Annotated in this window: 47 protein-coding genes (2 of these 47 cut by a window edge); 22 read left to right on the forward strand and 25 right to left on the reverse strand. The window is 72.2% G+C overall.

The features are described 5' to 3' along the window. Together ABZ865_RS08685 and ABZ865_RS08690 are read left to right on the forward strand one after the other, a co-directional pair. Positions 1–292, forward strand: partial view of a RidA family protein gene (locus tag ABZ865_RS08685; RefSeq protein ID WP_361226002.1) — the 3' portion only. It extends 107 nt beyond the left edge of the window; only the last 292 of its 399 coding nucleotides appear in the window; its start codon lies off the left edge, out of view; it ends in the stop codon at positions 290–292. A 118-nt stretch (positions 293–410) separates the two neighbouring features. Further along, positions 411–935 (forward strand): GNAT family N-acetyltransferase, encoded by a 525-nt coding sequence (locus ABZ865_RS08690; RefSeq protein WP_361226005.1) that lies wholly within the window; start codon positions 411–413, stop codon positions 933–935. 7 nt (positions 936–942) lie between these two features. Here ABZ865_RS08690 and ABZ865_RS08695 read toward each other — a convergent pair whose 3' ends face one another. After that, positions 943–1,524 (reverse strand): adenylosuccinate lyase, encoded by a 582-nt coding sequence (locus tag ABZ865_RS08695; RefSeq protein ID WP_361226008.1) that lies wholly within the window; start codon positions 1,522–1,524, stop codon positions 943–945. Between the two features lie 382 nt (positions 1,525–1,906). Between ABZ865_RS08695 and ABZ865_RS08700 the strand changes: the two genes are divergently transcribed. The 9 genes from ABZ865_RS08700 (at position 1,907) to pssA (ending at position 12,887) form a co-directional block, all read left to right on the forward strand. Then, entirely contained in the window at positions 1,907–3,712 is a 1,806-nt protein-coding gene (locus ABZ865_RS08700; protein WP_361226011.1) for a 3-hydroxybutyryl-CoA dehydrogenase, read from the forward strand. Positions 3,713–3,854: 142 nt separating this feature from the next. After that, positions 3,855–4,694, forward strand: a complete 840-nt coding sequence (locus tag ABZ865_RS08705; RefSeq protein WP_361227255.1) for a TetR family transcriptional regulator — start codon at positions 3,855–3,857, stop codon at positions 4,692–4,694. Positions 4,695–5,133: 439 nt separating this feature from the next. Next, the gene (ccrA, locus tag ABZ865_RS08710) at positions 5,134–6,471 is read left to right on the forward strand and encodes a crotonyl-CoA carboxylase/reductase (protein WP_361227258.1); all 1,338 of its coding nucleotides are present in this window, start codon (positions 5,134–5,136) and stop codon (positions 6,469–6,471) included. Between the two features lie 17 nt (positions 6,472–6,488). Next, entirely contained in the window at positions 6,489–8,537 is a 2,049-nt protein-coding gene (locus tag ABZ865_RS08715; RefSeq protein WP_361226014.1) for a protein meaA, read from the forward strand. Further along, positions 8,534–9,493, forward strand: coding sequence for a CoA ester lyase (locus tag ABZ865_RS08720; protein WP_361226017.1), 960 nt, complete (start codon positions 8,534–8,536; stop codon positions 9,491–9,493). The genes ABZ865_RS08715 and ABZ865_RS08720 overlap by 4 nt, the downstream gene beginning before the upstream one ends. A gap of 5 nt (positions 9,494–9,498) precedes the next feature. Further along, positions 9,499–10,011 carry a MaoC family dehydratase gene (locus ABZ865_RS08725; protein WP_100829131.1) on the forward strand — a complete coding sequence of 171 codons (513 nt, stop codon included), beginning with the start codon at positions 9,499–9,501 and terminating at the stop codon, positions 10,009–10,011. A 2-nt stretch (positions 10,012–10,013) separates the two neighbouring features. Continuing rightward, complete coding sequence (locus tag ABZ865_RS08730; protein ID WP_361226021.1) at positions 10,014–11,219, forward strand: acyl-CoA dehydrogenase family protein; 1,206 nt, start codon at positions 10,014–10,016, stop codon at positions 11,217–11,219. Positions 11,220–11,389: 170 nt separating this feature from the next. Then, positions 11,390–12,046, forward strand: coding sequence for a phosphatidylserine decarboxylase (locus ABZ865_RS08735; RefSeq protein WP_361226024.1), 657 nt, complete (start codon positions 11,390–11,392; stop codon positions 12,044–12,046). A gap of 22 nt (positions 12,047–12,068) precedes the next feature. Beyond that, a complete protein-coding gene (gene pssA / locus ABZ865_RS08740) occupies positions 12,069–12,887 on the forward strand; it encodes a CDP-diacylglycerol--serine O-phosphatidyltransferase (protein WP_361227261.1) in 819 nt (272 codons plus the stop codon). Between the two features lie 102 nt (positions 12,888–12,989). Here pssA and ABZ865_RS08745 read toward each other — a convergent pair whose 3' ends face one another. After that, complete coding sequence (locus ABZ865_RS08745) at positions 12,990–14,141, reverse strand: glycerate kinase (protein ID WP_361226027.1); 1,152 nt, start codon at positions 14,139–14,141, stop codon at positions 12,990–12,992. A gap of 177 nt (positions 14,142–14,318) precedes the next feature. Here ABZ865_RS08745 and ABZ865_RS08750 point away from each other — a divergent pair, with 177 nt between their 5' ends. After that, positions 14,319–15,419 carry an ADP-ribosylglycohydrolase family protein gene (locus tag ABZ865_RS08750; protein WP_361226030.1) on the forward strand — a complete coding sequence of 367 codons (1,101 nt, stop codon included), beginning with the start codon at positions 14,319–14,321 and terminating at the stop codon, positions 15,417–15,419. Positions 15,420–15,447: 28 nt separating this feature from the next. Continuing rightward, on the forward strand, positions 15,448–15,942 hold the full coding sequence (locus tag ABZ865_RS08755; protein ID WP_361226033.1) for an NUDIX hydrolase: 495 nt from the start codon (positions 15,448–15,450) through the stop codon (positions 15,940–15,942). A gap of 53 nt (positions 15,943–15,995) precedes the next feature. On the opposite strand, the gene ABZ865_RS08760 is transcribed toward ABZ865_RS08755, so the two are convergent. Next, positions 15,996–18,416: a SpoIIE family protein phosphatase gene (locus ABZ865_RS08760; protein WP_361226036.1), complete on the reverse strand. Its 2,421-nt coding sequence runs from the start codon at positions 18,414–18,416 to the stop codon at positions 15,996–15,998. Positions 18,417–18,579: 163 nt separating this feature from the next. On the opposite strand from ABZ865_RS08760, the gene ABZ865_RS08765 reads away from it, so the two are divergent. Beyond that, the gene (locus ABZ865_RS08765; protein WP_361226039.1) at positions 18,580–19,311 is read left to right on the forward strand and encodes a Sir2 family NAD-dependent protein deacetylase; all 732 of its coding nucleotides are present in this window, start codon (positions 18,580–18,582) and stop codon (positions 19,309–19,311) included. Next, complete coding sequence (locus ABZ865_RS08770) at positions 19,308–19,619, forward strand: hypothetical protein (RefSeq protein WP_361226041.1); 312 nt, start codon at positions 19,308–19,310, stop codon at positions 19,617–19,619. The genes ABZ865_RS08765 and ABZ865_RS08770 overlap by 4 nt, the downstream gene beginning before the upstream one ends. A 58-nt stretch (positions 19,620–19,677) precedes the next feature. Here the strand turns inward: ABZ865_RS08770 and ABZ865_RS08775 are convergent, their stop codons facing one another. The 6 genes from ABZ865_RS08775 to ABZ865_RS08800 form a co-directional block, all read right to left on the reverse strand. After that, entirely contained in the window at positions 19,678–21,108 is a 1,431-nt protein-coding gene (locus ABZ865_RS08775) for a selenium-binding protein SBP56-related protein (RefSeq protein ID WP_361226044.1), read from the reverse strand. A gap of 238 nt (positions 21,109–21,346) precedes the next feature. Beyond that, complete coding sequence (locus ABZ865_RS08780; protein ID WP_361226047.1) at positions 21,347–21,829, reverse strand: methylated-DNA--[protein]-cysteine S-methyltransferase; 483 nt, start codon at positions 21,827–21,829, stop codon at positions 21,347–21,349. 35 nt (positions 21,830–21,864) lie between these two features. Further along, positions 21,865–23,355, reverse strand: a complete 1,491-nt coding sequence (locus tag ABZ865_RS08785; RefSeq protein ID WP_361226050.1) for an AlkA N-terminal domain-containing protein — start codon at positions 23,353–23,355, stop codon at positions 21,865–21,867. A gap of 90 nt (positions 23,356–23,445) precedes the next feature. Continuing rightward, the gene (locus ABZ865_RS08790) at positions 23,446–25,062 is read right to left on the reverse strand and encodes a hypothetical protein (RefSeq protein WP_361226053.1); all 1,617 of its coding nucleotides are present in this window, start codon (positions 25,060–25,062) and stop codon (positions 23,446–23,448) included. Continuing rightward, the gene (locus ABZ865_RS08795) at positions 25,056–26,621 is read right to left on the reverse strand and encodes a serine/threonine-protein kinase (protein WP_361226056.1); all 1,566 of its coding nucleotides are present in this window, start codon (positions 26,619–26,621) and stop codon (positions 25,056–25,058) included. Before ABZ865_RS08795 ends, ABZ865_RS08790 begins: the two co-directional genes overlap by 7 nt. Next, positions 26,618–28,378, reverse strand: coding sequence for an FHA domain-containing protein (locus ABZ865_RS08800; protein WP_361226059.1), 1,761 nt, complete (start codon positions 28,376–28,378; stop codon positions 26,618–26,620). Before ABZ865_RS08800 ends, ABZ865_RS08795 begins: the two co-directional genes overlap by 4 nt. Positions 28,379–28,521: 143 nt before the next feature. Here ABZ865_RS08800 and ABZ865_RS08805 point away from each other — a divergent pair, with 143 nt between their 5' ends. Next, the gene (locus tag ABZ865_RS08805) at positions 28,522–30,192 is read left to right on the forward strand and encodes a hypothetical protein (RefSeq protein ID WP_361226061.1); all 1,671 of its coding nucleotides are present in this window, start codon (positions 28,522–28,524) and stop codon (positions 30,190–30,192) included. A gap of 131 nt (positions 30,193–30,323) precedes the next feature. On the opposite strand, the gene ABZ865_RS08810 is transcribed toward ABZ865_RS08805, so the two are convergent. Beyond that, positions 30,324–31,199: a methylenetetrahydrofolate reductase gene (locus ABZ865_RS08810; protein ID WP_361226064.1), complete on the reverse strand. Its 876-nt coding sequence runs from the start codon at positions 31,197–31,199 to the stop codon at positions 30,324–30,326. A 77-nt stretch (positions 31,200–31,276) separates the two neighbouring features. Beyond that, positions 31,277–31,756 carry a diadenosine tetraphosphate hydrolase gene (locus tag ABZ865_RS08815; protein WP_361226067.1) on the reverse strand — a complete coding sequence of 160 codons (480 nt, stop codon included), beginning with the start codon at positions 31,754–31,756 and terminating at the stop codon, positions 31,277–31,279. 134 nt (positions 31,757–31,890) lie between these two features. Between ABZ865_RS08815 and ABZ865_RS08820 the strand changes: the two genes are divergently transcribed. After that, on the forward strand, positions 31,891–32,622 hold the full coding sequence (locus ABZ865_RS08820; RefSeq protein ID WP_361226070.1) for a hypothetical protein: 732 nt from the start codon (positions 31,891–31,893) through the stop codon (positions 32,620–32,622). Between the two features lie 195 nt (positions 32,623–32,817). Here ABZ865_RS08820 and ABZ865_RS08825 read toward each other — a convergent pair whose 3' ends face one another. From ABZ865_RS08825 to ABZ865_RS08845, 5 genes are all read right to left on the reverse strand, one after another. After that, positions 32,818–33,327, reverse strand: a complete 510-nt coding sequence (locus ABZ865_RS08825) for an O-acetyl-ADP-ribose deacetylase (RefSeq protein ID WP_361226073.1) — start codon at positions 33,325–33,327, stop codon at positions 32,818–32,820. Further along, a complete protein-coding gene (locus ABZ865_RS08830; protein ID WP_361226076.1) occupies positions 33,324–34,742 on the reverse strand; it encodes an NAD(P)/FAD-dependent oxidoreductase in 1,419 nt (472 codons plus the stop codon). Before ABZ865_RS08830 ends, ABZ865_RS08825 begins: the two co-directional genes overlap by 4 nt. 78 nt (positions 34,743–34,820) lie before the next feature. Continuing rightward, on the reverse strand, positions 34,821–35,693 hold the full coding sequence (locus ABZ865_RS08835) for an inositol monophosphatase family protein (protein ID WP_361226079.1): 873 nt from the start codon (positions 35,691–35,693) through the stop codon (positions 34,821–34,823). A gap of 890 nt (positions 35,694–36,583) precedes the next feature. Further along, positions 36,584–38,419 (reverse strand): gamma-glutamyltransferase, encoded by a 1,836-nt coding sequence (locus ABZ865_RS08840; protein ID WP_361226082.1) that lies wholly within the window; start codon positions 38,417–38,419, stop codon positions 36,584–36,586. Between the two features lie 92 nt (positions 38,420–38,511). Beyond that, a complete protein-coding gene (locus tag ABZ865_RS08845; RefSeq protein WP_361226085.1) occupies positions 38,512–39,921 on the reverse strand; it encodes a DUF3533 domain-containing protein in 1,410 nt (469 codons plus the stop codon). A 243-nt stretch (positions 39,922–40,164) separates the two neighbouring features. Between ABZ865_RS08845 and ABZ865_RS08850 the strand changes: the two genes are divergently transcribed. From ABZ865_RS08850 to ABZ865_RS08860, 3 genes are all read left to right on the forward strand, one after another. Further along, positions 40,165–40,851 carry a MerR family transcriptional regulator gene (locus tag ABZ865_RS08850; RefSeq protein WP_361226088.1) on the forward strand — a complete coding sequence of 229 codons (687 nt, stop codon included), beginning with the start codon at positions 40,165–40,167 and terminating at the stop codon, positions 40,849–40,851. 23 nt (positions 40,852–40,874) lie between these two features. Continuing rightward, entirely contained in the window at positions 40,875–41,780 is a 906-nt protein-coding gene (locus tag ABZ865_RS08855; RefSeq protein WP_361226091.1) for a PfkB family carbohydrate kinase, read from the forward strand. 221 nt (positions 41,781–42,001) lie between these two features. Then, positions 42,002–42,667, forward strand: coding sequence for a hypothetical protein (locus ABZ865_RS08860; RefSeq protein WP_361226093.1), 666 nt, complete (start codon positions 42,002–42,004; stop codon positions 42,665–42,667). 104 nt (positions 42,668–42,771) lie between these two features. Here the strand turns inward: ABZ865_RS08860 and ABZ865_RS08865 are convergent, their stop codons facing one another. From ABZ865_RS08865 to ABZ865_RS08905, 9 genes are all read right to left on the reverse strand, one after another. Continuing rightward, on the reverse strand, positions 42,772–44,307 hold the full coding sequence (locus ABZ865_RS08865) for an NCS1 family nucleobase:cation symporter-1 (protein ID WP_361226097.1): 1,536 nt from the start codon (positions 44,305–44,307) through the stop codon (positions 42,772–42,774). Between the two features lie 146 nt (positions 44,308–44,453). Further along, a complete protein-coding gene (locus ABZ865_RS08870) occupies positions 44,454–45,476 on the reverse strand; it encodes a TIGR03842 family LLM class F420-dependent oxidoreductase (RefSeq protein WP_361226100.1) in 1,023 nt (340 codons plus the stop codon). Positions 45,477–45,487: 11 nt separating this feature from the next. Then, the gene (gene hydA / locus ABZ865_RS08875) at positions 45,488–46,891 is read right to left on the reverse strand and encodes a dihydropyrimidinase (protein WP_361226103.1); all 1,404 of its coding nucleotides are present in this window, start codon (positions 46,889–46,891) and stop codon (positions 45,488–45,490) included. Positions 46,892–46,943: 52 nt separating this feature from the next. Continuing rightward, positions 46,944–47,786, reverse strand: coding sequence for a nitrilase-related carbon-nitrogen hydrolase (locus ABZ865_RS08880; protein ID WP_361226106.1), 843 nt, complete (start codon positions 47,784–47,786; stop codon positions 46,944–46,946). Between the two features lie 155 nt (positions 47,787–47,941). After that, positions 47,942–49,528 (reverse strand): PucR family transcriptional regulator ligand-binding domain-containing protein, encoded by a 1,587-nt coding sequence (locus ABZ865_RS08885; RefSeq protein WP_361226108.1) that lies wholly within the window; start codon positions 49,526–49,528, stop codon positions 47,942–47,944. A 235-nt stretch (positions 49,529–49,763) separates the two neighbouring features. Next, complete coding sequence (locus tag ABZ865_RS08890) at positions 49,764–51,047, reverse strand: aspartate aminotransferase family protein (protein ID WP_361226111.1); 1,284 nt, start codon at positions 51,045–51,047, stop codon at positions 49,764–49,766. Further along, positions 51,044–51,886, reverse strand: a complete 843-nt coding sequence (locus ABZ865_RS08895; protein WP_361226114.1) for a nitrilase-related carbon-nitrogen hydrolase — start codon at positions 51,884–51,886, stop codon at positions 51,044–51,046. The genes ABZ865_RS08890 and ABZ865_RS08895 overlap by 4 nt, the downstream gene beginning before the upstream one ends. A 170-nt stretch (positions 51,887–52,056) precedes the next feature. Further along, the gene (locus tag ABZ865_RS08900; RefSeq protein ID WP_361226117.1) at positions 52,057–53,727 is read right to left on the reverse strand and encodes a hypothetical protein; all 1,671 of its coding nucleotides are present in this window, start codon (positions 53,725–53,727) and stop codon (positions 52,057–52,059) included. A 170-nt stretch (positions 53,728–53,897) separates the two neighbouring features. Further along, complete coding sequence (locus tag ABZ865_RS08905; protein WP_361226120.1) at positions 53,898–54,149, reverse strand: helix-turn-helix transcriptional regulator; 252 nt, start codon at positions 54,147–54,149, stop codon at positions 53,898–53,900. 33 nt (positions 54,150–54,182) lie between these two features. Between ABZ865_RS08905 and map the strand changes: the two genes are divergently transcribed. Together map and ABZ865_RS08915 are read left to right on the forward strand one after the other, a co-directional pair. Beyond that, positions 54,183–54,959: a type I methionyl aminopeptidase gene (gene map, locus ABZ865_RS08910; protein WP_361226123.1), complete on the forward strand. Its 777-nt coding sequence runs from the start codon at positions 54,183–54,185 to the stop codon at positions 54,957–54,959. Between the two features lie 194 nt (positions 54,960–55,153). After that, positions 55,154–57,268: the 5' portion of an ATP-dependent Clp protease ATP-binding subunit gene (locus ABZ865_RS08915; RefSeq protein ID WP_361226126.1), read on the forward strand. Its footprint extends 444 nt past the window's final position; 2,115 of the gene's 2,559 nt are visible here — the first part of the coding sequence; its start codon is at positions 55,154–55,156; its stop codon lies off the right edge, out of view.

Here is a 57,268-nt window from a genome sequence, read left to right on the forward strand (position 1 = left end):
CGCCCTGGACGAGGACGGCAAGCCGGTCGGCGAGGGCGACGCGGCGGCCCAGGCCCGGCAGGTGTTCGAGAATCTGAGGCGCTGTCTGGCCGCCGCCGGGGCCGGGTTCCACGACGTCGTCAAACTGACCTACTTCGTCACGGACATGGCGCACATGCCGGCGATCCGCGCGGCGCGTGCCGCGCACATACCCGACGATCGCCTCCCGGCGGCCTCCGCCGTGCAGGTGGCCGCTCTGGTGGCGCCGGAGTTCCTGATGGAGATCGAGGCGCTCGCGGTGGTGGGCGAGTAGGGGTGGACGAGCAGGGGCGGGCGAGTAGGGGTAAGCGAGCAAAGGTAGGCAAATAGGGGGGCAAGTCAGGCGCGAATAATCACGGGCGCCGGCGGGAGCGGCTGTCTAGGGTGCCGCCATGGACGACCCGCTCCCGCGCATCCGCCCGATGACCCTCGCCGACTGCGACCGCGTCTCGGAGATCCGCGTCCGCGGCTGGCAGCACGCCTACCGGGGACTCATGCCGCAGCCGTACCTCGACGCGCTGAGCGTGGCCGAGGACGCCGAGAAGCGGCGGTCATGGTTCGCCCAGGGGAACGGCGCCGTGGTGAACCTGGTCGCGGAGCGGGACGGCGAGATCGTCGGCTGGGCGGCGCACGGGCCCTACCGGGACGGTGAAGTGCGCACCGAGGACGCCGAGTTGTACGCCCTGTACGTCGACCCCGCCCATCTCGGCAGCGGGGTCGGGCGGGCACTGCTGGCCGAGACGGTGGAGCAGCGCTCCCGGCACCCGCGCATGTTCCTGTGGGTCCTGAAGGAGAACACCCGCGCCCGCCGCTTCTACGAGCGGGCCGGCTTCCGCGCGGACGGCGCCGAGGAGCCCTTCGACGTGGACGGTGTCGCCGTGCCCGAGGTGCGCTACGCCCGGACGCTGTCGGCCTGAGCAGGCGTCACCGCTGGCTCTGCTGCGGGATCCGGGCCAGCGCGTGCACCGCCGCCTCGGCCAGCGCCGGGTGGGCCAGTGCCTCGCTCAGGACCCGGCGGGCGCGCGGGTCGCCGAGGCTGCCCAGGCCCTCCACGCAGGCCAGGGCCACCTTGCGGTAGGGGTCGTGCGGGCGCAGCCGGCGCTCCAGGGTGGTGATCAGCGCGGGCACGGACTCGGGGGCGGCCAGGGCGACGAGCAGCCGTACCGGGTGCAGGGCGTAGGCGACGCGGAGTTCGTTGGTGGCGAGGGCCGCCGCCGCGCGGGCGGTGCGCGGGTCGCCGAGGCGGGCGAGGGCGTGGGCGGCGGAGGCGCAGCGGGGCGGGTCGCGGTGGTTGAGGAGCAGCACGAGGGACTCGAAGGCGCGCCGGTCGCCGGCGCAGCCGAGCCGGAACGCGGCCAGTTCCCTTGCCCACAGCGGCTGTCCGGGCGCGGTGAGCACCTCCGCCAGTTCGTCGTGGTCCTCGGTGGCGAGCAGGCGGTCGTACGCCGCCGTGCCGCGCGATTCCTGCCGTAAGCGCTCCGTGAGCGATCGCAACTCCTCGTCCACGGGCACCAGCGTAGGGGGGTGGCACCGGCCGAGGGAGGTACATCACAAAGTCGAGTTTCCGTCCCAGGCCTGGCGCGCTCGTTACTCACGGGTTAAGCTCATACGAGCGAGTTACCCACTCGCAGGTTCGCTGACGACGGTTTGGTGACGCAGCCGTCGTGAGCACTGGTCGGTTCGGTACATCGGTACCGCTTGTACGACCCGGCTCCGGGACAGGGCCGGTCGGATTCAGCCGCTCCCGGGCGTGTGCACGCCCGCGGCGACGGCACCGGGCGTGTGCGCTCGCAGCCCGACAACACCCGCATCCTTTCCGCCCCGGCGTGCGCCTCCTGGCGCACCCGGCGCGTTCCTCGTCGTCACCCCTCATTCCTGGAGTCCCGCGATGGCCACTCCCCTGTCCGACACTTCCCTGTCCCCGCTCAAGACGATCGCCGTCGTCGGCCTCGGCACCATGGGCACCGGCATCACCGAGGTCCTGGCGAAGGCCGGCCGCGAGGTGATCGGCATCGACATCAGCGAGGCCCAGGCCGCGACGGCGGTCGCCGCCCTGGAGGCCGCCACCGCCCGCGCCGTGGAGCGCGGCCGGCTGACCGAGCAGGAGCGCGCGGACGCGCTGGCCCGGGTCCGCACCTCCACCGACCTCGCCGCGGCGGCCGACGCCGACCTCGTCATCGAGGTGGCCCCGGAGTCGTACGAGATCAAGCAGCAGATCTTCCGGGAGCTGGACGGCATCGTCCGCCCGGAGACGATCCTCGCGACCGGCACCAACGCCCTGTCCGTGACCCGGCTCGCCGCCGACTCGGCCCGCCCCGAGCGCGTGCTCGGCCTGCACTTCTTCAACCCCGCGCCGGCGATGAAGCTGGTCGAGATCGTCTCCTCGGTGCTGACCGCGCCGGGGCCCGTCGCCGCGGTCACGGACCTCGCGATCGAGCTCGGCAAGGAGCCGGTCGCGGTCGGCGACCGCCCCGGGTTCGTCGCGGACGGGCTGCTGTTCGGCTACCTCAACCAGGCCGCCGCGATGTACGAGGCCCACTACGCCTCCCGCGAGGACATCGACGCGGCGATGCGGCTCGGCTGCGGCCTGCCGATGGGCCCGCTGGCCCTGCTGGACCTGATCGGCATCGACACGGCCCGTACGGTCCTGGAGGCCATGTACGCCGCGTCCCGCGACCGGCTGCACGCCCCCGCCCCGATCCTGAAGCAGCTCAGCGAGGCGGGCCTGACCGGCCGCAAGTCCGGGCGCGGTTTCTACACCTACGAGGCGCCGGGCAGCGCCACGGTCGTCGCCGACGCCCTGACCCCGGCCGCCGCGGGCACCGGGACGCCCGGCCGCGAGGTGCGCTCCGTCGGCGTCGCCGGCTCCGGCACCATGGCGTCCGGCATCGCCGAGGTGTTCGCGAAGGCCGGGTACGAGGTCGTGCTGGCCGCCCGCAGCGAGGAGAAGGCGCAGGCCGCCAAGGCCCGTATCGGCAAGTCGCTTTCGCGCTCTGTCGACAAGGGGCGGCTGACCGCCGAGGCCGCCGCCCAGACCCTGGACCGGATCACCCCGGCCGGCTCCTACGAGGCCTTCGCGGACGTCGACCTGGCCGTCGAGGCGGTCGCCGAGGACCTGGAGGTCAAGCGGCAGCTGTTCGCGGCGCTGGACAAGGTCTGCAAGCCGGGCGCCGTCCTGGCCACCACGACCTCCTCGCTGCCCGTCGTCGCCTGCGCCCGCGCCACCTCGCGCCCGCAGGACGTGATCGGCATGCACTTCTTCAACCCGGCGCCGGCGATGAAGCTGGTCGAGGTCGTGCGGACGGTGCTGACCGCCGACGACGTGCACGCCACGGTCCGCGAGGTCTGCGTCAAGGTGAAGAAGCACGCGGTCGACTGCGGCGACCGGGCGGGCTTCATCGTGAACGCACTGCTGTTCCCGTACCTCAACAACGCGATCAAGATGGTGCAGGAGCACTACGCGTCCCTGGACGACATCGACGCGGCGATGAAGCTGGGCGGCGGCTACCCGATGGGCCCCTTCGAGCTGCTGGACGTGGTCGGTCTGGACGTCTCGCTGGCCATCGAGAAGGTGCTGCACCGCGAGTTCCGCGACCCGGGCCTGGCCCCGGCCCCGCTGCTGGAGCACCTGGTGGCCGCGGGCTGCCTCGGCCGCAAGACCGGCCGCGGCTTCCGCGAGTATGCCCGCCGCTGACGGCGGCGGCGACTGGTCCCACACGGAGACGGACTGGGGCGGGCTCCTCGACCCGGGCGGCTTCCCGCCGCCCGGCAGGGCCGGCCCTCCCCCGCCCCTCGCGGGCGGGGGAGACCCCGTGGCTGCGCGCCACACCGCGCACATGCAGTACGTTCGGGTCATGTCCCAGCCCGCCAAGTCCTCCCGTACACCAGCTACGCCCGACGCGCCGGAAAGTGCCGCAGGCAGTCGCGCAGCCGCCCAGCGGCTCAAGATGCGCCGAGAACTGGCGGCCGCCGCGATGGAACTCTTCGCGACGAAGGGGTACGAGGCGACGACCGTCGACGAGATCGCGGCCGCGGCGGGGGTCGCCCGCCGCACCTTCTTCCGCCACTTCCGTTCGAAGGAAGAGGCGATCTTCCCGGACCACGACGACACCCTGATCCGCGCGGAAGCGGTCCTCAACGCCGCGCCGGCGCACGAGCATCCGCTCGACACCGTGTGCCGCGGCATCAAGGAAGTCATGAAGATGTACGCGGCCCGGCCGGAGATCTCGGTCGCCCGCTACAAGCTGACGCGCGAGGTGCCCACGCTGCGCGAGGCCGAGATCGCCTCGGTGGCCCGCTACGAGCGTCTGTTCACCCGTTATCTGCTCGGCCACTTCGACGAGCACGCGCACGCCGACGACGCCAACGACGACCCGCTGCTCGCCGAGGTCGCCGCCTCCGCGGTTGTCACCGCCCACAACCACGTCCTGCGGCGCTGGCTGCGGGCCGGCGGCCAGGGCGACGTGGAGGCCCAGCTCGACCACGCCTTCGCGATCGTCCGCAAGACCTTCGGCACCGGGATCGGCGCCGGGCGCGGCACGGGGCCCCGGGCGGCCGGCGGCCCCGCCCCCGCGACGGTCTCCCCGCACGGCGAGGTGCTGGTGACGGTCGCGCGCACCGATGCCCCGCTGGACGAGGTCATGCGGACCATCGAGGAGGCCCTGAAGGACCGCTGAGCGCCCTCTCGGGCGGATCTCCCGCTGTGACAACGGCCACCCCACGGGGTGGCCGTTTTGGCATGTCAGAGGCCGTTTTCCAGCAGATTTCAGAGCCCGTTCGATCGATCATCGCTCATTTGTTACGTAAAGATTTCATCTGAGGCCAACTCCTGGCACTCAGTGCCTTGCGACCTGACACGCGGTGTCATACGTTGAAGGGGTCCGGGCGGCCGGCGAGCAGAGACCGTTCGCTCGCCGGCTGTCCCCGCAAGCTCATGGCCTGCGCGCCCGGACGCCTGCGTCACAGGCAACCTCCCGCGCCACAAAGCGCTGCCGAAGCACCACCCCGCCGAACCGACGGCACCTCTCACCAAAACCCTCAGCAGCACTCCCAGCACCGACGAACCCTCAGCACCCCTCCCTCAGGGTGCTCACCGCCGGAGGCAATACCGTGACCGTGAAGGACATCCTGGACGCGATCCAGTCGCCGGAATCGACGCCGGCCGACTTCGCCGCCCTGCCGCTCCCCGACTCGTACCGCGCGATGACCGTGCACAAGGACGAGACGGAGATGTTCGCGGGGCTCACCACCCGCGACAAGGACCCGCGCAAGTCGCTCCACCTGGACGAGGTCCCGGTGCCCGAGCTGGGCCCGGGCGAGGCCCTGGTGGCCGTCATGGCCTCCTCGGTCAACTACAACTCGGTGTGGACCTCGATCTTCGAGCCGCTGTCCACCTTCGGGTTCCTGGAGCGCTACGGCCGGCTCAGCGAGCTGACCAAGCGCCACGACCTGCCGTACCACATCATCGGCTCCGACCTCGCGGGCGTCGTCCTGCGCACCGGCCCGGGCGTCAACGCCTGGAAGCCCGGTGACGAGGTCGTCGCGCACTGTCTGTCCGTCGAGCTGGAGTCCTCCGACGGCCACAACGACACGATGCTCGACCCCGAGCAGCGCATCTGGGGCTTCGAGACGAACTTCGGCGGCCTCGCCGAGATCGCGCTCGTCAAGTCCAACCAGCTGATGCCGAAGCCCCAGCACCTCAGCTGGGAGGAGGCCGCGGCCCCGGGCCTGGTCAACTCCACCGCCTACCGCCAGCTGGTCTCCCGCAACGGCGCCGGCATGAAGCAGGGCGACAACGTCCTGATCTGGGGCGCGAGCGGCGGCCTCGGCTCGTACGCCACCCAGTTCGCGCTGGCCGGCGGCGCCAACCCGATCTGTGTCGTCTCCAGCGAGCAGAAGGCGGACATCTGCCGCTCGATGGGCGCCGAGGCGATCATCGACCGCAACGCCGAGGGCTACAAGTTCTGGAAGGACGAGCACACCCAGGACCCGAAGGAGTGGAAGCGCTTCGGCAAGCGCATCCGCGAGCTCACCGGCGGCGAGGACGTGGACATCGTCTTCGAGCACCCGGGCCGCGAGACCTTCGGCGCCTCGGTCTACGTCACCCGCAAGGGCGGCACCATCGTCACCTGCGCCTCGACCTCGGGCTACAACCACGAGTACGACAACCGCTACCTGTGGATGTCCCTGAAGCGGATCGTCGGCTCCCACTTCGCCAACTACCGCGAGGCCTGGGAGGCCAACCGGCTCGTCGCGAAGGGCAAGATCCACCCGACCCTGTCGAAGGTCTACTCCCTGGAGGAGACCGGCCAGGCCGCCTACGACGTGCACCGCAACCTCCACCAGGGCAAGGTCGGCGTGCTCTGCCTCGCCCCCGAGGAGGGCCTGGGCGTGCGCGACGAGGAGATGCGCGCCAAGCACATCGACGCCATCAACCGCTTCCGCAACATCTGAGACACCCGAGGTCATAGATGACTGAGCGTCAGAACGCCGAAGTCAGGCGGGAGAAGGACCGGCCGTGGCTCATGCGCACGTACGCCGGCCACTCCACGGCCGAGGCGTCCAACGAGCTGTACCGGCGCAACCTCGCCAAGGGCCAGACCGGCCTGTCGGTGGCGTTCGACCTGCCGACGCAGACCGGCTACGACCCCGACCACATCCTCGCCCGCGGCGAGGTCGGCCGGGTCGGCGTGCCCGTCTCGCACCTCGGTGACATGCGCCGGCTGTTCCAGGACATCCCCCTGGAGCAGATGAACACCTCGATGACGATCAACGCCACCGCCATGTGGCTGCTGGCGCTCTACCAGGTCGTCGCGGAGGAGCAGGGCGCGGACATCACCAAGCTCCAGGGCACGACCCAGAACGACATCGTCAAGGAGTACCTGTCCCGGGGGACGCACGTCTTCCCGCCGGGGCCCTCGCTCCGCCTGACGACGGACATGATCGCGTACACGGTCTCCCACATGCCGAAGTGGAACCCGATCAACATCTGCAGCTACCACCTGCAGGAGGCCGGGGCCACGCCGGTGCAGGAGATCGCGTACGCGATGTCCACCGCGATCGCCGTCCTCGACGCCGTGCGCGACAGCGGCCAGGTGCCGCAGGAGCGCATGGGTGACGTGGTGGCCCGCATCTCCTTCTTCGTGAACGCGGGCGTCCGGTTCATCGAGGAGATGTGCAAGATGCGGGCGTTCGGCCGCATCTGGGACAAGGTCACGCGGGAGCGGTACGGCATCGAGGACCCGAAGCAGCGCCGGTTCCGCTACGGCGTCCAGGTCAACTCGCTGGGGCTGACCGAGGCGCAGCCGGAGAACAACGTCCAGCGGATCGTGCTGGAGATGCTGGCCGTGACGCTGTCGAAGGACGCACGCGCGCGTGCCGTGCAGCTCCCGGCCTGGAACGAGGCGCTGGGCCTGCCCCGCCCCTGGGACCAGCAGTGGTCGCTGCGCATCCAGCAGGTGCTCGCGCACGAGAGCGACCTGCTGGAGTACGAGGACATCTTCGAGGGATCGCACGTCATCGAGAAGAAGGTGTCGGCGCTCGTCGAGGAGTCCCTCGCGGAGATGGACCGGATCCAGGAGATGGGCGGCGCGATGGCCGCCGTCGAGTCCGGGTACCTGAAGGCGCAGCTGGTCTCCTCGCACGCCGAGCGCAGGGCTCGTATCGAGTCCGGCCAGGAGAAGATCGTCGGCGTCAACATCTTCGAGACGACCGAGCCGAACCCGCTCACGGCCGACCTGGACACCGCGATCCAGACGGTCGACCCGGCGGTCGAGGCCCGGGTCATCGCCGCGCTGGGGAACTGGCGGGACACCCGCTACCAGCCGCCCTTCAACCACCCGCGCCCCTGCAAGGCGCTGGAGCGGCTGAAGGAGGCCGCCAAGGGCACCGGCAACCTCATGGAGGCAACGCTGGAGTGCGCCCGCGCGGGTGTCACCACCGGCGAGTGGGCCGGCGCCCTGCGCGAGGTGTTCGGCGAGTACCGGGCGCCCACCGGCGTCTCCTCCGCGCCCGTGGCGGTCGCCGTCGAGGCGGGCTCCGCCCTCGCGGAGGTCCGCGCCAAGGTGGACGCCACCGCCCGCGACCTGGGCGCCGGCAAGCTGCGCTTCCTGGTCGGCAAGCCCGGCCTGGACGGGCACTCCAACGGCGCCGAGCAGATCGCCGTACGCGCCCGTGACGCCGGTTTCGAGGTGGTCTACCAGGGCATCCGGCTCACCCCCGAGCAGATCGTGGACGCCGCCCTGGCGGAGGACGTGCACGCCGTGGGCCTGTCGATCCTGTCCGGCTCGCACGCCCAGCTCGTTCCGGACGTGCTCGAACGCCTCCGTGTGGCCGGTGCCACAGATATACCGGTGATCGCCGGTGGCATCATCCCGAATGGTGACGCCGAGCAGCTCAGGGCCGCCGGAGTGGCCGCCGTCTTCACCCCGAAGGACTTCGACATCACCGGAATCATCGGCCGCATCGTCGACGAGATCCGGAAAGCGAACAAGCTCGACCCCCTGGAGGTCCCCGCATGACCGTCAACCGTCTCCGCCCGCGGCGCTCCTGCCTGGCCGTGCCGGGCTCGAACCCCCGCTTCCTGGAGAAGGCGCAGGGCCTCCCGGCCGACCAGGTCTTCCTGGACCTGGAGGACGCGTGCGCGCCGCTCGCCAAGCCCGAGGCGCGGCACACCATCGTCAAGTTCCTGAACGAGGGTGACTGGACGGGCAAGACGCGGGTCGTGCGCGTCAACGACTGGACGACCGAGTGGACGTACCGGGACGTCGTCACGGTCGTCGAGGGCGCCGGCCAGAACCTCGACTGCATCATGCTGCCGAAGGTGCAGAACGCCGAGCAGATCGTCGCCCTGGACCTCCTGCTGACGCAGATCGAGAAGACCATGGGCTTCGAGGTCGGCAAGATCGGCATCGAGGCGCAGATCGAGAACGCGCAGGGCCTGAACAACGTCAACGCGATCGCGCAGGCCTCCCCGCGCGTCGAGACGATCATCTTCGGCCCGGCCGACTTCATGGCCTCCATCAACATGAAGTCCCTCGTGGTGGGCGAGCAGCCGCCCGGCTACCCGGCGGACGCCTACCACTACATCCTGATGAAGATCCTGATGGCCGCCCGCGCCAACAACCTCCAGGCGATCGACGGCCCCTACCTGCAGATCCGCAACATCGACGGCTACCGCGAGGTCGCCCAGCGCGCCGCGGCCCTCGGTTTCGACGGCAAGTGGGTGCTGCACCCGGGCCAGGTCGAGGCGTCCAACGAGATCTTCTCGCCCTCGCAGGAGGACTACGACCACGCCGAGCTGATCCTGGACGCGTACGACTACTACACGTCCGAGGCGGGCGGCAAGAAGGGCTCCGCGATGCTCGGCGACGAGATGATCGACGAGGCCAGCCGCAAGATGGCCCTGGTCATCTCCGGCAAGGGCCGCGCCGCCGGCATGACCCGTACGTCGAAGTTCGAGATCCCGGAGGCCTGAGCGCGATGCAGTTCGGACGCACGTACGAGGAGTTCGAGGTCGGGGCGACGTACAAGCACTGGCCGGGGAAGACGGTCACGGAGTACGACGACCACCTGTTCTGTCTCCTCACCATGAACCACCACCCGCTCCACATGGACGTCAACTACGCCGAGAAGACGACCGACTTCGGCAAGAACGTCGTGGTGGGCAACTACATCTACTCCCTGCTGCTCGGCATGTCCGTCCCGGACATCTCCGGCAAGGCGATCGCCAACCTGGAGATCGAGTCGCTCAAGCACGTGGCGCCGACCTTCCACGGCGACACGATCTACGGCCAGACGACCGTGCTCGACAAGTGGCCGTCCAAGTCGAAGAACGACCGGGGCATCGTCTACGTCGAGACCAAGGGCTACAAGCAGGACGGCACCCTGGTGTGCGTCTTCCGCCGCAAGGTCATGGTGCCCACCGAGACCTACATCAAGGAGCGCGGCGGCGAGCAGCCCGGCCGCCCGGAGCTGAAGCAGCAGGAGAAGTAACGATGGCCCGTCTCGCCCAGACCGCCGGTCTGACCGACGTCCAGCAGGAGATCCTCTCCACCGTCCGGGACTTTGTCGACAAAGAGATCATCCCGGTCGCGACCGAGCTGGAGCACCGCGACGAGTACCCGCAGCAGATCGTGGACGGCCTGAAGGAACTCGGGCTGTTCGGTCTGATGATCCCCGAGGAGTACGGGGGTCTGGGCGAGTCGCTCCTCACCTACGCGCTGTGCGTGGAGGAGATCGCCCGGGGCTGGATGTCGGTGTCCGGCATCATCAACACGCACTTCATCGTCGCGTACATGCTCAAGCAGCACGGCACGCAGGAGCAGAAGGACCACTTCCTGCCGAGGATGGCGGCCGGCGACGTCCGGGGCGCCTTCTCGATGTCGGAGCCGGGCCTGGGCTCCGATGTGTCGGCGATCACGTCGAAGGCGGTCAAGGACGGCGACGAGTACGTCCTGAACGGCCAGAAGATGTGGCTGACGAACGGCGGTACGTCGTCTCTGGTGGCCGTTCTGGTCCGAAGTGACGAAGGACACCCCGAGGGCACCGCGCCCCACAAGTCCATGACGACCTTCCTGGTGGAGAAGGAGCCCGGCTTCGGCGAGGTCCGCCCGGGTCTGACGATCCCCGGCAAGATCGAGAAGATGGGCTACAAGGGCGTCGACACCACCGAGCTGATCATGGACGGCCTGCGGATTCCGGCCGACCGGGTGCTCGGCGGCGTCACCGGCCGAGGTTTTTACCAAATGATGGACGGCGTCGAGGTCGGCCGCGTCAATGTGGCGGCGCGTGGCTGTGGCGTCGCTCAGCGTGCGTTCGAACTGGGCGTCCAGTACGCCCAGCAGCGGCACACCTTCGGCAAGCCGATCGCCCAGCACCAGGCGATCCAGTTCAAACTGGCAGAAATGGCCACCAAGGTCGAGGCCGCGCATGCCATGATGGTCAACGCGGCACGCAAGAAGGACTCCGGGGAACGAAACGACCTCGAGGCAGGGATGGCGAAGTACCTCGCCTCCGAGTACTGCAAGGAGGTCGTGGAGGACGCCTTCCGGATCCACGGCGGCTACGGCTTCTCCAAGGAGTACGAGATCGAGCGCCTCTACCGGGAGGCCCCGATGTTGCTCATCGGTGAAGGCACCGCCGAGATCCAGAAAATGATCATCGGGCGCAGGTTGCTCGAAGAGTATCGGTTCCAGGGCTGATTGTCTGGATACGGGGTGTTTTCTTCGAGAAGAAGATCACACCCCGTTGACAGTCTTCAGCCGTCGACTCGGCTTCCTGGCTTGCCCAGTTGTAGCCCCCGACCGGTACGATCCCCGGAAAGCCGCCGTCCCCCGTCAGTGCGCGGCATCATCCGCTACGAAGGTCATCCATGCCCCACAGCCAAACCTCTGCACCTCGCGACAGCCGAGCCGGCGTACGCCTCGCGCGCGGAGCATCGCCGTGGCTTCTCCCGACCGTCGCCACCGCAGCCCTCAGCCTGGCCCGCGCCCGCCGCTCCGGCGTGGCCAAGGCCGTCGCCGTGCCCGCCACCGCGCTCGCGGCGGGCATGCTGTGGTTCTTCCGCGACCCCGAGCGTGAGATCACCCGTGGCCGGGTCATCTCGCCCGCCGACGGTGTGGTGCAGAGCATCATGCCGTGGAAGGACGGCCGCACCCGCGTCGCGATCTTCATGAGCCCGCTGAACGTCCACGTCAACCGCGCGCCCCTCGCGGGCACGGTGACGTCGGTCGAGCACATCCCCGGCGGCTTCGTTCCCGCTTTCAACAAGGAGAGCGAGAACAACGAGCGCGTAGTCTGGCATTTCGACACCGAACTCGGCGACATCGAGATGATCCAGATCGCCGGTGCGGTGGCCCGCCGCATCGTGCCCTACATCCCGGAGGGCACGAAGGTCGAGCAGGGCGACCGGATCGGCTTGATTCGCTTCGGCTCGCGCGTCGACCTCTACCTGCCCGAGGGCGTGGAGGTCGCGGTCGAGGTCGGTCAGAAGACCGTGGCTGGGGTGACTCGCATTGACCGTGATTGATCCGGAGACTCAGGCGGGCTGGGTGCCCGAGGCCGACGAGGTCGACGAAGAGGAGGAGATGCCGCTCTCTCTCCGCCTCTCGATAGCGGACACCCTCACGCTGGGCAACGCCACGTGCGGCTTCATGGCGGTGTACTTCACCACCACCGGGATCCTGATCCCGCACCTCACCGACAGCCAGGAGTCCGGCATGGCGCGCAACAGCGCGGCCACGGCGGTCATCCTGATGCTGTGCGCGGCCGTGTTCGACCTGTTCGACGGCCTGGTGGCGCGTAAGCTGCGCTCCTCCCCCATGGGCGCCGAGCTGGACAACCTCTCGGACCTGATCAGCTTCGGCCTGGCACCGGCGTACTTCGTGCTGGTCTACGGCATGGTCGCGGACGACGCCTACCAGAAGGTGGCGGCGGTCGGGGCCATCGTGGTCCTCCTGGCCGTCGTCCTACGCCTGGCCCGCTTCTCCTGCGTGACCATGAAGGACGGCATGTTCCAGGGCATGCCCTCGCCGTTCGGCGCGCTGACGGTCGTCTCGATCGTGCTCCTGGAGCTGCCGTTCTTCGCGACGCTCCTGGCGATCCTCGGCACGGCCTGGCTGATGGTGAGCCGGGTCGAGTACCCGAAGCCGCGGGGCCGCCTCGCGGTCGCGATGCTGTCCTGGATCGTCCTGTCCATGGGCCTCCTGGCCGCCTGGGCCTTCGACGCCCCGAGCGGTCAGCTGCTCCTCCAGACGGGCTGCGCCCTGCAGCTGGTCATGGGCGCGGTGATCCCGCTGTTCGCCACGGCCCGCCGGGTGAACAACTTCCGCGACAACCGCCGCGAGGCCCGGGCGGCCCAGCTGCCGTAACGCTCCGCTGCGAGGGCCCCGGACCTGCTTTGGTCCGGGGCCCTTCGCTGTATACGCACCCGGGGCGTGCGCGGCCCTCCTGGGGCGGAGCCCCCAGAGGCATCAGCCCAGGTAGTCCTCAGCGATGCGAACGGCGACCCGCTCCAGGATCGGCCCCGCATCCGCGATGCACGTGGCGACGTCCGGCTCGACCGACGTAAGGGCGTACGCACGCGAGATCCCCGCCCGCCGCAGCGCCTCCTCCGGCAGAGCGAGCCGCCCGCACACCGCGACGACCTCCTTGCCGGCAGCACGCGCGGCCGCGGCCACGCCGGCGGGCGCCTTGCCGTGCAGGGTCTGCTCGTCCAGCGAGCCCTCGCCCGTGATCACCAGATCGGCCCGGTCCAGCGCCGGAGCGAAGCCGAGCACGTCCAGCATGACCTCGATGCCGGGCCGGAAGCGGGCGCCCAGGAGGAGCGCGCCGTAGCCGATGCCGCCGGCCGCTCCGGCGCCCGGTGCCGCCGCGTGCTCGGCGGCACGCGGCCCCACGGCCGCCTCCAGGACCTTCGCGAAGTGGGCCAGCGCCGCGTCCAGGGTCGCCACGTCGTCCGGGGAGGCGCCCTTCTGCGGGCCGTACACCGCGGGCGCGCCCTTCGGCCCGGTCAGCGGGTTGTCGACGTCGCTGGCGAGCACCAGCTCGACGGAGGCCAGGCGCGGATCGAGGCCGGACAGGTCGGCGCGGGCGAGGTCGGCCAGGCCGCCGCCGCCCGGGGACACCGGCTCGCCGTCCGCGTCCAGGAACCGCGCGCCGAGCGCCGACAGCATCCCGGCGCCGCCGTCGGTCGTGGCACTGCCGCCCACGCCGAACACGATGGTCCGCGCGCCCGCGTCCAGCGCGGCCCGCAGCAGCTCTCCGGAGCCGTACGTGGAGGCCGTCAGCGGCGCGAGCACACCGGCGGGCAGCCGCTGCAGCCCGCTCGCCTCGGCCATCTCCACGACCGCGGTGTCGCCGCGCAGCGCGAACGCGGCGGTCACCTCCTGCCCGAGCGGCCCGGCGACCCGGACCTCCTGGCGTTCGAAACCGGCCGCGACCGCCGCGTCCACGGTCCCGTCGCCGCCGTCGGCCACGGGCAGCGCCTCGACCTCGGCCGACGGCACGACGCGGCGCAGCCCGGCCGTCACCCGCTCGGCGACCTGCACGGCCGTCAGCGAGCCCTTGAACTTGTCCGCGGCGATGAGCACCCGACGGGTCTCGTTGCCTGCAGCGTCCGCCACCTTGCATTCCCCTTGCTCTCCGGGCCCCCGCGCACGTGCACGTCAGGGCCAGTCGCGCCGCTGCGACCTTAACCGGAGGACAGCCCCGCCGTCATGCTCCGACCGAAGGCTGGAAGGCCCGGCAAAGCCCTCGAAGGCCCCTGGGAGTGCGCTCGCGAAAACGGGTAGACCCCAGCCATGAGCCACCTCGGCACCCTCGACACCCTCGACACCGGCCCGGACCCCGTCGGCCTCGCCGACCGCGTCCACGGCGGCTGGCTCGGCCGCATCGCGGGCAACATGCTCGGCAAGCCGGTCGAGCAGGGCGAGGTGTGGACGCGCGAGCGCATCGACCGCTATCTGCGCCGGGCCGCCGCGCTGCCGCTCACCGACTACCTGCCCGAGCCCGCTGACGCGGCCGACGGCGCCGTGCTGCGCCCGGAGTGGCGCCAGTGCGTGCGCGGCCGTATCCACGGCAGCTGCCGCGACGACGACGTCGACTACGCGATCCTCGGGCTGCATCTGCTGGAGACCCACGGCTTCGGCTTCAGCACCGAGCAGGTCGGCGACCTGTGGCTGCTCAGGCTGCCGTACCTGCAGACCTTCACCGCGGAACGGGCGGCGTACCGCAATCTCGCGAACGGTCTGAAGCCGCCGCTGACGGCGACGTACGACAACCCGTACCAGGAGTGGATCGGCGCGCTGATCCGCGCCGACGTCTACGGCTGGACCTGCCCGGGCGACCCGCGCCGGGCCGCCTCGCTGGCCCGCCGGGACGCGGTGCTCTCGCACACCGGCAACGGCGTCTACGGCGCGATGTGGGCGGCCGCGCTGATCGCGGCCGCCTTCACCGCGCCGAGCGTGCGGGACGCGCTGGAGACCGCGCTCACCGAGATCCCGGCGAGCAGCAGGCTGGCCCGCGCCGTGCGCCGCGTGGTGTCCCTGCACGAGACCCGGCTGCCCTGGGAGGAGACGCTGGCCACGGTGTCCGCGGAGACCGCGGGGCTCGGCTGGATCCACACCGTGCCGAACGCGGCTGTCCTCACCGCGGGCCTGCTGTACGGCGACGGCGACTTCACCCGGACCATCGCCCTGACCGTCCGCGGCGGCCTGGACACCGACTCCAACGGGGCCACGGCCGGCTCGGTGGCCGGAGTGCTCACCGGCGCGGCGGCCATCCCTGACCAGTGGAAGGACCCGTTGGAGGACACGGTCCGGAGCGCGGTGTTCGGGTTCGACGGCGTACGGATCAGTGCGCTGGCCGAGCGCACCCTGCGCCTGGCGACGACCGGGCCGTAGCCGTCCGGCGCCTGGTTACCCTTCCTGGGTGACCACGACTGACGACTTCGCCGCGTACATCGCGAGCCTCCCCCGTGTCCTCGCCGGCGCGGCCGCCCTGTTCCGGGACGCCGAGGGGCGAGTGCTGCTCGTGGAGCCCAACTACCGTGAGGGCTGGGCGCTTCCCGGCGGCACGATCGAGTCGGACGACGGCGAGACGCCCCGCCAGGGAGCACGCCGCGAGACGCTCGAGGAGATCGGCCTGGACCGGGACCTCGGCCGGCTGCTGGCCGTGGACTGGGTGCACGGCAGGGGCCGGCCGCCGCTGGTGGCGTACCTGTACGACGGCGGTGTCCTCACCGACGCCGAGTTCAAGGCCATCCGCCTGCAGGAGGAGGAGCTGCTGTCCTGGCGCCTGGTCCCCCGCGAGGAACTCGCCGCCCATCTGCCCGGCGCCCTGGGCCGCCGCGTCCTGGCCGCACTCGACGTCCTGGCACAGGGCTCGGGAACGGCGGAGCTCGAGAACGGCCACCGGGTGATCTGACGACGACCCCACGACCCCACGACCCCATGACCCCACGGCCACCGGTCGCGGGGTCATGCGGTCGGCAGGGACTGCTCCGTCCAGACGGTCTTGCCGGCGTGGGTGTAACGGGTGCCCCAGCGCTCCGTGAGCTGCGCGACCAGGAAGAGCCCGCGTCCGCCCTCGTCCGTGCTGCGGGCCCGCCTGAGGTGAGGGGAGGTGTGGCTGGTGTCGGACACCTCGCAGATCAGGCACTGCGTACGGATCAGGCGCAGCGTGACGGGGCCCTGCGCGTACCGGTAGGCGTTGGTGACGAGCTCGCTGGCGACCAGCTCGGTGGTGAAGGCCAGCTCCTCCAGCCCCCATTCGGTCAGTTTCGCCGTGGCCAGCTCCCTCGCACGGGCAGCGGCGGTCGCTTCCAGGGGCAGCTGCCACGAGGCGACGTTCTCCGGCGGCAGCACCCGGGTACGGGCGATGAGCAGCGCGATGTCGTCGGCGGGAACGTGGCCGACGGGCAGCAGTGCGTCGATCGCGGCGTGGCAGGTGTGGTCCAGCGGATCGGTGGAGCGGGCGAGACACGCGCTCAGGTTGTCCAGGGCGGCGTCGATGTCGCCGCTGCGCGCCTCCAGGAGGCCGTTGGTGTAGAGCGCGAGCAGGCTGCCCTCGGGGAGGTCGAGGTCGTACGTTTCGAACGGCAGTCCGCCCAGCCCGAGCGGTGGCCCCGCGGGCGGGTCGAGCACGGTCACCTCGCCGTCCGGGGTGGCCACCAGGGGTGCCGGGTGGCCGGCGCGGGCCAGGGAGCAGTGCCGGGAGACCGGGTCGTAGACCGCGTAGAGACAGGTGGCGCCGAGCACCTGCTCGACCGCCGAGCCGTTGCCGTCGGCGTTCGCCTCCAGCTCGGTGGCCAGCAGACTGACGAGATCGTCCAGCCGGGCCATCACCTCGTCGGGTTCGAGGTCGAGGCTGGCCAGGGTGCGCACGGCGGCCCGCAGGCGGCCCATCGAGGCCGCGGCGTGGATCCCGTGGCCGACGACGTCCCCCACGACGAGGGCGACCCGGGCTCCCGACAACGGGATCACGTCGAACCAGTCACCGCCGATACCCGGTTCGCCGCTCGCCGGGAGGTACCGGCAGGCCACCTCGACGGCCGGCAGGTCGGTCGCCGCGCTCGGCAGCAGGCTGCGCTGGAGCGTGAGCGCGGCGCTCTGCTGCTGGGTGAAGCGGCGCGCGTTGTCGATGCAGACGGCCGCACGCGAGGAGATCTCCTGGGCCACCGCGGCGTCGTCGTCCTCGAAGGGCTCGGAATGGCGCGATCGCCACAGGCTCACCACGCCCAGTACGCGGCCGCGCGCCACGAGGGGCACCGCGATCAGCGAATGAACGCCGAGCCCCGCGGCGACCTCGATCCGTCGCCGGTCCATGGCGTACCACTCGGGGCGCAGAGACAGCTGCCGATCGAGAATCGTGCGCCGTTCGGCCAGGCACCGCGCCTGTGCGGACTCCGGGAGGAGCGGGACCACCTCGCCCTCGTGGAACGGTATCCGGCGCTCCGGGGGCGCGAGGGCCACGCGGAGCAGCGGACCTGATACACCGGAGGGCGGTTCGTCACCCAGCGTCACCGGTTTCAGGAGGTCCACGGAGCAGTGGTCGGCCAGGCCGTCGACGGCCACCTCGGCCAGTTCCCGGGCCGTCCGCATCACGTCCAGTGAGTTTCCGACCCGGGTGCTCGCCTCGTTCAGCAGGGCGAGCCTGCGCTGGGCCCGGTAACGGTCGGTCACGTCCTCGATCGTCTCGGCCACGCCGAGAACCCGGCCCGAGGGGTCCTCCATCCGGAACGCGGAGACGGACACGATGCGCTCCCGGCCGGGATCGTGGCGTGCCCGGGCGGACTGCTCGGTGAAGACCAACGGCTCGCCGGTCTCCAGGACGTGCCGTACCCGCTCATCGGCGGGACCCGCGTCCTCGTCGACCATGAATTCCCGGGGGTGACGGCCCACCGGCGCCTCGGCCGGGACGCCGCTCGCCTTTTCGACCGCGCGGTTGACCCGGAGCACTCTCCTGTCCGGGCCGTAGGTGACCAGACCGATCGGGGACCGGCGGTAGAGGCCGTCCAGCAGCGCACGGTCCCGCTGCCAGGCGATGACCTCCTCGGCAGGGGCGCCGACCAGGATCCACTCCCGGCCGTCCCCGCCCCGGGTGACCGCACGGGCGCGGACACCCAGCTCCACACGCCGTCCGTCGCGGTGCCGTACGGGCAGGACGCCGAACCAGCCCCCCGTCCTCACGGCATCCACGACGACGGACCGCGCGGCAGGCCGATCACGGGCGTCGAGCAGAACGTCCCGCCACGCCCGCCCGATCGCCTCCTTGGCCGTATAGCCCAGCAGCTCCTCTGCGCGTGCACTCCAGCCGACCACCGTGCCGTGATCGTCGAACACGGCCGAGGCGGCGTGTCCGAGAGCGAACGGATCCTCCGGACTCTCACTGAAAAGCATCGACGGCGTCCCCATCAGCCACCACCTTGCATCCGTGACTTCGATGGTCCTCCCCCGGGTGTCCGTCCGCGACTCCCCGTTCCCCCGGCCCGGCGGGTCCCCACCCCGACGGCGCCCCGAATATCCGTTCGCCCCACAGGGGCAGGCGTCCTACGCTCGGCCCATGACCAAGCCCCTCGTCGCGATCCTCAGCGGCGCCGGTATCTCCACCGACTCCGGCATCCCCGACTACCGCGGTCCGAACGGGCTGTGGCGGCGGGACCCCGAGGCCGAGAAGCTCGTGACGTACGAGTACTACATGGGCGATCCCGAGATCCGGCGCAGGTCATGGCAGATGCGGCGCAAGAACCGCACGCTGAAGGCCGAGCCGAACGCCGCGCACCTCGCCATCGCCGAGCTCGAGAAGTCCGGGATCCCCGTACGGGTGATCACCCAGAACGTGGACGGCCTCCACCAGCTCGCCGGCATGCCCGACCGCAAGGTGCTCGAGCTGCACGGCACCGCACGCAGCGTGGTGTGCACCAAGTGCCACGCCCGCGGGCCGATGGAGGACGCGCTCGCCCGGGTCGAGGCCGGCGAGGAGGATCCGCCCTGTCTGGAGTGCGGCGGGATCCTGAAATCGGCGACCGTGATGTTCGGCCAGCGGCTCGACCCCGTCGTCCTCGGCGAGGCCCTCGCCATCACCAAGGCCTGCACCCTCTTCATCGCCGTCGGCTCCAGCCTCCAGGTCCAGCCCGCCGCGGGCCTCGCCGGCGTCGCCGCCGACAACGGCGCCCGCCTGATCATCGTCAACGCCGAACCGACGCCGTACGACGACCGCGCCGACGAGGTCGTTCGGGAACCGATCGGCACGGCGCTGCCCGAGCTACTTCGTCGACTGGACGGCGATAGATGACCCGCCCTTCCGACCCGCACAGCGACCGCGGCGGCCTCCGCCTGGTCCTCGCCGTACCACTGATCCTGCTCACCCTCATCGCCGCGTACTTCTGCCGGACCGCCCTGACCATCCGCCCGTCAGGCTCCTGGGACGACGACGCCTACGCCGGCATCGTCCTGTCCTGTGTCCTCACCATCGGGGCTGCCGGTGCGACGACGGGCTTGTGGCTGCTGCCGTCGGTGCGGCGGGTCATGGGGTGGGCGTGGGTGGTGCCTGCCGTGGTGCTCGGGGTTGTGGCGGGCGTGCGATGGGGCTTGGGCGGCTAGGGACCACTACCGCGTGCTGCTGCGCAGGGTCAGCGCCGAGAGCACCCGCTAGCCTCGGTCAGCGGCGGTAGCAGTACGAATCAGAGGAGGCGTCGCCGCCTTGGAGGCGGGTCTGGTGCACGCTCAGGCCGAGGAAGTCCAGGCCGTGCGGGAAGAAGTGGCTGTCGACGGAGAGCCCGCCGTGTGAGGTGTCGGCGTCGAGTTTGACCATCCACGGGTCGATGCCCGCGGGATAGAACTGTGCGTCCCAGGCGGCGTACAGGGAATTCGTCAGGTACACGCGCCGTCCGTCGCGGCTGAGCTCGACCATCTGGGCTCCGCCCGTCAGCGGAGTGTCCGGCTCGGCGGGGTGCGGCCGGCTGCCGACGATGCCGCCGAGACGCACGGACGCGGTCTGCCGGGGATGGAACGGGTCGCTCACGTCGTACTGGAGCAGGTCGCCGGTTCCCCAGGCGGATACGTACAGCCACTGGTCGTCCACCGACAGGTCGATGTCGGTGATCAACGGGGGCACGGCGCCGAACGGCTGCAGAGCCGGGGGCAGGTCCTCCGTTCGCGCGGGCTCGGCCTCGACGGTGATCACCTTGCGGACGACGAAGTCCTCGCCCTCCCGGTTCCACAACCACACCGACGCCGACAGGTTCTCCACGTCGACCACGGTGTTGGTGAATCCCCACGTGGCCTCGGGGTCGTGCGCGGGGCGCAGTTCCAGCACCATCTGGTTCTCGTCTCCGAGATCGACGCGCTGCAGATGCCGGCCGGAGTCCAGCTCCCAGAAGTGCAGTGAGTGGCCGTACCGGCGATCCAGAAGCAGTTCGGGGACGAGGCCGTCCTCGATCATCGAGGGGGTCCCCCACTCGCTGGTCACAGCGATGTTCTGGCGCAGATGCCACCAGAGGTCGTAGGCGAGCCGCTGCGGTCCGCGGTCACTCTCCCAGGCGCGGAGCACGTCGAAGCTCTCGTGGTCCAGCAGCGCGACGCCACCGGGCCCGTCCGCTCCGTCCGCGCCGCCCAGGCAGGAGAGGAACATTCCGTCGGGACCACAGTGGAGTGTGTGCGGACGCGAGTATCCGGCCTTGGCGGCCAGCTCCTCGGGCTCGATCACCTTGACCAGGCGCGGGTGGGCGGGATCGGGGCCGGTGTCGAAGACGTGCAGCCGGGAGGAGCGCAGTCCTGGGACGATGAGGTAGCGCCGCGCGGCGTGATGATGACCGGCATGCGCCAGCGCGCTCGAGCAGGCGTTCCAGCCGAAGTGGTGCAGTTCGTTGCCCGGGTCGGGCAGCTCGGCCTGGGAGGTCACACGGCCGTATTCGGGGGATTCGGGGTCGGTGCCGACGGTGAACAACGCGTCCGCGCGCTGTGCGGTCGGGTCGAAACCGACGACATAGGCGAGCTTCTCCGGGGGCGCGGCGACGGCGTCCGCAGGGGTGCGGTACAAGGTGGGGTCACCGTGCTCGCCGCTGTCGTGAGCGTGATCGGTCGTCGTCATGGCTGTTCCTTCTCCCGAACGGAAGTCCGGAACCAGGGGACTCCCGACAGGCAGCCGGCCTCACCCGTTCGAGATCGATGTGCAGATGCCGGACATTTGAGCCCTGGAGTCAGCGTTTCACAGCCCCGAAGCACTGCCAACGCGGCAGCGTGAAGGCGCGGGGCCGCCTCAGTGTGCGGCGCGTCTCCGGCAGGTCTCCGGCACGCCCGGGAGCGGCGGCGCGGGACGGCGTAGGACGCTAGAACAGGGCCGTTCCCCGTTCGAAGTCCAGCAGGCGGCGCTTGCGGTCCAGGCCGCCGCCGTAGCCGGTGAGGTCGCCGCTCGCGCCGATGACGCGGTGGCAGGGGACGATGATGCCGATCGGGTTCTTGCCGTTGGCGAGGCCGACCGCGCGGGAGGCCTTGGGGTTGCCGAGGGCGTCGGCGAGTTCGCCGTAGGAGCGGGTCTCGCCGTACGGGATGCGGGTCAGCTGCTCCCAGACGCTGCGCTGGAACGGGGTTCCGTCCAGGCGCAGTTCGAGGGTGAACTCCTTCAACTCGCCCGCGAAGTAGGCCGACAACTGTTCTTCGGCCTCGGCGAAGGGGGTGTCGTCGAGCCCGCCGAAGGTCTCCTCGGCCGGCCGGTGGCGCTGGTCGGTCATGTAGAGGCCGCACAGGACGCCGTCGTCGGCGACGAGGGTGAGCGGGCCGTAGGGGCTGTCGATGACGGTGTGCTGCTTCATCACGAAGATCCTCTCGAACGTCCTCTCGAACGTCCTTACACGGGCAGGAAGTTGATCGGGTGGCTGTCGGTCGCCCACAGGTACTGGACCGCGTAGGCCCGCCAGGGGCGCCAGGCCTCGGCGCGGGCGGTGAGCGCGGCCGGGGTGGCGGGCAGGCCCAACTCCCCTGCGGCGCGCCGGATTCCGAGGTCGGTGGCGAGGAAGGCGTCGGGGTCGCCGAGGGCGCGCATGGCGATGACGTCGACCGTCCAGGGGCCGAAGCCGGGCAGGTCGAGGAGGCGCGCGCGGGCTTCCGCCCAGTCGGACTCCACGCCCAGGTGGAGGGTGCCGTCGGCGAGTTGGCGGACGAGGGTGGTGAAGGTGGTGCGCCGGGTGCGGGGCATGGCGAGGGTCTCGGGGTCCACGGCGGCCAGTGCCTCGGGGGACGGGAACAGGTGGGTGAGGCCGCCCTCGGAGTCGTCCAGGGGCTTGCCGTGGGCCGTGACCAGGCGGGCCGCGTGGGTGCGGGCGGCGGCCGTGGAGACCTGCTGCCCGAGTACCGCCCGTACGGCGAACTCGGCTTCGTCGACCGTGCGCGGCACCCGGCGGCCCGGGGCCTTGTCGACCAGGGGCGCGAGGAACGGGTCCGTGCGCAAGTGGTCGTCGACCGCGACGGGGTCGGCGTCCAGGTCGAGCATGCGCCTGCAGCGGCTGATGGCCACGGTCAGGTCGCGCAGGTCACTCAGGGTGAGGCGGCAGGCGATGTGGTCGGGTTTCGGGGTGAGGGCGACGATTCCGTGTCCGTACGGCAGGCGCAGCGTGCGCCGGTACGCGCCGTCCCGCCACTCCTCGACGCCGGGTACGGCCGTGGCGGCCAGGTGGCCGAAGAGGTTGTCGGGGTTCAGCGGGGCGCGGAACGGCAGTCGCAGCGCGAGGGTTCCGGAGGTGCTGCCCCCGGTACTCGCCCTGTTCTTCGGCACCCTGGAGCGCAGCTCGCTCGGGGACAGGGCGAAGACCTCGCGGACCGTGTCGTTAAAGGTGCGGATGGAGGAGAAGCCGGCCGCGAAGGCGATCTCCGCCATGGGCAGCGGGGTCGTCTCGACGAGGAGGCGGGCGGTCTCGGCGCGCTGGGCGCGGGCGAGCGCGAGGGGGCCGGCGCCCAGCTCGGCGAGCAGTTGCCGCTCCACCTGCCGGGTGCTGTAGCCGAGCCGGGAGGCGAGTCCGGGTACGCCCTCGCGGTCCACGACGCCGTCGGCGATCAGCCGCATGGCCCGGGCCACCAGGTCGGCGCGCTGGTTCCACTCCGGGGAGCCGGGGCTGGTGTCCGGGCGGCAGCGCTTGCAGGCCCGGAAACCGGCCTGCTGGCAGGCGGCGGCGCTCGGGTAGAACGTCATGTTCTCGGGCTTGGGCGGTACGACCGGGCAGCTGGGCCGGCAGTAGATGCGGGTGGTCAGGACGGCCGTGAAGAACCACCCGTCGAACCGTGCGTCCTTGGACTGCACGGCGCGTACGCAGTGCTCCCGGTCGAGGTGCATCCCTGTCTGCATGCGTCCAGGATCGGCCACCGCGGGGGCCGTTCGCTGGCGAGAATCCGACACGTACCTGGGGGTGGCCAGGGCCCCGGTGAAGGCCGCCCCTCAGGGGCAGGCGTAGCTGAAGGTCGCCTTCGCCTCCCTCGGGGACCGCTGGTGCGCGATCAGCAGCCGGGCGGTGCCCCGGAAGCGGCCGGGACCGCGGACGGTCCAGCGCAGGTGCACCGTGAGCCGGCGCTCACCTCGGTGGGCGGTGCGGACCAGCTCGCCCGAGGTCTGGCCGTCCCCGCGCAGCCACTGGTAGGTGACCGGGCCGCCGTGGCCGTCGGTGGTGACGACACCGACCATGTCGGCGGTCTGACCGCAGTGCAACGTCCCCGCGGGGGCCTGGACCTGGACGGCGACGACCGCGGGCGCGGAGCCGGGGCGCAGCAGCAGCCAGAGCAGGATCGCGGCTGTCGCCACGACAGCCGTGGTGATGATCCAGCCCCGGCGTCTGCGGCGCGGGCGCTGCTGTGCGGGTACCGCGGCTTCCGTGCGCCACTGGGCACACAGGGCGTCCTGCTCGTCGACGGGAACCCCGGGCCCGAAGCGGAGCAGGATCTCGCCGGAGTCTTCACCGGCCGGTGCCGTGGGTGAGGTGACACGGTTGCGCTTGCCGAGGACGGTGGCCTGGGCGTCCGGCGCGGCACGCTGGGCGCGGCCGGGCGTGGTGAGCTGATCGGCGGCGGCTGAGGAGTGCGCGGCGGCCCGCTGGTCCGGGGCCGCCGTGCCGGGGGCGGGGGCGGCGGCAGGGCGTTCGGTGGGGTGTTCGGTGGGGGCCGCTGTGGTCGGTGCCGGGCGGCGGTCCTCGGGTGGGGCGGGGCGCTCGGGGGCGGCTTCGGCGCGGTCTGCCGGTGCCGTCGGCCCTTGGTCGGACTGCCCTTGGGTGAATTCCGGGGTCGACGCCGCCACCGCCGCCCGCAGTGCCGTACGGCGCAGGAAGTCCGCCGGGAGTGCCGCGCGCCCGGCCACCAGCGCGGCCCGGGCCGCCGCCAGCCCCTCGGACTCGGCGGTGGCGGAGCAGTGGGCGAAGAGGTCCGCCGCGGGGGTTCCGGCCTGCGCCCAGGCGGTGCCGAGGGTGCGGGCCAGGGCGGCCCAGGCGGCGATGTCGGCTGCCTGGCGGTCGGCCCGCGGCGCGTCGCCCAGCACCGAGCCCAGCCCCGCCTCGGTCAGCAGGGCGACGCCGTCCGGGGCGAGGACCACGGTGTCCGGGTCGAGCGAGCCGTGGGTCAGGCCCGCCGTGTGCAGGGCCAGCAGGGTCTGTGCGGTCTCGTTGAGGACGCTCGCCACGCTGCCCGCGTCCGGTCGGGGGCCGTCGGCGGACAGGACGTCGGCGAGCACGGGGGCCGGCGGTCGGGCCGTGAGCAGCCAGACCTCGCCGGCTTCGGCCACGAGGTCGACCGTGCCGAGCAGCCCGGGCAGCCGGAGTTTCGCCGTGGCGAGCACCACGGCCGCCAGGCGCTCGCGCGTGCCCTCGGGCCCGAGCAGGGCCGGGTCGATGCGCAGCGCGCCGAGCACGGGCTCGCCGGGAGGGTCCGGGAGCAGGGCGTGCCAGGTGCCGAAGCGTGTGTCCCGTGACCAGCCGGACAGGGGCCGGCCGGCCACTGTGGTGGCTGTGGTCATGTCGATCCGTTCTCGTCGGACGATGTTCAGGCCGGTGTTCAGGCCGGTGTTCAGCACGGCGGGGCGTCCAGGGAGGCCGTCTGGGGGCCGTCGGCGGCCGCCGGATCGCTGCTGAGCGTGACGTCCCAGGTCCCCCGGCAGGGGTGGTTGGAGAAGTCCGCCTCGAAGGTCAGGTCGTAGCGGGTGCTCCCGGACAGGGGCTGGGACTGGGAGCCGTACGGGTCGGCGGGTGTGTCGACGTAGTAGTTCGCGGTGACGGTCAGCGGACCGGTGCCGGTCGTCTCGACGGTCACCGCCGCGACGAGCGTGCCCGGCTTCTGCCCGCGCTGCCACGAGCCGATGGTGATGGTGATCGTGCCGGGGCCAGCCGCGCTGGGGGACGCGCCGGTCGGGGTGCCGGACGGTGCCGTCGTCTCCGTGGACGGTGTGGGCGAGGACGGCGGGCTGTCCGAGGGAGTGGCCGAGGGTGTGGTGTCGGTCGTGGGCGGGAGGCTGCTCGGCGAGGTGGACGGGGAGGGCGAAGCACCGGGTGTCGTGGGCGAGTCGACCGGTGTCGGGGTCGAACTCGCCACCGTCGTCGCCGTCTCGTGCGGGCGGCCCGTCGCGTACGTCGCCCCGCCCGTGACGACCACCAGCGCGGCCACCGCGCCGGTCGCCGCCTTCCATCCGCCGCGCTTCAGCCGGCCCAGCAGGGTCAGCGCGCTGGCCGAGCCTTCGAGCGTCGCGGTCGTGGTGAACGGGAACAACAGGGCGAGCAGAGAGGCGAGTTCGGCCAGCCGACGCCGGCCGCGCTCCTCCCAGCCCGCGCCGTAGCCCTCCGTGGCGGACCGTTCCAGGTCGGCGAGGAACGCCTCGACGCCGGGCCGGTCCGCCGGGTCCTTCGCCAGGCCCGCGCGCAGCAGCCCGCGCACCGGCGCGGGTACGTCGTCCAGCGGGGCGGGTGCGCGCAGGTGCTGCAGGCGCAGCGCGGTCAGGTCGTCGCCGGGGAACGGACGCCGTCCGGTCAGGCACTCGAAGAACACCACGGACGCCGCGTACACGTCGGCGGCCGGGCCGGCAGCCTCCCCGTTCCACTGCTCGGGCGCCATGTAGGCGGGGGTGCCGGCGGCCTCGGTCTCCCGGCCGCTGCGTACCGCGATGCCGAAGTCGGCCAGCGCGCTGGTGCCGTCGGCGCGGACCAGGACGTTCTCCGGCTTGTAGTCGCGGTGCACGACCCCGGCCGCATGGGCCGCGCCCAGCCCGAGCAGGGAGCCCTTGAGCAGGACGAGCGCGGCCTCGGGGCCGGTCGCCCCGTGCCGGCGCAGCAGGTGGCGCAGGCTGACGCCGTCCACCGCCTCCATCACGATCGCGGCTCCGGCGCGTGCCTCGACGTACTCGTACAGCCGTACCACGCACGGGTGCCGCAGCTCGCCGAGCAGCCGGGCCTCGGCCCGGAAGCGGGCGAGGAACTCCCGGTCCGCGCGCAGGCGTTCACTCAGGTACTTGACCGCGACGGGCACGCCGGTCGCGGTGTGCCGGGCGAGGACGACCCGGCCTCCGGCCCCCTCGCCGAGCGTGCGGACGGCTTCGAAGCCGGGTACGGCCCAGCCGTCGTCGGTGTGCGTGTCCTCGGTCATGCCGTCCCCTCCACGGGCGCGGTGAGCCCGCCGCCCGGTGCCATGTCCTGCGCGTCCCGCCGGCGCCGTACCCGGCGCAGCAGCCAGCGCACGGGCGCGGACCACACCGGGAACGCCACCAGGGCGACCACGGCCGCCTCGATCACCGTCGTCCACGGCTCGGCCAGCCGGCCTTCGAGCAGATCGCCGATCCGGGAGCGCCAGGCCAGCAGGGCGAGGGCGAGGAAGCCGTAGGTGCCCACGACGACCGCGAGGCCGTAGGCGGCCATGCCCGCCTGGCGCGGCCCCGGCCGGTTGCCCGCGCGCAGGTCGCGCCACAGGCCCGTACGGAAGTAGGCACTGGCCTCCTCGCGCAGCCGGGGCACGCGCAGGGCGTCGGTCAGCGCCTGGTAACCGTCCAGCGGCATCAGCGGGTTGAAGTTGTAGAGGGTGTTCAGGTAGAGGCCGAAGGCGAGGTGGTAGAGGACGGCCGAGGCGGGTCCGGCGGGCAGCAGGGCCGCGCCGCCGGCGCACCAGCCGGCCAGCGCCGCCGTGGACAGCGGCCCCGACAGGGCCACCACGACCCGTGACCAGCGGGTGCCGAACCACATGTCGCTGGTGTCCACGAACGCGAACGGCATGCCCATCATCAGCAGGAACCCGCCGCGCCGGACCTTGCGGCCGTACGACTTCACGGCCAGCGCGTGCGTCAGCTCGTGGACGAGCAGGGCCGTCACGTATCCGGCGACGAGCAGGACCGGGCCCCACACGCCCGCACCGCCGAAGTCCAGCAGGTGCTGCCGGTGCTGGGCGGCGAAGAACGCGACGAGGCCACCGGCCACCGACAGCCAGGCCAGCAGCACCCCGGCCCGGGTGAACAGCCGCCAGCCGAAAGCCTGGTAGAGCCGGGTCACCAGCCGGTCGAGGCCGGGGACGGACACCTCCAGCTTGAGCAGCGCCCGGTACACGGCACGCGCCGCCCGGCGCCAGCCTTTCGGCCGTTCCTCCTCCGGCCTGCCGGGCAGACCGCGCAGCAGGCCGGCGTCCGCGAACGCGGCCAGCGCGGACTCGATGCGGGGCAGGGCGAGTTCGCCGTAGCGCTCGGCGTAGGCGAACAGCAGGTCCCGTACGGTGTTCTCGCCGTCGACCGCGTGCCACAGGAAGACCTGGCGCTCGTCCAGTTCCAGATAGCGGCCGGTGCGGGTGCTGCTGAGCACCCAGCGGGGTGCGCCGCGTTCGGTGGGAATCTGCTTGAGGGCCCAGCCCGAACGGCGGCGGGGGCGTGCGGTGAGCGGACCGCCCGCCTCCGGGGCCTCCTCTTCCTGTGCGGCGGTGGGCAGTTGGGTCAGCTGGGTGCCGACGACCATCGTGCGGGAGCCGATCCGGGCGTCGCGGGGCTGCTCGAACACCAGGCGTACGTCGCCCACGGACAGCTCGGTGCCGTCGGCCAGCTGGGCGGCTCCGCCGTGCAGGTCGACGCCGGCGACCGCGGTGCCGTTGAAGGAGTCCAGGTCCTCGATCCGGAAGCCCTCGGCGGTGCGGACGACACGGGCGTGGCGGCGAGAGACGCTGCCGTCGGACAGGATCACGTCGTTGTCCTCGCCCCGGCCCAGCGTGGTGACGGGGCCGGTCAGCGGGACGAGCAGCGTGGGGTCGTCGAGGCCGCGCAGTTGGGGCGCGGTGTACGACGTCGGCGCGGCACCCCGGCGCGGGGTGCCGCAGTGCAGGCAGTACGGGAAGTCGCGCCGCAGGTGGACGCGGCAGACATGGCAGAGCATGCGGTGGCTCAGCCCGCCCCGGAACCGCTGGCGAACGTTCCGCCGTCGAAGCCTGCGTCGCCTTCCGCGGCGGGGCCGGAGTCCGGAAGGTGCGTGGCGGCGTTTCCGAGGCCGGAGGCGGTCAAGCCACCCTGGACGATGATGTGATCACCGCTGTCACCCTCGCCCGAGGCGGGCAGGCCGCCCTGGACGATGATGTGATCACTGCTGCCACCCTCACCCGAGGCGGGCAGGCCGCCCTGGACGATGATGCGGTTGCCACCGCCGGGCTCACCGAAACCGCCGGGACGCCGACCGACGTTCTCCTGGCTGCCTCCGCCGTTTCCGTCGCCCCCACCATCACCGCCGCCATGGCCACCGCCACCGCTGGGACGGTTGGTGTTCTCCGGGTCACCGCCGCCTTCGCCGCCGCCACCGCCCTCACCACCGTGGCCACCGCCGCCGCTGGGACGGTTGGTGTTCTCCGGATCGCCGCCGCCCTCACCGCCGCCACCGCCACCCTCACCACCACCATGGCCACCACCGCCGCTGGGACGGTTGGTGTTCTCCGGGTCACCGCCGCCTTCGCCGCCACCGCCACCCTCACCACCACCATGGCCACCGCCACCGCTGGGACGATTGGTGTTCTCCGGGTCACCGCCGCCTTCGCCGCCGCCGCCACCCTCACCGCCGCCATGGCCACCACCGCCACTCGGACGATTGGTGTTCTCCGGGTCACCGCCGCCCTCACCACCACCGCCGCCAGCGCCGCCTCCGCTGTCACCGCCGCCGTCGCCGCCGTCGCGGTCGTAGATGCCTCCGTGGCCGAAGTGGCCGGCGTCGCCGCCTTCCCCGCCTACGCCGCCGAAGCCACCGTCCCCACCGGCACCGCCGAAGCCGCCGTGCCCTCCGAGGTCGCCGAACCCACCACCGGAACCGGCACCGCCGTCACCGAAGCCGCCGCCGAAGCCGCCTTCACCGAAGCCACCGTCGCCGAAGCCGCCCGTGCCCAGGCCGCCCTCACCGAAGCCGCCCTCACCGAACCCACCGGCGCCCAGGCCGCCGTCACCGAACCCACCATCGGCACCGCCGAACCCACCGTCGGCACCGCCAATCCCGCCGAACCCGCCGTCGGCACCGCCGCCGAACCCGCCGAAGTCCCCTTCGGTACCCCCGCCGAACCCGCCGAGGTCCGCGCCCGCGCCCTCGTTGCCCGCGCCCTCGTGGCCGTACTCGCCGAACCCGCCGAAGTCACCGAAGTCACCGAACTCGCCCGGTCCGCCCGGCGCTTCGGCCGGAGAACGGTCCAGCAGCGGGCCGCCGAGCAGACTGTGGGAGTCGGCCGACGCGGTGTCGAGGCCGCCGACGCCCTCGTGGCCCTCGGCAGGAGCGGCCAGGTCCGAGGGGTGGTCGGCGGCGACGTGATCCGCGGGAGCGGCGTGGTCGGCCGTGACGTCGTGGTGCGCCAGCGCATGCGCCGCGCTGCCGAAGAACAGGGAGGACTTGGACAGGCGGGGGTCGAGTGCGGCCGGTCCCCCGTCGGTGCCGGACTCGACACGGAGGGAGCGGAGTTCGGTGACCTGCGCGGGGGTCAGGCCCAGTCTTCGTGCCACCTCGTCGGTGTCGCCGTCGAGTTCGGCCCGGAAGTCCGGGTCGACGGCCAGCCGGGTCAGGGCAGCGCGATAGGCGTCGTCGGTCATGGTTCGGTCTCCGTCGGTCTGCGGGCAATTGATGCCGATCGCGGCGGAGTCGAGGATCCCCCTGGTCGGCGGCACCTGCCATTTCCGGCCATCCCCGCCGATACCTGCAGGAGACGTTATAGAGCCCTGGCATGAGCAGCGCAAGAGCAGCGAGCAGGGCGGTTGGCGGTCCCGGGGCCCCGGCCGGGATCGCGGGCCCGCCGATCAGATACGGCCACCGACCCACCGGCACGCCGTCGAAATATCGGACAGCGGGGGACGGCCCGTCAGCCTTCTCGCTCTCCCCGCCGGAAGCGGGCGGCCCACTCCGCGGTCGTCCGCAGCCCGCCGAAGGTGTAGAAGTGCACCTTCACGACGCCGTGCCGCGCCGGGTCGTAGCGGTCGGCGAGCGCGTGCAGGAAGCGGTCCGGGCCGGTCGTACCCATGAGGTTCGTCAGCGAGAAGCCGTACTTGCGGGCGACGGACGCGCTGGTGGCGACGCCGAAGCGGGCGGCGTAACCGAGCAGCCGGCGCACACCGGCCGGGCCGGGCACGCCTATGCGGACGGGCAGGTGCACCCCGCGGGCGCGGGCGGCCTCCAGCCAGGCGAGGACCGGGTCGACGTCGAAGCCGAACTGGGTGATCACGTCGCCCGCGAGATCCTCGGCGCCGAGGGCCGCGGTCTTGTCGGTGAGCGCCGACCACAGCGTGCGGTCGGTGATGGCGGGGTGCCCCTCCGGGTAGCCGCTGACGCCGATGTGCCGGACGCCGTGGCGCTGGAGCAGCCCGGTACGGATGACGGAGAGCGCGTCCGCGTAGGGGCCCTCGGGGCGGGCGGGGTCGCCGCCGACCACGAACACGTTCTCGGCGGTGCCGTCGGCAGCGAGCCCGGCCAGGAACTCCTCCAGGTGGTCCCGCGAGGGCAGCCGGCGGGCGGAGATGTGCGGCACGGGGACGAAACCGAGCCGCTTGACCGCGCGGGCGGCGGCCAGCCGCATGCCGAGGTCCTCGCCCGCGAGGAAGGTGACGTTGATCCGCGTGCCCCGGGGGATGCTGTCGCGCGCCTCCTCCAGTTTCGGCACGTCCTTGCCGGTCATCTCCAGGGAGAAGTCGTCCAGCAGGGAGGTGCCGACCGCCGGCGGGGCGGTGAGGGCGGCGTTCATCGGACTCCAGGGTGCGGCTGCGGTCGTGCTCCGGCCGATGATGCCATGCGCGTGCCGCTCCCCCGTCGGCCAGGGGTTCACGCCCCGGCCGGGTGCCTGTCGAGTTCCGCCGCGATCGCCTGCCGCAGCTCGTCGTGGCGCGGGCCCAGGGCGTGCCGTTCGTCGCTCCAGCTGTCCCGCGGATACAGCCAGACCGGCAGGGCGACCAGCTCGGCCGGCTCCCACTCGTAGCGGGGCCAGACGTGGGCGTGCAGGAACGGGTCCGTGTTGCCGAGGATCTCCAGGTTGACCCGGCGGAACGCGGGGTCGAGGCGGCGGCAGGCCCGTTCCACGGCTTCGCCGAGCCGGTCCATGTCGGACAGGAACGCCAGCCGCTTGGCCCTGGGCAGGTCGGACAGCCGCTGCACGCCCGGTTCGTCCGCGAGGAGCACCGAGTAGCCGGGCAGGAACTGCACGTCGCCGATCACGGCGAATCCCGCCCCGAGCCGGCGCAGCACGGTCGGGTTCTCGCCGCGCAGGGCGGCTCCGATCCGGTCCGCACGCCAGTCGCCGCTCATGTGTCCCCCTTCACCGCTCACGGGCCGGTCTCCCGTGAAGATCGCCAAGCCTACTTCCCACCCCCGCACAACCCATCTTGTGCGCCGATGGTCCACTGGGCATGCCTTCTTCCCAGATACTCAACGGACGTGGAGTGTCCGCCGAGCTCGAGGCCGACCGGATCCGCATCCTGCGGGGCCGGGAGCGTACGGAAATCCCCCTGGCGGCCATACAGGAAGCGCGTGTCGGCGGCGAGCGGGTCGTGGAAGTCGTCCTGACCGACGGCGTGACCCACCGCGTCGAGGGCGGCAACCCGACGGCCACCGCCGCCTTCGTCGCCGCTGTCAACGACGGTCTGCCCGACGAAAGGGAGGCGGACGGCAGCACGCTGGTCCGTACCGAGGCCACGCCGGCCGATCCGGCGCTCCGGTGGATCGGTCTCCTCCTCGCCGCCGTCGCGCTCGGATACATCGGCTTCGTGATCTGGGCCGGCGCGGCTCACGGCGTCGGTGGCGTGGTCCTCGCGCTGATCGCGGGGGTGTGCGCGCTGATCGGCCTGCTCAACCTCATCACCGCCGCGATCGCGACGTTCGACCGGGTGGTGCTGGCCCGTCGCGGCATCACCGTCCGAGCCGTACGGAACGCCGGTACGAACGTGACGCGAGAGGGTGCGCTGTACACCTACACGGGGGCCGACGGCTCCGCGTACTCCCGCCGGTTCAAGCGGAAGACGGCGGGTATCCACGTCGTCTACGACCCGGAGGACCTCTTCCGGGTTCGTGAGACGTTCGCGCTCTTCGAGGTGATCCTGAGGCTCGTCGCCCGCTACGTGGGTGCGCTGTGCTGCCTCGCCTTCGCCAGGGTGGCGTTCTACAGCATCTTCTGACCGGGTCCCCCGGGTGGGTTCGCTCACCTGGACGCCTCCGGCTCCGGTACGGCCGTGTCCTGGCGCGGCCCCCCGGCCGCGGGGAGCGCGGCGGCGCATCGCCCGCCCAGCAGCGAGGCCAGGATCCCGGCGAGCGCGCACTGCAGGGCACCCGGTCCACCAGTTCCAGATCGCAGCGCAGGAAGAGGAAGTCCGTCAGCGGAGCTGCGCGGCGAACGCCTCGTACGCCCGCTCGTCAAAGAGGACGAACCTGACCTCCTCGACCTCCGTCTTCGCGGTTCGTACCGTCTCCACGGCGATGCGGGCCGCGTCCTCCATCGGGTAGCGGTACACGCCGGTGGAGATGGCCGGGAAGGCGACGGTACGGGCGCCCAGTTCGTCGGCGACGCGGAGGGATTCCCGGTAGCAGGAGGCCAGCAGGTCGGAGCGGTCCTCGGAGGCGGACCAGACCGGGCCCACGGTGTGGATCACCCAGCGGGCGTCCAGGTCGCCCGCCGTGGTGGCGACCGCCTGGCCGGTGGGCAGGCCCTTGCCGTAGTGGGAGGCGCGCAGGGCACGGCAGTCCTCCAGGATCGCGGGGCCGCCGCGCCGGTGGATGGCGCCGTCGACGCCTCCGCCGCCCAGCAGGGAGGAGTTGGCCGCGTTCACGATGGCGTCGGCGCTCTGCCGGGTGATGTCGCCCTGGACGAGGGTGATGGTGGTCATGCCTGCCTCAGTCTTCTCCAGACGGCCTTGGCCGCGTTGTGCCCCGACATCCCGTGCACACCGGGGCCCGGCGGGGTGGCGGAGGAGCAGATGAAGACCGCCGGGTGGGGGGTGCGGTACGGGAACAGGGACAGTCTGGGGCGCAGGAGGAGCTGGAGCCCGGAGGCCGCGCCGCAGCCGATGTCCCCGCCCACGTAGTTGGCGTTGCGGGCGGCGACCTCGGCCGGGCCGGCCGTGGCGCGGGCGAGGACGCGGTCGCGGAAGCCGGGCGCGTAGCGCTCCAGCTGGCGTTCCATGGCGTCGGTGAGGTCGCCCGTCCAGCCGTTGGGGACGTGGCCGTACGCCCAGAAGACGTGCTTGCCCTCCGGTGCCCGGGTGGGGTCGACGACGCTGGGCTGCACGGTGATCAGGAACGGCCGGTCGGGGGCGCGGCCCTCGCGGGAGGCGGCGCGCAGGGCCCGGCCGATCTCCGCGCGGTTGGCGCCGATCTGCACGGTGCCGGCGACGCGGGCCTCCGGCGCGGTCCACGGGACGGGCCCGTCCAGCGCGTAGTCGATCTTGAAGACGCCGGCGCCGTAGCGGTAGCGGTCGTAGTGACCGCCGAAGCCGGCGATGCGGGCGAGCGCGGTGGGCGAGGTGTCGAAGACGTAGGCGCGCGCGGGCGGCAGGTCGTCCAGGCGCTTGACCTCGTAGTCGGTGTGGATCTGGCCGCCGAGATCCCTGAGGTAGGCGGCGAGGGCGTCGGAGATGGCCTGGGAGCCGCCGCGGGCCACGGGCCAGCCGCGGGCGTGCGCGGCCAGGGCGAAGACCAGGCCGACGGCGCTGGTGGCGAAGCCGCTGAGCGGGGCCATGACGTGGGCGACCAGGCCGGAGAAGAGGGCCTTGAACCGCTCGTCGTGGAAGCGGCTGGTCAGCAGAGTGGAGGGCGGGAGTCCGGCCAGCCCGAAGCGGGCGAGGGTGACCGGGTCGCGGGGCAGCGCGGTCAGCGGCAGGGACATGAAGTCCCGGGCGAGGGCGTCCCACCTGGGCAGGAACGGCGCGACCAGTCTGCGGTAGGCGCCCGCGTCGCGCGGGCCGAAGGAGGCGGCCGTCTCGGCGACGGAGCGGGCCAGCACGGCTGCGCTGCCGTCCGGGAAGGGGTGCGCCATGGGCAGGTCGGGGTGCAGCCACTCCAGGCCGTAGCGCTCCAGGGGAAGGGCACGGAACGCGGGAGAGTTGACGCCGAGGGGGTGGGCGGCCGAGCACGGGTCGTGCCGGAAGCCGGGCAGGGTGAGCCCCTCGGTGCGGGCGCCGCCGCCGACGGTGGAGCGCGCCTCGAACAGGGCGACGGAGAACCCGCGGCGGGCCAGCTCCACGGCGGCCGTCAGTCCGTTCGGCCCCGCACCCACCACGACCGCATCGAGCATCGACGGCACCTTCGGACCCCCTCGTCAGCCGATGGCCACTGGGGATCAGGATATGCCGGGGGACCGACAGTCCCCGGGCCGGGTGCCTCAGACGGCCGTGCGGAGCACCTCGGCGACGCGGCGGGCGGTGGCGGCGTCCCGGGCGGCGGTGAAGGGCAGCGTGTTGCCGCCCGTGATGCGGAACGGTTCACCGGTCATGGTGAGGTCGGCGCCGCCCGCCTCCTGGACCAGCAGCAGGCCCGCCGCGTGATCCCAGGCGGCTTCCCAGCTGAACGCGACGGCGTCCAACTCGCCCCGGGCTATGGCGAGATACTCCAGTCCGGCCGACCCGCAGGGGCGCGGGGCAATGCCGTCGGTCCACAGGGCGCGCAGCGCGCGCTTCTGCTCGTCGGTGGTGAAGTCGGGGTGGGAGGTGGCGACACGGAGGTCCCGGCCGGGCGCGGGCGGGCCGGCGAACAGGCGCTCCCCGTCGAGGAAGGCGCCCTGTCCGCGCACGGCCGTGGCGAACTGGTCGCGGGCGGGGGCGTAGGTCCAGGAGGCGATGACGGAGCCTCGGTACGCGAGCGCGACGAGGGTGCAGAAGCCGTCGTCGCCGTGCACGAACTGCCGGGTGCCGTCGACCGGGTCGATGATCCAGACCGGGGCGTCACCCTGGATCGCGTCGTACGTGGCCGGGTTGGCGTGCACCGCCTCCTCGCCGACCACGACCGAGCCGGGCAGCAGGGCGCCCAGGGTCTCGGTCAGCTGCCGCTCGGCGAGCCGGTCGGCGTCCGTCACCAGGTCGTGCGGTCCGCTCTTCTGGTCCACCTCGTGCGCGGCGAGGCTGCGGAAGCGGGGCAGGATCTCGGTCGCGGCCGCCTTGCGGACCGCCTCTTCCACATCTGCCGAGTGGCGGGCGAGGAACTCTCCCCCAAGGACCTCGTCCAGGGGGGACCTCCACGTCTCGGTGTCGTCGATCATGCCTCCATGAGACCACGCCCGTCTGACAATCCCCGCCTGTGCGGTGGACGACGGATGGAATCGGGATGAAAACCAGGGGCCGGGTGCGGGCCTGGGCCGGGGCCGCCGGGGGCGGGCCTGGGCCGGGGTCGCCGGGGGCGGGTTGGAGCCCGGGTCACGAGGTGCGGGCCGGATCCCGGGTCGCCGGGTGCCGGTCGGAGCCGGAGTCGCCGCGGGCGGCCGAAGCCCGCTTCGCCGGGTGCGGGCCAGATCTCGGGTCGCCGTGGGCGGGAAGGCCGTAGTCGCCAGTGCGGGCCGGGGCCCGCGTCGCCCGGTGCGGGCCAAGGTCGGAGTCGCCGGGGGGTGGAGCCCGGGTCACGAGGCGCCGGCCGGATCCCGGGTCGCCGGGTGCCGGTCGGAGCCGGAGTCGCCGCGGGCGGCCGAAGCCCGCTTCGCCGGGTGCGGGCCAGATCTCGGGTCGCCGTGGGCGGGAAGCCGTAGTCGCCAGTGCGGGCCGGGGCCCGCGTCGCCCGGTGCGGGCCAAGGTCGGAGTCGCCGGGGGGTGGAGCCCGGGTCACGGGGTGCGGGCCGGAACGCAGGTCGCCATGGGCGAGACAAGGCCGGAGTCGCCGGTGCGTCCGGATGCCAACCCGGGTCGCCGGCGGGCGGGCGGGAGCCCGAGTCGCCGGGGGCGGGCCAGGGCCGGAGTTGCCAGTGCGGGCCGGGGTCCGGGTCGCCCGGGGCGGGACAAGGCCGGAGTCGCCCGTGTGGCCGGATCCCGGGTCGCCAGGTGCCGGCCGGAGCCGTAGTCGCCAGGTGCGGGCCCGATCCCGGGTCCCCAGGTATGGGGCAGGGCTGGAGTCGCCGGGGCGGGCCGGGGTTTTGGTCGGCCAGGCGTGGGGGCCGGGTTGTCAGCGGCCTACTGCGTAGCCCTGCATCCCCCGGGGGTTGGCCGCGGCCGACAGGATGCCGGTGTCCGGGTCCCGGGCCACCGCGCACAGCCGGCCTTCCGACCAGGCGGGGCCGACGGTGACGTCGTGGCCGCGGCGGCGCAGTTCCTCGATCACGTCCGCCGGCATGCGGGACTCGACGGTCACGCTGCCGGGGCGGCGGCCGCGCGGGTAGAAGGAGCTGGGGAAGCTGTCGTTGTGCCAGTTCGGGGCGTCCACGGCGCCCTGGAGATCGAGGCCGCCGCGGACCGGGGCGCGCAGGGCGGCAGCGAGGAAGAAGTGCAGCTGCCACTGGTCCTGCTGATCGCCGCCGGGGGTGCCGAACGCCAGCACCGGAACGCCGTCGCGCAGGGCGAGAGACGGGGTGAGGGTGGTGCGGGGGCGGCGGCCCGGGGTGAGGGAGTTGGGCAGGCCCTCCTCCAGCCAGGTCATCTGCAGCCGGGTGCCGAGCGGGAAGCCCAGCTCCGGGACCACCGGGTTGGACTGGAGCCAGCCGCCGCTGGGCGTGGCCGCGATCATGTTGCCCCAGCGGTCGACGACGTCGAGGTGGCAGGTGTCGCCGCGGGTGGTGCCGTCGGCGGCGACCCGGGGCTCGGCGACGGTCGGCTCGCCCACGCCCATCGAGCCCACACCTATCGAGTCCACACCCATCGGGTTGAAGCCGGCCTCGTCGCCGGTGTCCACGCGCGCGTGTGCCTGCGCGGGCAGCCGCGGGACGCGTCCGCCGGGGCCGCCCGGGCGCAGCTCGTACGACGCCTCGGCACCGACGAGGGCGCGCCGCGCGGCGTTGTAGCCGTCCGACAACAGCTCGGCGAGAGGCACCTCGGCGGCGTCGCCGTACCAGGCCTCGCGGTCGGCCATGGCGAGTTTGCAGCCCTCGATCAGCAGGTGGACGTAGTCGGCCGTGCCGGGGGCGGGCAGTTCCGGCGGGAGCAGGGCGAGCTGCTGGAGGAGGGCGGGGCCCTGGCTCCAGGGGCCGGCCTTGCACACGGTCCAGCCGTTCCAGTCGTACGTCACCGGTGTCTCGTACGACGCCGACCAGCCGGCCAGGTCGGACTCGGTGAGCGTGCCGGTGTGCCGTTCGCCGCTGGTGTCCAGGGTGGGCCGCCGGGACTGCTGTAGCAGGGCCTCGGCGATGAAGCCGGAGCGCCACACCTCGCGGGCGGCGTCGATGCGCGCCTCCCGGCCGCCCGCGCCGCCGGTCTCGGCGAGCAGCCGCTTCCAGGTGGCGGCGAGGGCGGGGTTGCGCAGCAGTTCACCGGGCCGGGGTGCCCTGCCGCCGGGCAGGTACACCTCCGCCGACGAGGTCCACTCGGTCTCGAACAGCTTCCGCACGCTCTCCACGGTCGCGCCGACGTTCTCCACGGGTGGGTGCCCGTGTTCGGCGTACCCGATGGCGTACTTCAGCACGTCGTCCAGGGACTTGGTGCCGTGGTCGCGCAGGAGCAGCAGCCAGGCGTCGAAGGCGCCGGGCACGGCGGCCGCGAGCGGTCCGGTGCCGGGTACGAGATCCAGGCCGAGCCCCTTGTAGTGCGTGACCGTGGCGGCGGCCGGGGCCACGCCCTGCCCGCACAGCACGCGCACCTCGCCGCCCGCGGGGGCCAGCAGGATCGGCACCTCGCCGGCGGGCCCGTTCAGGTGCGGCTCCACCACGTGCAGGACGAACGCCCCGGCGACGGCCGCGTCGAAGGCGTTGCCGCCGTCCTCCAGGACCGCCATCGCCGACTGGGAGGCCAGCCAGTGCGTGGAGGACACCATGCCGAAGGTGCCCTGGAGCGTGGGCCGGGTCGTGAACATGCAGCTCTCACCTCGCTGTCGGCCAGGACGCGCGTACGCGTGATCGCCGAGCAGGCTATCGACCGGACCCCGCTCCCGCTGCCCCGCCCGGTTCAGACCGCCGGGACCGGGACGGGGTCCGGTTCCTTCGCGTGCAGCGCGAAGCGGTGCAGGCCCTTGCCGTCGTAGAGGAGGGTGACGGCAAAGCCGAGCACCAGGGCGACGGCGAAGCCGATGCCGGTCATCGTCCAGGCGCGGCCGAGTCCGGCGTCGGTCCGCGCGTCGAAGTAGAGGATGGACCGGACGCCGTCGACCACCTGCCGGAAGGGCTCGAAGGTGGCCAGGAAGCGGTAGAAGGGCGGCAGCGCCTGCAGCGGCACGGTGCCGCCGGCGGACGGGATGGCCAGGCCGATCAGGACCAGCATGGAGACGATCGGGCCAGGCGTGCCGAACGCGGCCAGCAGGGCCAGGGCGGTGAGACCCATCGCGGCCGTGGCGCACGTGCCGAAGATCCACAGCAGCGGCAGGTGGGAGGCGTCGATGCCGATGACGCCCACGGCCGCCGCCATGGCCAGTGCGGACGTCAGCATCGACAGGACGACCATGAGCACCGAGCCGACGGCGAAGTGGCGTACGCGGCTGATGCGCTGGGCGGGCGCGAGGACGCGGTACGGGCCCTTGTCGTTGGCGACGTATCCGAGCGCCGTGTCCACCTGGGTGTGGATCACGTTGGCGCCCAGCATGCCGCCGAGGACGAGCACGAGCGTGTAGAAAAAGGCGCTCAGCCCGAGGCCGCTGTGGTCGCCGAGGTGGTGCCCCTGCCGGACCTCGGCCTTGATCGGATCGGCGATCATCAGCTGCGCGGCGGCGGCACCCGGTGCGGCAGCTCGCTTCTTGGCCTCCTTCTCGGCCTGCTTCTCGGCCCGCATCCCGCCGCCCTGCATCCTGGCCTGCTCCTTGGCCTGCGGTTTCGCCTGCTGGGCGAGCTGCGCGGTGAGCTGCTCGCCCACCTGGGCGGAGGTCTTCCGGACGATCTCGCGGTTGATCTCGGCGGCCATGTTGGAGCCGAAGCTGCCGGCGCCCGGGTTGGTCAGCACCGTCATGGTCGGCGGGTGCGGGTGGCGCTGGGGCGGGCCGGCGAGGGCGGCCACGGAGGCGGAGAAGTCGCGTGGGACGACGAGCGCGCCGAACACCTTGTCGTTGCCCATGAGGTCGTCGGCGGTGCGGCGGTCGACGACCTTCCAGGTGACCTTGCTCTTCAGCTCGGCGGAGCGCGTGATCCGCGCGGTGACCTGCTTGCCGAGGTCGATCCTCCGGCCGGCGACGTGGGTGCCCCTGTCCGCGTCGACCAGGGCGATCGGCAGGTTCTTCATCGAGCCGGCCGGGTTGTCGTTCGCCCCCAGGTAGAGGAGGGAGAGGACGAAGGAGAGCACCCCGAGGATCGCGGCCGACGGCAGCCACAGGCTCTTCCGGCGCAGCAGCCCGCGAGCGCTGGTACGGAGCGCGTGGGCCGGCCTATGCATCACGCCTCCCGAAGCGGGGGGTCTCGGCAGGGGCCTGCTCGGGGCGCCTGGTCTCAGGGGGTCGGGCGACTGGCATGGTGCTCCGGTTTTCGAGGTCGGTCGGACTTTCGAGGTCGGCCGGAAAGCTTCACTTTCCAGCTCGATACTGGCACTATCCAGCAGCGCCCGTCCAACCGGGGACCTGGGAGACTGATCACACACAGACCACACGGAACGCACAGAACCGTTCGAGCGAGTGAGCGCATGAGGATCTCCGACCTGAGCCGCCTGACCGGGACACCGGTGGGGACGATCAAGTACTACTTGCGGGAAGGCCTGCTGCCGCCCGGCCGGCCGCTCGGAGCGACCCTGACCCTGTACGGCGACGAGCACGTCCAGCGCCTGCGCCTGATCCGCGCGCTGACGTCCCGTGGCGGGCTGTCCATCGCGGCCACGCGTGAGATCGTCGCGGCGCTCGACCAGCCCCTCGACCCGCTCGCCACGCTCGGAGTCGTGCACTACGCCCTGCCGACCCCCGTCGACGCCGCGGAGACGGACGCTGTCGACGAGCAGGCACCGCAGGTCGACCGACTGCTGGACGCCATGGGCTGGGACATCTCCGCGGACTCGCCGCACCGCCGCGCGCTCGCCGCGAGCCTCATGGACCTCAACCGCCTCGGCGTCGAGTACAGCACCGAGGAGCTGAGGCCCTACGCCGAACTGGCCGCCTCCGCCGCCAAGCTCGACCTCGACCGGCTGGAGGGCATCGAGGACCGCCTCAAGCTGGCCGAGCACGCGGCCGTCGTCGTCCTGCTCCTCGAACCGGTCCTCGCCGTCCTGCGCCGCCTGGCCCAGGAGGACGAGTCCCGGCGCCGGGAAGTCTGGGCCCGCCCCGCCGACGGAACGGCCCGCCCGCGGCCCACGGCCGAGGGCGGGGAGGCTCCCTCCTGACGGGTGAGAGGTTTCGTACTGCCATGAACACGAACCACAGCGCGCCCTCGGGGCTGTTCGTCGGTCTCGCGACGATCGATGTCATCCACGCCGTCGACCGCATGCCGACGCCGAACGAGAAGGTCGACGCCACCGCGCAGGCCCTGGCGGCCGGAGGGCCCGCGGCCAACGCCGCCGTGACGTTCGCCCACCTGGGCGGCTCCGCCACGCTCGTGACGGCGGTCGGCCGGCACCGGCTCGCCGAGATCATCCGCTCGGATCTCTCCGAACACGGAGTGCGGATCGAGGACGCGAGCCCGCACCGCGACGAGCCGCCGACCGTGGCGTCCATCGCTGTCAGCGGCGGCCACGGAGACCGCGCCGTGATCGCGTACACCTCCGGGGCCGGCGACATCGAGGTGCCGGACGGGCTGGCCGCGCTCGTGGAGCACAGCGATGTGGTCCTGATCGACGGTCACCATCCGCCGCTCGCCCGGGCGGCGGCCGAGGCCGCGCGGCGCCTCGGGCGGCGCACGGTGCTCGACGGCGGCCGCTGGCGTCCCTCGTTCGAGGAGTTGCTGCCGCACGTCGACGTGGCCGTCTGCTCCGCCGACTTCCGCCCGCCCGGCTGTCGTACCGACGCGGATGTCTTCGGCCGTCTCGCGGCGTACGGCGTGCGGTGGACCGCGGTGACGCACGGGGAGGCGCCGATCGCCTGGCGCGGCCCCGGCGCAAGCGGTGAGGTGCCGGCGCCGGCGGTCGAGGTGGTCGACACGCTCGGCGCCGGTGACGTCTTCCACGGTTCCCTCTGCCATCAGTTCGCCTCCCGGACCGGTCCGGAGGACGGTGACTGGTTCACCTCGTGCCTGGCCCGGGCGGCCGTCGACGCGGCGCGGTCCTGCACCTCGTTCGGGAGCCGGACCTGGCTGCGGAACGATGGCGTCGCCTGACCGGCTGCCGTCGGCGGCGGCATGCGGAGCGGGAGGCGCGACCCGAACCCCCGCGACAAGAACACCAAAAGGGACCCTCGGGGCATCTCTCGTGGGCCTGCGTCACCGCGCGGGCACGCAGCGCGTTTTCACTTCCGCCCCACGCGGAGTCGTGTGACACTGTCGTCCCCGTCCACCCTGCGGACCCCCTTCCGCACCCCCTCCCCCACGAGAGCTGCGCCGTGCGTTCTCTTCCTCTGCCGCTCGCCCTCATCGCGCGTCTGACCCCGGTCGCCGTGCTCGCCTGCGCCGGCTGGGCCCTGTCCTCGGGTCCGGCCACGCCGACCGACGCCGCGCACCGGCAGGACGGTCGAACGACCACGAACTCGGCCTCCGAGCCCTCCTCCACCAGCACGTCGAAGACGTTCACCACCGCGCCCGCGCCCTGCACCGGCGTACCCGTGGCGACGGTCAAGTCCCTGGTGCCCGGGGCGAAGACCGAGGGCAAGGAGATCCCCTCGACGGACACCAAGCTGCGCCGCACCTGCTCGTGGAACGCCCTCAAGGGCTACGACTACCGCTGGCTGGACGTCTCCTTCGAGCTCACCGACTCGGACGAGAAGGCGACGAAGGAGTACGAGCAGCGCGTCGCCGACAAGAGCGGCGGCGGCTCGGTCCCGGGGCTCGGCGACGCCGGCTACTCCGTCGTGAACCTCACCACCGAGGACAAGCAGCAGACCCGCGAGGGCATGGTGCTGGCCCGCGTCTCCAACGCCCTGGTCATCGTCACCTACAGCGGCAGCGACTTCGACACGAAGAAGGCCCCCAGCACCGACGAGATCAACAAGGGCGCGATCAAGGCCGCGAAGGGCGCGGTGGCGGCACTGGGGAGCGGCGCGTCCGGCTGACCGGGGGGAGCGCCCATCGGCCGGCCGAGAAGCGCCTCCAGTGGCAGAACGCCGAGGCCCCGGCAGCTCACGGCTGCCGGGGTGTCCCGGGGGGAGGCTCTCCCTCATCCCGTCTGCGCGGGCTCCTGCCTGCGGCCGGTCAGCAGGGTCAGGGTCAGGTAGAGCACCAGGGAGGTGCCGAGGCCCACGGCCCAGCCGTAGTCGGCGAGGGACTTGAGGGCAGGGACGGGGCGGCCGTCGATCAGGGGATGGAAGTCGGCGCCGCCGATGGCGAGGACGCCGCCGACCACGAAGGCGACGACGGCCCGCCAGTTCCAGCCGCCCGAGTACCAGTAGCGGCCGCCCGCGCGGTACAGGTCGGCGAGGACGAGGCGGGTGCGGCGCAGGATCCAGTAGTCGGCGACGAGAATGCCCGCGACCGTGCCGAGCAGGCCGCCGACCAGGCCGAGCCAGGTGAAGATGTAGCCCTGCGGGTCGGAGTACAGCTTCCAGGGGAAGATCAGCACGGCGAGGACGGCGGTGATCAGCGCGCCGGTGCGGAAACTCACCTTGCGGGGCGCGACGTTGGAGAAGTCGAAGGCCGGCGAGACCAGGTTGGCCGCGATGTTCACGGAGAGGGTCGCCACCAGCACGGTGACCAGGGCGTAGAGCAGGCCGACCACGTTGTCCGTCTTGGCGGCGAGCTGGACCGGGTCCCAGACGGGCTGGCCGTACACCGCCTGCGAGCCGGAGGTGACGAGCACGGAGAGGAAGGCGAAGAGGGTCATCGTGGTCGGCAGGCCGAGGGCCTGGCCCCAGGTCTGGGCCTTCTGGCTCTTGCCGTAGCGGGTGAAGTCGGGGATGTTCAGCGACAGCGTCGACCAGAAGCCGATCATGCCCATGAGGGACGGCCAGAACAGCTTCCAGAAGTCGCCGCCCCAGCCGAGCTTGGACGGCTGGTCGAACAGCGGGCCGACGCCGCCGGCCTTGCTGCTCATCCACCACAGCATCACGAAGGCGCCGACGAGCACGAACGGCGCGGCCCAGTTCTCGAACCGGCGGATGGTCTCCATGCCCCGGTAGATGATGGCGAGCTGGATGGCCCAGAAGATCGCGAACGACAGCCACATGGTCCAGGCGTAGCCGCCGATGTGCGAGGCGTTCGACCAGCTGCCGCCGATCAGCTTCCCGGCGAGGAAGTAGATGGCCTCGCCGCCGATCCAGGTCTGGATGCCGAACCAGCCGCACGCCACCAACGCCCGTACGACAGCGGGGAGGTTGGCGCCACGCACCCCGAAGGAGGCGCGGGCGAAGACCGGGAACGGGATGCCGTACTTGGGGCCCGCGTGCCCGGTGAGGAGCATCGGCACGAGCACGATCAGGTTGGCGAGGGCGATGGTGAACACGGCCTGCTTCCAGTCCATGCCCACCGCGATCAGCCCGGACGCCAGGGTCCAGGAGGCCGTGTTGTGGGCCATGCCGACCCACAGCGCGGAGAAGTTGTACGTCGTCCAGGTGCGCTTCGCCACGGGGACGGGGAGCAGGTCCTCGTTGGCGTAGGGGCCGCTGGGCCCCGGCGAACCGGGGGCGATCTCCACCCGGCCGTCGGCGAGGGTGACTTGAGCGGACGGCGGTATGGCCGTGGGAGCGGTGTCGGTCATGAGCAGGCCAATCGAAGTGGGGTGGGACGGGGAGAGGCCGTGCGGTGGCTCCGATGGGGGGTGCGCGTCCCGATGAATCAACACGGTGCGCCCTGGACCCCCTTCCCGGGACGGCGGGAAGGGGGAGATCAACCGGTGTGCTGCGGTCAGGCGTTGACGGCCGGGATCACCGTCGTGCCGTAGGCGTCGATGGTGGCTTCCTGGGCGTCGTGCATGTCGTACACGGCGAACTGGTCGACGCCCAGCTCGCGCAGCGCGTTCAACTTCTCGATGTGCTTCTCGGCCGGTCCGATGACGCAGAACCGGTCGACGATCTCGTCGGGCACGAACGCGGTGTCGGGGTTGTCGGCCCGGCCGTGGTGGGAGTAGTCGTACCCCTCACGGGCCTTGATGTAGTCGGTGAGTTCGTCGGGCACCTGGGCGGAGTGCTCGCCGTACTTGGCGACCAGGTCGGCCACGTGGTTGCCGACCATCCCGCCGAACCACCGGCACTGGTCGCGCGCGTGGGCGAGCGCCTCGGGCGAGTCGTCCTCGGTGACGTAGGCGGGCGCGGCGACGCAGACGGTGATGTCCGACGGATCGCGTCCGGCGGCCACGGCCGCGTCCTTCACGGCCTTGACCATGTACTCGGTGAGATACAGGTCGGACAGCTGGAGGATGAACCCGTCGGCCTCCTCGCCGGTCATCTTGAGCGCCTTGGGGCCGTACGCGGCCATCCACACGGGGAGTTCGGCGCCCGGCCTGATCCAGGGGAACCGGACGACCGTGCCGCCGCCGAGGTCGGCCGACTCGCCCCGGCCGAGGGCGCGGATAACCTTCATGGCCTCGCTGATCCGGGCCAGGGTGTTGGGCTTGCGGCCGGCGACCCGCATGGCGGAGTCGCCGCGGCCGATGCCGCAGACGGTGCGGTTGCCGAACATGTCGTTGAGGGTGGCGAAGGTGGAGGCGGTGACCTCCCAGGTGCGGGTCCCCGGGTTGGTGACCATCGGGCCGACCTTCAACCTGGTGGTGTTCGCCAGGATCTGGCTGTAGATCACGAACGGCTCCTGCCACAGCACGGCGGAGTCGAAGGTCCAGCCGTAGCTGAAGCCGTTGCGCTCGGCCCGTTTCATCAGGCTGATGACGCGGGAGGCCGGCGGGTCGGTCTGCAGGACGAGTCCGAAGTCCATGGGCGCCACTCCTAGTTGAGGTACTGACAGGTGGAGCGCGGGGTGTAGACGCCGTGCCCGGCGTGTCCGGTGTACGCCCGCTCGGTGATGACGGGTTCGCCGCGCGAGAGGACGGTCTCGACCCGGCCGGTGGTCCGCCTGCCCTCGTACGCCGAGTAGTCGACGTTCATGTGATGGGTCTCGGCGGACATGACCTGCTCGGCGTGCGGGTCGTAGATCACGACGTCGGCGTCGGCGCCCGGCGCGATGGTGCCCTTCTTCGGGTACAGGCCGAACATGCGGGCCGGGGTGGCGCAGGCGATCTCGATCCAGCGGCGGCGGGAGATGTGCCCGTCGACGACGGCCTGGTGCAGCAGGTCCATGCGGTTCTCGACGCCGGGCAGACCGTTGGGGATCTTGGAGAAGTCGCCGCGGCCCAGCTCCTTCTGGCCGACGAAGCAGAAGGGGCAGTGGTCGGTGGAGACGACCTGGAGATCGTTGGTGCGCAGGCCCTGCCAGAGCTTGGCCTGGTGCTCCTTGGGCCGCAGGGGCGTACTGCACACGTACTTGGCACCTTCGAAGTCGGGCTCGGCAAGGTTGTCGGTGGACAGGAACAGGTACTGCGGGCAGGTCTCGCCGAAGACGTTCAGCCCCTCGTCCCGCGCCCGCGCCAGCTCGGCGACCGCTTCCATGGCCGAGACGTGCACGACGTACAGGGGCGCGCCGGCGACCTGGGCGAGCCGGATGGCGCGGTGGGTGGCCTCGGCCTCCAGCAGGGCCTTGCGGACCTCGCCGTGGTAGCGGGGGTCGGTCTCGCCCCGGGCCAGCGCCTGCTCCACGAGGACGTCGATCGCGATGCCGTTCTCGGCGTGCATCATGATCAGGCCGCCGTTCTCGGCGGAGCGCTGCATGGCGCGCAGGATCTGGCCGTCGTCGGAGTAGAAGACGCCCGGGTACGCCATGAACTGCTTGAACGAGGTCACGCCCTCCTCGATCAGCAGGTCCATCTCCTTGAGCGTCTCGTCGTTCACATCGGAGACGATCATGTGGAAGGCGTAGTCGATCGCGCAGTTGCCCTCGGCCTTGGCGTGCCAGGTGTCCAGGCCCTCGCGCAGGGTGTGTCCGACGCTCTGCACCGCGAAGTCGACGATCGTGGTCGTCCCGCCCCAGGCGGCGGCCCGGGTGCCGGTCTCGAAGGTGTCGGAGGCGAAGGTGCCGCCGAACGGCAGCTCCATGTGCGTGTGGGCGTCGACGCCGCCCGGGATGACGTACTTCCCGGTGGCGTCGATGACCCGCTCGGCGCCGAACGCCTCGGCGGCGGGCGTGCCGGTGGCGGCGAGGGCGGCGATGCGGCCGTCCTCGATCAGGACGTCGGCGTGGATCTCGTCGGACGCGGTGATGACGAGACCACCGCGGATGACGGTACGGCTGCTCACGGGGTTCCCTCTCCTCCCGGGGTGGACGGTGCGGTCGGTGCGATCAGGTCGATCAGGGCGCGGTCAGCGGCGTGTACGCCCCCGGCGCCCGGTCGCGGTAGAACTGCCAGCGGTCCCGGACCTCGCGCAGCTTGGCCAGGTCGAGGTCGCGCACGACGAGTTCGGTCTCCTTGTCGCTCGCCACCTCGCCGACGAACTGGGCCTCCGGGTCCACGAAGTAGGTCGTGCCGTAGAAGTCGTTGTCGCCCAGGTCCTCCACGCCGACCCGGTTGATCGCGCCGACGAAGTACTCGTTGGCGACGGCTGCCGCCGGCTGCTCCAGCTGCCACAGGTAGCGGGACAGGCCCCGGGAGGTGGCCGAGGGGTTGAAGACGATCTCGGCACCGGCCAGGCCCAACGCCCGCCAGCCTTCCGGGAAGTGGCGGTCGTAGCAGATGTAGACGCCGATCCGGCCCACGGCCGTGTCGAAGACGGGCCAGCCGCTGTTGCCCGGGCGGAAGTAGAACTTCTCCCAGAATCCCTGGACCTGGGGGATGTGGGTCTTGCGGTACTTGCCGAGGTAGGAACCGTCCGCGTCGATCACGGCGGCGGTGTTGTAGAGGACGCCCGGCTGCTCCTCCTCGTACATGGGCAGGACGAGGACGAGGCCCAGTTCCCGCGCGAGGGCCCGGAAGCGCTGGACGGTCGGGCCGTCCGGGATCCGCTCGGCGTACTCGTAGAAGGCCTTGTCCTGGACCTGGCAGAAGTAGGGGCCGTAGAACAGCTCCTGGAAGCAGAGGACTTGGGCGCCCTGTGCGGCCGCGTCGCGCGCCGCCTGCTCGTGGACCTGGATCATGGATTCCTTGTCGCCGGTCCAGGCGGTCTGGAAGAGGGCGGCACGGATCACTCGGCTCATCGGGACCTCCGGTAGCTGGGTGTGCGGTGAGCCTAGGAAGTCCGGCGGCGCCGGTTGAGTGGCAGCGTGTCACGTCCCCGGGCCGTGGGCGTGCCACCGTGTCACGCGTCGCCGAGCCCATGTTTCACCACCGTTTTCCCAGGTCGTGGCATGTTTCACCCCTGTTGCGCGTCGTGCGCGAGGAGCGCGATGTGGACGGAGGCCGCCTGCTCGAAGTCGTCGAGGTCGACGCCCAGCCGTGCCTGTATCGCCTCCAGGCGGCGGTAGAGGGCGGGCCGGGAGACGTGGTGGAGCTGGGCGGTACGGGACTTGTTGCGCCCGGTCGCCAGGTAGGTGCGCAGCACGTTGAACAGCTCCGGGTCGGCCTCGCACAGCAGCCCGTCCAACTCGCGCTCGGCGAAGGACTGCACGTGCGGGTCGTCGCGCAACAGCCGGATCAGTCCCCGCAGATGCACGTCCCGCAGCCGTACGACGGGCGGCAGGTCGAGGACGGCGGACGAGTCGGCCACGGCGTCGGCGACGTGCCGTGCCTCGCGCAGCCCGGCCGGCACGTCGTCCCAGTCGGTACGGGGATCGGCGGCGGCGACCACCGTGTGCGGCGCCCCGGTCTGGGTGCGCAGCCGCGCCGCGAAGTGCGCCGTCAGGGCCTCGGCCTGCTGGTCGCGGGCGAGGCTGAGCAGCACGGCGGTGGCCTCCTCGGCCAGCTCGGCCACCAGCCCGGACAGCCCCAGCACCCGCAGTGTCCGCTCCAGTTGTCCCGGATCACCGCCCGGGACGACGAGGGGCACGAAGGTCCGCCGGTTCACCGGCAGCCCGGCCGCGCGCGCCCGGGGCAGCAGCTGCCGGGCCGGTACGACGCCGGAGACGAGGTCGGTCAGCAGGCCCTGCGCGGACTGCTCCTCCCAGGTGTGGGCGGAGCCGCCACCGAGCATGCGGTGCAGGACGAGGGCCTCGGCGGCCCGGTCGGCGAGCAGCCTCCCGGTCGCCGTCTCGCCCCGGTACCCGCACAGCAGCAGCCGGCCCCAGTGCTCCCCGCGCCCGCCCAGCTCGGCGCGGATCCAGCCGTCGCCCTCGCCGCCGCCGGCCTGCCGGGCGATGCGCTCCCAGTCGCGCAGCACGTCGTCCACCGCGGACCGCTCCCCCGCCGTGGCGAGGACGCGGTGGGCGAGGTTGGTGACGACGACCGGGCAGCCGCTGTGCTGGGCGACCTCGTCGAGCAGCCGCTGCAGCGGAGCGCCCGCGGTGATCAGGCCGGTGAGCGCCGTCCGTACGGTCTCCGACAGGCTGACGGCGGCGAACTTCCGCCGCACCAGCCGGGACTGGACCTCCTCCGTCAGCTCGGCGAAGGGGAAGGGCCGGTGCAGGACGACCAGGGGCAGCCCGCACCGCTCGGCGGCCCGGCGCATCACCTCGGGCGGCGCCGGGAACGCCCGGCCGAGCCCGAGGACGACGGCTGCGGCCTCCGCCCGGTACAGGGACTGGATGTACTCGGCCTGCTTGGCCTCGTCACCGGCGAGCAGCACACCGGTGGTGAGCACCATCTCGCCGCCGCTGAGCATCACACCGACGTCGGCGGCCTCGGCGACGTGCACCCAGCGCACCGGCCGGTCGAGCTGCCCGGCCCCGGCCACCACCTCGGGCTCCCCGGCCTGCACGCGCTCCAGGGTGAGCACCTGCCGGACCGAGAGGGCGGGTTCGAGCGGCGGCGGGGCGGCCGGGCGGGACTCCGAGGTGGTGGTCATGGCCGTGGACCTCGTTCTCTCGTACGTGTTCCCTGACGGCGCGTGTTGCCTAGGACCTGTCTTCCGGATCTTGCCGGAGTCGCGGGCCCTGGCACGCACATCTGCGGCGTTGTCGTCACTCGCCGACGCTCCGCGTCGACTCCCTCCTCCGCCTTGCAGCTGCACGCACCAGACCCCGCTCGGCTCCGCCAGGAAGCTCGGTCGGCACGAGCCGGCCTGATCCGGAAGACAGGCCCTAGTACGCGCTCCTCAACGCGTGTTCGAGGATCGCCGCGCCCTCCTCCGCCTCCGCGACCGTCAACGACAGCGGCGGGGCGATGCGCAGAGCACTCGTGTCATGGCCGCCGCCCTTGCCGACGAGCAGGCCGCCTTCGCGGGCCGCCTCCAGGACGGCCGACGCCGCCTGCGGATCGGCCTCGTCCGTCCCGGGTTTGACCAGCTCGACACCGATCATCAGTCCGCGCCCGCGCACCTCCCGCACGCCCGGCAGCTGGGCGGCGACGGCGCGGAGCCGTTCGATGAGCAGTCCGCCGACCCGCCGGGCGTTGCCCTGGAGGTCGTGTTCCACGAGGTAGGCGAGGTTGGCGAGGCCGCCGGCCATGGTGATCTGGGTGCCGCCGAACGTCGAGATGCTGTTGGCGTCCAGGCAGTTCATGATCTCGGCGCGGGCGATCACCCCGCCGATGGACATGCCGTTGCCGATGCCCTTGGCGAAGGTGACGATGTCCGGCGGGCCGTTCCGGTCGTGCGCCTGCCAGCCCCAGAAGTGGTCGCCGGTGCGGCCCCAGCCTGTCTGCACCTCGTCGGCGATCCACAGGATCCCGTGGGCGTTCAGCACCTCGCGGAAGGCCGCGTACAGTCCGTCGGGGGGCGAGGTGAAGCCGCCGACACCCTGGATGGGTTCGGCGATCAGCGCGGCGGGGGGCCGGGTCTGGCCGACGATGTCCTTCAGGTCCGCCACGCAGGCGTCGACGAAGGCACGGTCGTCGAGGTCGGCGAAGGGGCCCCGGGTGCGGACGCCGCCGTGGACGTACAGGGTCTGCAGCGGGGACAGGGAGGTCGGGGACCAGCCGCGGTTGCCGGTGATGCCGACCGCGCTGAAGGAGCGGCCGTGGTAGCTGTTGCGCATGGCCAGGACCGTGTTGCTGCGCCGGTAGGTGGTGGCGAGCAGCAGCGCGGTGTCGTTGGCCTCCGTGCCGGAGGTGGTGAAGAAGACCCGGGCGTCCGGGATGCCGCTCAACTGGGCGATGCGCTCGGCCAGTTCGACCATCGGCCGGTTGAGGTAGAGGGTCGAGGAGTGGATGATCCGGCCGGCCTGCTCACTGACCGCCTTGGTCACCTCGGGCAGGGCGTGCGCGGTCATGGTGGTGAGGATGCCGCCGAAGAAGTCCAGGTAGCGGTTGCCCGCGGAGTCCCAGACGTACCGGCCCTCGCCGTGGGTGATCTCCAGCGGCGTCTCGTAGTAGAGGGCGAGCCAGTCGGGCAGGACCCTGCGGTGGCGGTCGAAGAGGTCGTTCACGGCTGCACCAGCCCTTCGTAGGCGTCGGGGCGGCGGTCGCGGTAGAAGGCCCACTGCTGCCGCACTTCCTCGATGAGGTCGAAGTCCAGGTCGCGGACGAGGAGTTCCTCGGCCTTGTCGCTGGCGACGTCGCCGACGAACTGTCCGCGCGGGTCGACGAAGTACGAGGTGCCGTAGAAGTCGTTGTCCCCGTACTCCTCCTGGCCCACCCGGTTGATGGCGGCGACGAAGTACTCGTTGGCGACTGCCGCGGCGGGCTGCTCCAGCTGCCACAGGTACGAGGACAGGCCTCGATGCGTGGCGGACGGGTTGTAGACCAACTGTGCGCCGTTCAGCCCTAGTTGCCGCCAGCCCTCCGGGAAGTGCCGGTCGTAGCAGATGTAGACGCCCACCTTGCCGACGGCCGTGTCGAACACGGGCCATCCCAGGTTGCCGGGTTTGAAGTAGTACTTCTCCCAGAAGCCCTTGACCTGGGGGATGTGGTGCTTGCGGTACTTGCCGAGGTAGCTGCCGTCGGCGTCGATCACGGCGGCGGTGTTGTAGTAGAAGCCGGACTGCTCGACCTCGAAGACCGGTACGACGATCACCATGCCGGTCTCGCGCGCGAGGTCCCGCATCCGGCGCACCGTCGGCCCGTCGGGCACCGGCTCGGCCCAGCGGTAGTGCTCCGGCTCCTGGACCTGGCAGAAGTAGGGGGAGTTGAAGACCTCCTGGAATCCGATGATCTTCGCACCCCGGCGGGCCGCCTCGCGGGCGTGCTCCTCGTGTTTCGCCACCATGGACTCGGTGTCGCCGGTCCACGTGGCCTGGACCAGTGCGGCACGTACGACGTTGGCCATGAGCTGCTCCTTCGACGCGACGTCCGAGCCTCTACGCCCGTAGAAACGGCCCGTAGAGGGACGAAAGTATGCCTCGTGAAGGTCCTTGCCAAGACCATCGTCGTTAACCCGCTGAGTCGATCCCGTTTCGCACTCCTTAGGGTGAGTGCGGGGGCGGACGCGGGGGTTGGTCAGGTGGTGAGGCCGGCGACGCGGAGGGCGTGCACCAGGTCCCAGTGGCGCTCCATGGAGACACCCTGGGCGGCCTCCAGCAGCAGCGGAACCATGCGGTGCGGGTCGGCGGCGGCGCAGCGGGCGGCCTGCTCCGGGGTGCGGACGCGGACGTAGGCGTCCAGCAGGGCCCGCACCTCGCGCGCCCGCCCCTCCCCGTCCAGCCCCAGCACGGCCGCGCCGATCTCCTCGGCCGGCCGGGCCACGCCCTGCCGCAGCATCTGCTGTCCGTCGCCCGCCCTTCCTGCCGCCTCCAGGGCGTCGGCTGCGGCCACCAGCCGGTCGGCCGGCAGCGAGGCGGCCTCCCACAGCAGCGTGGCCCAGTCCGCCCCCAGCCCGGCCCGCTCAAGTCCGTCGGCGAGCAGCGGGAAGCGCCCGGCGGGCCAGTGCGCGGCCTCGACGAGCAGCACATGCGCCTCACCGGTGCGCCCCTCCCCCCGGAGCCGCACCAGTCGCTCCACCACCTCGGCCACGGCCGGCCCCGCCCCGGCATCCGCCGCCTCCACGCGCGGACGCCCCCGCTCGGCCGCCACCTGCGCCCCCGCGAACCGCGCTCCTCGCGGGCTACGACGCCCCTCCCCGGCCGAAGCCCCCGCCTCCGCGCCGCCCACCGGCGGCGTCACGGCCGGCCCCGCCGCGTCCTCGGCCATCCCGGCGAACCGGGCACTCCCCCGACGGCGCTTGCGCGGTTTGCCGGGTGGCGGTGTGGGCGCGGGCGTTTCTTCGGGTGCGGGGGCGTGGCCGGGAGCGGCGCCTGACGAGGGAGACGTGAACGAGCCGTCCTGGGCGGCGGCAGCGGGGCTCCCGACGGCGCGGGGCGCTCCCGGGGCGGTCTGCCCAGGGGTCCGCACGGTTTTGCCCGCACCGTGGGGAGCGCCCGGCCCGGCGGGCCATTCGGCAACGTGAAGAGCATTGCCGGCAGGGCCTCCGGAGGCGAGGGACGTCCCCGGCCCTGCCCCGCGGTCGTCGGCACCCGCCGCTCCGGAGGCGCCGAACGCGTCTCCGCCCGCGCCCCGCAGCCCGGGCGCTCCTCCCGCACTCCCTCCACCGGCCCACTCACCCCTGTCACCCACGTCACGCGTGCCACCCGTGACGCGCGCGTCGCGGACCGGCGCCGCCGCGGTCCTGCGGTCCACCTCGGCGATCCGTGACCGGAGTTCGGCGCAACGGGCGGCGGCGCGTCGCTGGTCGTCCTGGGCCCAGGCGAGGTCGAGGCGCAGGGCCTCGGCGTCCTCCCGGGAGGGTGCCGCGGCGATCAGGCGGTTCAGCCCGGCCTGGCGTTCGACGGCGTAGCGCTGTTCGCGGAGCATGACGTCGAGGTGGTCGCCCAGGGCGTCCCGGGCGCCGGGCCGGGCGTCGTACGCCGAGAGCGCGGCCGTGTGCAGCGCGCGGGCCCGTTCCCGCTCGGCCGTCGCCGCGGCGGTGCCGTACGCCGCCGCGAGATCCTGCAGCAGCGCCTCCAACACGTCCCACGGGGGCATCTCGTCCCCGTCGAGGCAGGCGCGCATGCCGTCCGGGTCGCGCTGCCAGAAGACCGCGCACCAGCCCGAACCCTGATCCAGACGCGCCAGAAGGCCGTCCAGGTAGTTGGCGAACTCCCTTACCCGACCAGGCAGTTGATCCACAGCCATCGACCGACGCTCCCGCCCGACTGTCAGCACTCCGGTCGGTAGGCAACACGAGTTGTGTTACGGCTCGGCTACGCACGGTTTTCGGGAAGTGGGCGAGGTACTCATGGCGCGGTCCCGGTCCCGGTGCGCGCAGCCCGCTCAGCGCGTACGACGTCCCCCTCGCGCCGGGCTCACACGCCCACCAGCACGCACCGGGCCACCAGTTCATCCATGGACAGCCCCAGCGCTCCGGCCAGCGCGGCCACGGTGAAGAACGCCGGGGTCGGCGCCCGCCCGGTCTCGATCTTACGGAGCGTCTCGGCGGAGATGCCCGCCTGGGCGGCCACGTCGGCCATGCTCCGGCCGCCGCGCGCCTCGCGCAGCAGCCGTCCGAGCCGCTCGCCGCGTTCGCGCTCTTCGGGGGTGAGAGGGGTGCGCACCATGACGCCCATTCTAATACCGGTATAGTAATTGGCATGATGGAGCTGAAGACGGATTCGTCGATCGACGCGATGCACGCGGCGGGCCAGGTCGTCGGGCGGGCCCTGACGGCCGTACGGCAGGCCGCCGCCGTCGGCGTCTCCCTGCTGGAGCTGGACGAGGTCGCGCGGGAGGTGCTGCGCGAGGCCGGAGCGTCGTCCCCGTTCCTCGGCTACCGCCCCTCCTTCGCCCCGACCCCCTTCCCGGCGGTGATCTGCGCCTCGGTGAACGACGCGATCGTGCACGGCATCCCCGACCGCTACCGGCTGCGCGACGGCGACCTGGTCTCCATCGACTGCGGCGCGAGCCTGGACGGCTGGGTCGGCGACTCGGCGATCAGCTTCGTGGTGGGCCGCCCCCGGCCCGCCGACCTGCGCCTCGTCGAGACCGCCGAGCGTGCCCTGGCGGCGGGCATCGAGGCGGCCGTCGTGGGCAACCGCATCGGCGACATCGCGTACGCCGTCGGCCGGGTCTGCCGCACGGCCGGCTACGGCATCCCGTCCGGCTTCGGCGGCCACGGCGTGGGCCGCAGCATGCACGAGGACCCCGAGGTCCCCAACGAGGGCCGCCCCGGCCGCGGTGTCCCCCTGCGCCACGGCATGGTCCTGGCGATCGAGCCCATGCTGATCGCGAGCGGCAAGAACGCCTACTACGAGGCCTCCGACGGCTGGACCCTGCGCACCAGCGACGGCTCCCGCGCGGCCCACGCCGAACACACGGTGGCCATCACAGAGGACGGCCCCCGCATCCTCACGGCACGAGAAACCCCGTAAGGGGGGCGGGGCCGTACCGATATGCGGCTGCGCCGCAGGGGCGCGAGCAACCACGGACAACCCGCTCGCGCGACGGACCAAGCCCCCACCCCCGTGGGCGAACATGCCCCGGCCAACGGATCGTGTCATCGTGGCATGAGCGGCCATCCCGGGACCACGGCCGCTCCGCACATCGTCTGCGAAGGACGGAAACGATGACCAGCGGCTACCTCGGCCCGGAGGGCGACCCCTTCGGAGAGTTTTTCGCCCGCTTCTTCGGCGGAACCGGCGCCACGCCCGGACAGCCCGGCCCGCGCCACATCGACATCGGCCGCCTGCTCAGCCAGCCGGCCCGCGAGCTGGTCAGAGGTGCCGCGCAGTACGCGGCCGAACACGGCAGCCGGGACCTGGACACCCAGCACCTGCTGCGCGCGGCGCTGTCGGCCGAGCCCACTCGGAGCCTGCTCAGCCGGTCCGGCGCGGACCCGGACTCGATGGCGACGGAGATCGACGGCCGTGCGGGCCCCGTCCAGTACCAGCCGGGCGAGGGGCCGCCGCCGACCTCGTTGTCGCTCACCCCTGCGGTCAAGCGGGCCCTGCTGGACGCGCACGAGCTGGCGCGGGCGAGCGGCGCCGGATACATCGGCCCGGAGCACGTGCTGAGCGCGCTGGCCGCGAACCCGGACTCGGCGGCCGGGCACATCCTGCACGCGGCCCGGTTCTCGACGGGCAAGCTGCCGCCCGAGACCGCCGAGGCCGTCCCGGTCCGCACGGAGCGCCCGCGGCCCACCTCCACGCCGACGCTCGACAAGTACGGCCGGGATCTGACGGACCTGGCCCGGCAGGGCCGTATCGACCCGGTGATCGGCCGTGACACGGAGATCGAGCAGACGATCGAAGTGCTGTCCCGGCGCGGCAAGAACAACCCCGTGCTGATCGGCGACGCGGGTGTCGGCAAGACGGCCATCGTGGAAGGGCTCGCGCAGCGGATCGTGGACAGTGACATCCCGGACATACTCGCCGGGCGCAGGGTCGTGGCCCTGGACCTGACCGGGGTCGTCGCGGGCACCCGTTTCCGGGGCGACTTCGAGGAACGCCTGAACAACATCGTGGAGGAGATCCGCGCGCACTCCGGGCAGCTGATCGTCTTCATCGACGAGCTGCACACCGTCGTCGGCGCCGGTGCGGGCGGCGAGGGCGGCGCGATGGACGCGGGCAACATCCTCAAGCCGGCGCTCGCCCGGGGCGAGCTGCACATCGTGGGCGCGACGACGCTCGAGGAGTACCGGCGCATCGAGAAGGACGCGGCGCTGGCCCGCCGGTTCCAGCCGATCCTGGTGCCCGAGCCGACCGTCGAGGACACCATCGCGATCCTGCGCGGGCTGCGCGACCGGTACGAGGCCCACCACCAGGTCCGCTACACGGACGAGGCGCTGGTGGCCGCCGTGGAGCTGTCGGACCGCTATCTCACCGACCGGCGGCTGCCGGACAAGGCGATCGACCTGATCGACCAGGCCGGCGCGCGGGTGCGGCTCAGCTCGAAGACGAAGGGCACGGACGTACGCGCGATGGAGCGCGAGCTGGAGCAACTGGTCCGGGACAAGGACCAGGCGGTCGCCGACGAGCAGTACGAGCAGGCCACACAGCTGCGCGACCGGATCTGCGGGCTGAAGGAGCGGATCGCGGACGCCAGCGACGAGGACGAGGCCGACGAGGGGCAGCACCTGGAGGTGACGGCGGAGGCCATCGCCGAGGTGGTGTCGCGGCAGACCGGCGTGCCGGTCAGCCGGCTGACCCAGGAGGAGAAGGAGCGGCTGCTCGGCCTGGAGGAGCACCTGCACCAGCGGGTGGTCGGCCAGGACGCGGCGGTGAGCGTGGTGGCCGACGCGGTGCTGCGGTCCCGGGCGGGGCTGTCCAGCCCGGACCGGCCGATCGGCAGCTTCCTCTTCCTCGGCCCGACCGGTGTCGGCAAGACCGAGCTGGCCCGCGCCCTCGCCGAGGCCCTGTTCGGCAGCGAGGAGCGCATGGTCCGCCTCGACATGAGCGAGTACCAGGAGCGGCACACGGTCTCCCGGCTGGTGGGCGCCCCGCCCGGGTACGTCGGGCACGAGGAGGCCGGGCAGCTGACCGAGGTGGTGCGCAGGCACCCGTACTCGCTGCTGCTGCTCGACGAGGTGGAGAAGGCGCACCCGGACGTCTTCAACATCCTGCTCCAGGTCCTGGACGACGGCCGGCTGACCGACTCCCAGGGCCGCACGGTGGACTTCACCAACACGGTCATCGTGATGACGAGCAATCTCGGCTCCGAGGCGATCATCCGGCGCGGTGGC

The sequence above is a fragment of the Streptomyces sp. NPDC047085 genome (assembly GCF_040643735.1).
GTDB lineage: Bacteria > Actinomycetota > Actinomycetes > Streptomycetales > Streptomycetaceae > Streptomyces.

Excerpts from the sequence above, each read along its gene's own strand:
- map (WP_361226123.1), top strand. The coding sequence starts at position 54,183 with ATGATGGAGCTGAAGACGGATTCGTCGATCGACGCGATGCACGCGGCG.
- ABZ865_RS08690 (WP_361226005.1), top strand. The coding sequence starts at position 411 with ATGGACGACCCGCTCCCGCGCATCCGCCCGATGACCCTCGCCGACTGC.
- ABZ865_RS08850 (WP_361226088.1), top strand. The coding sequence starts at position 40,165 with ATGAGGATCTCCGACCTGAGCCGCCTGACCGGGACACCGGTGGGGACG.
- ABZ865_RS08775 (WP_361226044.1), bottom strand. The coding sequence starts at position 21,108 with ATGACGACGACCGATCACGCTCACGACAGCGGCGAGCACGGTGACCCC.
- ABZ865_RS08760 (WP_361226036.1), bottom strand. The coding sequence starts at position 18,416 with ATGCTTTTCAGTGAGAGTCCGGAGGATCCGTTCGCTCTCGGACACGCC.
- ABZ865_RS08895 (WP_361226114.1), bottom strand. The coding sequence starts at position 51,886 with ATGGCCAACGTCGTACGTGCCGCACTGGTCCAGGCCACGTGGACCGGC.
- ABZ865_RS08865 (WP_361226097.1), bottom strand. The coding sequence starts at position 44,307 with ATGACCGACACCGCTCCCACGGCCATACCGCCGTCCGCTCAAGTCACC.
- ABZ865_RS08870 (WP_361226100.1), bottom strand. The coding sequence starts at position 45,476 with ATGGACTTCGGACTCGTCCTGCAGACCGACCCGCCGGCCTCCCGCGTC.
- ABZ865_RS08800 (WP_361226059.1), bottom strand. The coding sequence starts at position 28,378 with ATGCTCTGCCATGTCTGCCGCGTCCACCTGCGGCGCGACTTCCCGTAC.
- ABZ865_RS08700 (WP_361226011.1), top strand. The coding sequence starts at position 1,907 with ATGGCCACTCCCCTGTCCGACACTTCCCTGTCCCCGCTCAAGACGATC.
- ABZ865_RS08825 (WP_361226073.1), bottom strand. The coding sequence starts at position 33,327 with ATGACCACCATCACCCTCGTCCAGGGCGACATCACCCGGCAGAGCGCC.
- ABZ865_RS08885 (WP_361226108.1), bottom strand. The coding sequence starts at position 49,528 with ATGACCACCACCTCGGAGTCCCGCCCGGCCGCCCCGCCGCCGCTCGAA.
- ABZ865_RS08810 (WP_361226064.1), bottom strand. The coding sequence starts at position 31,199 with ATGAACGCCGCCCTCACCGCCCCGCCGGCGGTCGGCACCTCCCTGCTG.
- ABZ865_RS08765 (WP_361226039.1), top strand. The coding sequence starts at position 18,580 with ATGACCAAGCCCCTCGTCGCGATCCTCAGCGGCGCCGGTATCTCCACC.
- ABZ865_RS08720 (WP_361226017.1), top strand. The coding sequence starts at position 8,534 with ATGACCGTCAACCGTCTCCGCCCGCGGCGCTCCTGCCTGGCCGTGCCG.
- ABZ865_RS08900 (WP_361226117.1), bottom strand. The coding sequence starts at position 53,727 with ATGGCTGTGGATCAACTGCCTGGTCGGGTAAGGGAGTTCGCCAACTAC.
- ABZ865_RS08770 (WP_361226041.1), top strand. The coding sequence starts at position 19,308 with ATGACCCGCCCTTCCGACCCGCACAGCGACCGCGGCGGCCTCCGCCTG.
- ABZ865_RS08795 (WP_361226056.1), bottom strand. The coding sequence starts at position 26,621 with ATGACCGAGGACACGCACACCGACGACGGCTGGGCCGTACCCGGCTTC.
- ABZ865_RS08735 (WP_361226024.1), top strand. The coding sequence starts at position 11,390 with ATGCCCCACAGCCAAACCTCTGCACCTCGCGACAGCCGAGCCGGCGTA.
- ABZ865_RS08730 (WP_361226021.1), top strand. The coding sequence starts at position 10,014 with ATGGCCCGTCTCGCCCAGACCGCCGGTCTGACCGACGTCCAGCAGGAG.
- ABZ865_RS08785 (WP_361226050.1), bottom strand. The coding sequence starts at position 23,355 with ATGCAGACAGGGATGCACCTCGACCGGGAGCACTGCGTACGCGCCGTG.
- ABZ865_RS08880 (WP_361226106.1), bottom strand. The coding sequence starts at position 47,786 with ATGAGCCGAGTGATCCGTGCCGCCCTCTTCCAGACCGCCTGGACCGGC.
- ABZ865_RS08855 (WP_361226091.1), top strand. The coding sequence starts at position 40,875 with ATGAACACGAACCACAGCGCGCCCTCGGGGCTGTTCGTCGGTCTCGCG.
- ABZ865_RS08905 (WP_361226120.1), bottom strand. The coding sequence starts at position 54,149 with ATGGTGCGCACCCCTCTCACCCCCGAAGAGCGCGAACGCGGCGAGCGG.
- ABZ865_RS08815 (WP_361226067.1), bottom strand. The coding sequence starts at position 31,756 with ATGAGCGGCGACTGGCGTGCGGACCGGATCGGAGCCGCCCTGCGCGGC.
- ABZ865_RS08835 (WP_361226079.1), bottom strand. The coding sequence starts at position 35,693 with ATGATCGACGACACCGAGACGTGGAGGTCCCCCCTGGACGAGGTCCTT.
- ABZ865_RS08840 (WP_361226082.1), bottom strand. The coding sequence starts at position 38,419 with ATGTTCACGACCCGGCCCACGCTCCAGGGCACCTTCGGCATGGTGTCC.
- ABZ865_RS08725 (WP_100829131.1), top strand. The coding sequence starts at position 9,499 with ATGCAGTTCGGACGCACGTACGAGGAGTTCGAGGTCGGGGCGACGTAC.
- ABZ865_RS08750 (WP_361226030.1), top strand. The coding sequence starts at position 14,319 with ATGAGCCACCTCGGCACCCTCGACACCCTCGACACCGGCCCGGACCCC.
- ABZ865_RS08845 (WP_361226085.1), bottom strand. The coding sequence starts at position 39,921 with ATGCATAGGCCGGCCCACGCGCTCCGTACCAGCGCTCGCGGGCTGCTG.
- ABZ865_RS08780 (WP_361226047.1), bottom strand. The coding sequence starts at position 21,829 with ATGAAGCAGCACACCGTCATCGACAGCCCCTACGGCCCGCTCACCCTC.
- ABZ865_RS08715 (WP_361226014.1), top strand. The coding sequence starts at position 6,489 with ATGACTGAGCGTCAGAACGCCGAAGTCAGGCGGGAGAAGGACCGGCCG.
- ABZ865_RS08705 (WP_361227255.1), top strand. The coding sequence starts at position 3,855 with ATGCAGTACGTTCGGGTCATGTCCCAGCCCGCCAAGTCCTCCCGTACA.